This window comes from Fluviicola taffensis DSM 16823 (assembly GCF_943372375.1).
Classification (GTDB): Bacteria; Bacteroidota; Bacteroidia; order Flavobacteriales_D; family Crocinitomicaceae; genus Fluviicola; species Fluviicola taffensis_A.
The window spans coordinates 57,672-115,342 of the sequence record NZ_CALRYJ010000005.1; the positions used below are offsets into that span (position 1 = coordinate 57,672).

Consider the following 57,671-nt stretch of genomic DNA (forward strand, 5'->3'; position numbering starts at 1 on the left):
TTTACTTTAAGATGAATGGTGACACGGAACAACGGGAAATCAGCTTAAAGAATACTTCTAAATGTGCAGATTTCAATCATGCAGATATCGATCATACAGGTTACCATATAGCTGATGTTCTTGCAAATCCTTTAAACGGTCAAACCCAATTCTACACGCAATCCTTAGACAACAGAGCTGTAGTGGAGTTTCCAACGGTAAACAATTTGAAAAGCAATTCACTTATTAATAACGCTTTGCTTTACATCCCTGTTTCGTATCAAAATGGGAGCTACTATTATCCAAGCGTGACACTTGAAGTCGGATATAAAACCGACAGTGGAGAAATCGTCACATTTAGAACTGCTTCGTACGATAATAACCAGAAAGCATTCGTCATTGATTTGAGAGACTATATTCAGGATATCGTGTCAGGAAAAGCTGAAAACAGAGGTTTATATCTGAACCAGTCCTCGCTTTATTTCAATTGTACTGCAGAAAGAATTATCTTCAATGGTCCTGCATCACCTTACAAAACAAGACCCAAATTAGTTATTAAATACACCGAATTTAAATAGACATGTGTGGAATTGTAGCATATATCGGAAAGAAGGAAGCTTATCCTATCTTAATCAAAGGACTAAAGCGTTTGGAATATCGTGGATACGATAGTGCAGGAATTGCCCTATTGGACGCCGGAAAGGTAAATCTTTACAAACGCCAGGGAAAAGTATCCAATTTAGAAGAATTTGTAGCTGGAAAAAATATTGCCGGACATGCAGGAATTGGTCATACGCGTTGGGCAACTCACGGAGCTCCGAATGACATCAATGCACATCCACATTTTTCGAACAACGAAAAAATCGCATTAATTCACAACGGAATCATTGAAAATTACAATAGCTTAAAAGAAGAGCTTATTGTACGTGGATATCATTTCAAAAGTCAAACGGATACCGAGGTATTGGTTCACTTGATTGACGATATTCAAAAGAAAGAAAAGGTTGATTTGGCTGAAGCAGTTCGCATGGCTTTGCAAAATGTCATCGGAGCTTATGCCATCGTGGTTATTTCTTCAGACAATCCGAATCAATTGATCGCTGCGCGTAAAAGTTCACCTTTGGTTGTCGGAATCGGTAAAGAGAATGACTTCTATCTGGCTTCTGATGCCACTCCGATTATAGAATACACTAACCAGGTGGTTTATCTGGAGGATGAGGAAATTGCAGTGGTTGATCTGGTAACAGGATTAAACATCACCAATCTTCGCAATCAGCCGAAAACACCTTACGTTCAGGAATTGGAAATGCAATTGGAAGCACTTGAAAAAGGTGGATACGAGCATTTCATGTTGAAAGAAATTCATGAGCAACCCCGTTCCATTAAAGATTGTTTCCGCGGACGCTTAAATGCGGCTGAAGGATGGGTTTCATTAGGAGGAATAAAGGATTATGAGCAAAAAATGATCAATGCACAACGCATTGTCATGGTTGCTTGTGGTACATCCTGGCATGCTTGTTTGGTTGGAGAATATTTGTTTGAGGATTTGGCCCGAATCAATGTAGAAGTTGAATACGCTTCTGAATTCAGATATAGAAATCCGATCATCAACGAAAATGATATCGTCATTGCGGTGTCACAATCCGGTGAAACTGCTGATACCTTAGCAGCTCTTGAATTGGCAAAATCGAAAGGTGCAACGATCCTGGGAATTTGTAATGTGGTTGGATCCTCCATTTCACGTATCACGGACGCAGGTTCGTATACGCATGCAGGACCTGAAATCGGAGTTGCTTCTACAAAAGCATTTACAGCGCAGGTTACTGTCCTGACTTTGATGGCACTTTCTCTGGCACATAAAAAAGGAACTTTAAGCGAATCCAAATTCAGAACCATGCTTTCCGAATTGGAAATCATTCCGGATAAAGTAAAACGTGTTTTGGAACGAAATGCGGAAATTGAAGAAATCGCCAAGATCTATAAAGACGCAAACAATGCACTTTATTTGGGAAGAGGAAGCTCATTCCCGGTAGCTTTGGAAGGCGCATTGAAATTGAAAGAGATTTCCTATATCCACGCTGAGGGCTACCCGGCTGCAGAAATGAAACATGGTCCGATCGCTTTGATCGATGAAGAAATGCCTGTTTTCGTTATTGCAACAAAAGGAACTTCCTACGAGAAAGTTGTCAGCAACATCCAGGAAGTGAAAGCACGGAAAGGAAAAATCATCGCAATCGTGACAGAAGGTGACGTAGATGTAAAAGCGATGGCTGATCACGTAATTGAAATTCCGGATACGGACGAGCACTTGGTTCCGATTCTGGCAACGATTCCGTTCCAATTATTGAGTTATCACATTGCTGTTATGAGAGATTGCAACGTCGATCAGCCAAGAAACTTGGCTAAATCGGTAACGGTAGAGTAATTAAGATCTATAAAAAACGAAGGCTTTTGTCAATGACAGAAGCCTTTTTTGTTTTACCTAAAAACAACTAATCAATTAAAAATCAAACATATAGACCAAGATCTGTTCGTAAATTTGCAAATTCTCGAACAAGCGAATTCGAGAATTTCTAAATAAAAAAAGGGATCATCTGCAATAGCAAATAATCCCTCCTCTTTTTCATATTTGGGGTTTGGTAGAACTTGTTTATCGGGAGATCACATTCCCTTTTAACATGATTTCTTCGTTGTAAAGCGTAATTTTCATGTCCTTTATTGACTCTTTTTGATCGAAATAGAGCGTGTGAGAGATCAAACCCTGACCACTGATCACCAATGAAACAGGATCTTTACTTTTACTCCAGTCCAATGGAATTTTGAATTTTCCATCTTTGTCAGGACTCGTTGTAGAGATCACACTCCCCGAAACATCCATCAATTGAATGGTTACAAGATCGTATCCTTTTCCATCTAACAAAATCCTTCCACCGGTAAATTTTTCATCTGTATGATCGTAAAATTCCCTGACGCTGACCATTCCATCTAAAGGTTCCTGATAGATCACCTGAGTAGTATCTATTGGTGTCACTTGTGCATTTACATGAATGGCGGAGAAAGTTGTCAAAGCCAGACCCAAGGCCACTGCTTTCAAGTCAAACGAAAAGGAATGATTCCATTTCGTCAATACATATGTCTTCTCCATCTGCGCAGGTCTAAATCGACCGCAAACAGACTCGTTCTTTTTTCCTTCCAGGTAATTGACTATTGAAACATCCGACATATTACTGAAATCCACAACGATTTTACTGCATGAAGAGCAAAATCTTCCTTTTGCTTCCGGCTTCATTTGGTTCCAATCTTCGTGACAGGGTTCTTCTATGGAATAGTTGATTTTTTTCGCTTTCATCATTTCGGTTTTTACGATTATCTATCAGAAACAACTTTACCCATTTTCATTCTTTGCTCATATAAGGTAACTGTCAAATTGCCCAAAGACTTATGATTGCTGAAATAAACTGTTTGAGCGCCGTAACCAGGTGAACTCACACGAATAGAAACCGGATCCTTAGTCCAATCCAATGGAATCTTGAAAGTTCCGTTTTTTTCAGGTTTGAAAGAAGCCAATTCATGGGATGCACCATCCATCAGAGAAATTCTCACAGTTTCATACTCTTTACTTTCCAATTTAATCCTTCCACTTGCAAATGATTCATCACTATGATCATAAACCATCGCAACTTCACCTTGAAGCATTACTATTGGTTCGTTGATAGAATCATGCTGCTCAATAATTGCTGAATTTTGCGCCTGAGACGGTAAAGCCGAAAACGTACTCAAAGCCAAACCTAAAGCCACTGCTTTCAAATCGAATCCAAGTGCAGGAGATTGCGATTTCGGCAACAGATAAGTCTTCTCCAATTGCTTTTCTTCAAAACGACCACAAACCGATTGATGTTTATTGTTCTCGAGATAAGTCACAATGGAAAAATCAGACATCTTACTGAAATCCACCACCGTTTTACTGCACAATTCGCAGAAACGACCTTTCACTTCCGGTTTCATCTGACCCCAATCTGCATGACAAGGTTCTTCGATTTTATAGTTTACGCCTTTCGACTTCATAATTTCAGTAATTTAAATTATTCACTGATAACATCTCCCTGGATCACTTCACCACGGATCATTTCAACCTGATCCACCAGTTCAATTTTCATATCCGCAATGGAGTGTAAATGGTTCAAATAAAGGGTTGTTTGCTCATAATTATCCCCACTCACTTCAATGAAAGCCGGGTTCAACTTCCAATCGAGATCAAAAGCAAATTTTCCTTTTGAATCAGGTTGAGTTGTTTTCAAAACCTTTCCTTCTTTATCTTTCAATCGAACCGTAATTCCTTTGAAATTTTTGCTTGAAGTTGTCAGGATACCGCTAGCTTTCTTTTCTTTGGAATGATCGTATCTTGGTGCAACTTTCCCTACAACAAATGGCTCGACAGCTATCGGATCCACTTCCTGAATGGTTCCGACAACAACGGGTGGAACCTGATAATTCGTATCAATTTTAATGGGCTCTTGGGGTTCTGTTTGAGCAAAACTATGAACAGCTGAAAAAGTGGTCAGCGCCAAACCTAGAACCACAGCACGCAAGTCAAAACTTGGAGCAAAAACAGGTTGATTCAATTGATAAACACGATCCAGCTGAGGTTTCGTAAATCGTCCACATACTTTTTCAGTCTTGTGACTTTCCAAATAATTGACGATTGAAAAATCAGACATTCCTGTAAAATCAACCACCGTCTTTTCACAAGATCTACAAAAACGCCCGTCTGTTTCAGGCACCATATCGTTCCAACTTTTATCACAAGGATTTTGAATGGAATATTTAATTGCTTTTGCTTTCATCGTCTGTTTTTTGGTAGTACAGTATAGAACTTAAAAAGTTCAAAACTATTTTGTTTATTTATTAACTTCCTACAAAACCAATTCTTTTTTTTCATAAATTCGTTCAAAACCAGTTTGTTAATGATTCGAATAAAACGATTTCAAAGAACACTAATTATACTGTTAGCAGCCATTAATTCGCTATTCTACTCCAGTTCGCGAACCAATTCATTGCCGGACATTCTCTCCAATACATTTATCTTTACGGGAATTGTCACTTTAACCGTTTTCAGCTACGTCTTCATTCAAAACAGCTCACGCAGAAAGAAAGCCAAGTTAAAATCCTAAAATTCCCTTCTTTACTGCATCTTTTTAGTCCCAAGATTGACTTTTTTAGGTATTTTTGAACAACTTGAAGAATATCTATGGGTAAACTATCAATTTTCTTTGCGCTGATTTTAGGCGCTAACACAACTTTTCTGGCAACGGCTCAAGAATTTACTCCGGAAAAAATGTGGTCTCTCAATCGAATTTCAGGGACAATAGGCTCACCCAACGAGGAGTGGATGATCTACCAAAGCACCAAAACCGATTATACCGTAAACAAATCGAAAACCAACACGTATCTGGTGGAGTTGAAAACCGGAAAATCAAGTGTTTTAGCAATTGACGGGGCATGGAATTTCATCTGGAATTCGAACAATCAATTAATTTTCCTGCAACCCGTTGGAACTGAAGTTCAATTGCAAAGCTTGAATCCAAGCAGTAAAGCAGTGAATACACTTCACCATTTCGGCACAACCGAAGTAGAAGGAATGGCTTTAAGCCCGGACGGAAAACGATTTGCAACCCTGGAACCTCTCAAGATCAAAGAAACAGTTCAAGATAAATATCCTGATTTGCCACAAACTTCCGGAAGAGTTGAAACAGATTTGATGTACCGCCATTGGAACCAATGGTCTTCACCAAGTGTTTCACATTTGTATTGGTATGAAAGTTCCGTTGAAGGAAAATTCACCAAAAAAGGAGACGTGATGCAGGGAGAAAATTTCCCTTCGGTAACAGGTCCTTTCGGCGGAATTGAAAGCGTTTGTTTCAGTAAGGATGGTCAGACTATTTTCTACTCTACCAAAAAAATGGCAGGGAAGAATTTTGCACAATCCACCAATTCGGAAATTTATGCTTTTCATACTCCGGATAAAATAACGACAACCCTTTCTTCCGCTCACAAAGGATACGACACCAATCCATCCATCAATTTCACAGGAAAGACCCTTGCATGGTTAAGCATGGAAAAAGACGGTTTCGAGGCAGATAAAAATCGCATCCGGATCATGGACCTGGAAAGCAGACAGGAGAAAGACCTGACTGCAAATATCGATGTCAGTGTAAACGAATTTGCTTGGCATCCTTCAAAAGAAATCATCTATTTCACAGCAACAACAAATGCAACGAAGCAATTGTATTCATTGGATGTGAAGACTGGAAAAATTCAGCAATTGACTTCAGACCGATGCGACTATGTCAGCTTCAGCGTCTTGAAAGAGCGCATTTTACTGGAAAGACAAGACATGATTCATCCGACAGATATTTGGATCTTCACACCAAAAACCAACCTGTTGGAACAATTGACGCATGCGAATAAAGACGAATTGAATGGAATTGCGGAACCGACTGTTCAGGAAAAATGGATAACCACAACTGACGGAAAGAAAATGCTCACCTGGGTGATTTATCCGCCAAATTACGATCCCGCTAAAAAATACCCTGCTTTACTTTATTGTCAAGGTGGTCCGCAAAGTCCCGTTTCCCAATATTTCTCCTACCGTTGGAATTTCAGATTGATGGCTTCTCAAGGTTATATTGTCGTTGCTCCAAATAGAAGAGGCTTACCCGGATTCGGTCAGGAATGGAATGATGCCATTTCGAAAGACTGGGGTGGACAGGCTATGCGGGATTATCTGACTGCAATTGACAGTTGTGTTGCTCAGATTCCAGCTATCAACAAGGATAAATTAGGTGCTGTAGGAGCAAGTTACGGTGGGTATTCAGTTTATTATTTGGCTGGAATTCATGAAAACCGATTCAAGGCATTCATTTCTCATTGTGGATTATTCAACCTGGAAAGTTGGTATGGTACAACAGAAGAGTTGTTCTTCGCCAATTGGGATATCGGTGGACCTTACTGGTTGCCGGAAAACAAGGAATTGTATGCAAAAAACAGCCCTCACAAATTGGTGGACAAGTGGAATACTCCGATGCTTGTCATTCATGGAGGAAAAGACTTCCGTGTTCCGGAATCTGAAGGAATGCAGGCTTTCCAAGTGCTTCAATTGAAAGGCATTCCAAGTAAATTTCTTTACTTCCCGGATGAAGGGCATTGGGTAACCAAGCCACAAAACAGCATGTTGTGGAATAGAGAGTTTTTCGATTGGTTAAATACTTATTTAAAGTAAGGATCCGCTGTCGCAGATTAGCATAATAAGAAAGTAACAAAAAAACAGATCCGTTAATGTGATCTGACTAAAAATAAAAAATTAAAGAGATATGTGGAATAGAATAGCCAATATCATTCTAAGAAATCGTTTTATCATTCTTGCTATCATGGCATTGCTGACCGTATTATTCGGTTATTATGCCATTACCGGTTTGAAGATCGACAATAAGTATGGAAACATGCTTCCAAAGGATAGTCCAACACAGATCACTTACCTGAACTTCAAGAAAATGTTTGGAGAAGATGGTTCCGCATTGGTCATCGCTATCCAGGACAAGGACTTGTATTCAAAGGAAAAATTCCTGCTTTGGAAAAACCTGGGTGATTCCATCCTTCAAATTGATGGTGTAACTTCTGTCATTTCCGAAGCAAAATTGTTCAACCTCATAAATGATACTGCCACCAGTCAGTTTATTATCAAACCCATTTTCTCTGATATTTCATTCAAAGAGAAATCCATTGAACAAATAAAGACGGAGATTAGAAGAAATCCTATTTACAGTGGACTTCTTTACAATGATTCCGCACATGTCAGCCTGATGATGGTGAACATTGATGAGAACTTTTTGGTCGATAAGGAAAAACAGAAAGTGGTCATCGAAATTGAAAAACTGGCTCAGTCTTACGAAAACAAATTCAACAAAGTACACTTTGCCGGTTTACCTCACATGCGTGTATTGATCGGGAAACGCGTCATGTCTGAAATGTACATTTTCGTAGTCCTTTCCCTATTGGTTTCTTTCGGAATCATGTATTTCTTCTTCCGTTCCGTCCGCGTTACGCTCATTAGCGTGCTAGTCGTAATGATTACAGTAATTTGGGCCATGGGAACAATCGGATTGTTTGAGTATAACATCTCAATTATGATGGCATTGATTCCTCCGTTAATGATTGTAATCGGAATTCCAAACTGTATCTACCTGTTCAACAAATACCATTACGAATTCAAACAGCACGGAAATAAGATCAAGGCACTAACACAGGTTATCCGGAAAACGGGAACAGCCATGTGGTTAACGAATGTCACTACAGCTATCGGATTCATGACTTTCCTCTTTACAAATTCAACCAAATTCTTTGAATTCGGAGTGATCTCATCCGTGAATATCATGCTCTGTTATGTGGTTTCTTTGTGTTTGATTCCGATTTTCGCCTCCTTTTCCAAACAGCCAAAAACAAGACACTTGAAGCATCTTGACCGCAAAGCGGCGGTGAAGTTCCTGGAGCGATTGGTGAAAATAACGGCTAATAACAGACGTGCAGTCTATGTGATCACAATCCTGTTAACCATTGGAACAGGAGTTGGAATCTTCTTCATGAAAGTTACCGGTAACATTACGGGAGATTTACCTTCAGGAGACCCGATTCTGAAAGACATCCAATTCATGGAAGCCAATTTCGGTGGAGCAGTTCCTTTTGAAGTGTTGATCAACTACAAGGAAAAAGGGCGCTTATTTGGAAAGAACACGATGCAAAGTGTTGAACAAGTTCAGGATATGCTTGCGAAAGACACCTTGTTTGCAAAAAGTCTTTCCATTGTCGATTTTGTGAAGGTTGTGAACATGGCCTATTACAACAACAATCCGGAACAGTATAAAATCTTTGCAACCAAAGACAAATTGCGTCTGAATGCTTACCTGAAGAATCTGTCCACAACAACCAATAATTCCACTTTCTCGATTAAGGAATTGGTGGACACTACCAATCACATTCTTCGAATCCGAACTTCCATGAAAGATTTGGGGTCTTATGAAGTGGAAGACCAGGTGCATTTGATTGAACACCGCATTGACAGTATCATGAATCCGGATAAACCTGCTTTGGAAAAATACTATGCCAAATTTGAAAAAGGCAAAAAGCAATACATTGATTCCATCTTCAATTTGTCCAGCGGAGTTTACAACAATGTTACGTCATTGATATCCAATGGAAATGAGAAAATGCAATATGCCTTTGACTCAGATCCCGAATTGGTGCGCAACTATTTTGGTAAACCGACCTTCAAAAAAACACTTCGGAAAGCAATCGATAACGAATACTACGATGTCACACTTACCGGAACATCCGTGGTGGCTTCAGAAGGAACCAAGTATTTGGTAAGCAACCTGACTTCAAGCATTGTGTTTGCAACTATTTCGATTGCAGCCCTGATGGCTTTACTTTTCTATTCCTTCAGAATGGTCGTTGTCTCTATGATTCCGAACTTGATTCCAATGGCTGTTACGGCTGGAATTATGGGGATTTTCGGAATTCCTTTGAAACCGTCTACCCTATTGATTTTTTCCATTGCATTGGGAATCACGGTCGATAATACCATTCACTTCCTGGCCCATTACAGGCATGAATTGAAAATGAAAAAATGGGATCTGAAAGAGTGTATTGCGATTTCTATTCGGGAAACCGGATTAAGTATCATCTATACTTCTGTCATTCTATTCTTCGGATTTATCGTATTTGTATTCTCTGATTTCGGTGGAACTCAAGCCTTAGGATATCTATCCGCAATCACTTATTTTGTAGCGCTTTTCACCAATTTGATCTTACTGCCATGTTTGTTATTAAGTTATGAGCGCAGATTGACAACAAAATCATTTGAAGAGCCATTATTTGAGATTTACGATGAAGACTCGGATATCAATTGGGACTTATTAGAAGTTGAAAAATCCGAATCAATCGAGAAATCGAAAAAAGAGGAAGATTCAAACGAAACAAAAGAAGATTAAATCATGAAAGGAATCATTTTGGCTGGTGGGTCAGGAACAAGACTCCATCCTCTAACATTGGCGATCAGTAAACAATTGATGCCGATTTATGATAAACCGATGATTTATTATCCCTTGTCGATTCTGATGACAGCTGGAATTCGGGAAATCCTGATTATTTCAACTCCTCACGATTTGCCTCAATTTAAGAAATTATTGGGTGATGGCAGTAAACTTGGCTGCACTTTTTCTTATGCAGAACAGGCAGAGCCGAACGGACTTGCACAAGCCTTTGTAATCGGTGAGTCTTTTATCGGAAATGATTCCGTTGCATTGATCTTGGGAGATAATATCTTCTACGGTGTTGGAATGGATGAATTACTGAAGGAACACGCTTCGCCAAACGGTGGTGTAGTTTACGCTTATCATGTAAGCGATCCGGAACGTTATGGTGTTGTTGAATTCGATGAGGTGATGAATGTGCTCTCAATTGAAGAAAAGCCTAGCAAACCCAAATCAAACTACGCCGTTCCAGGTTTGTATTTCTACGACAATACGGTGATTGAAATCGCAAAGAATCTGAAACCATCTGCCCGCGGAGAATACGAAATCACGGACGTGAATGCAGAATACTTAAGACGGGGTAATTTGAAAGTTGCTATTTTGAGTCGTGGAACAGCCTGGCTGGATACCGGAACGTTTCCTTCCTTGATGCAAGCCGGACAATTTGTTCAGGTTATCGAAGAACGCCAAGGATTGAAAGTGGGTTGCATTGAAGAAATTGCATACCGCAACGGATTTATCTCCGCAAGCCAACTCCAGGAAATCGCTCAGCCTCTTTTGAAAAGTGGTTACGGAGCTTATTTATTGCAATTACTGAAGAAATAATGAACGGTCTGGCTCCATATACGGAATATCTTGAAAATCAAATTTCGAGCTTGAACCAGGCTTATGAGCCAAGCAATTTATTTGACCCTTTGCGCTATTTCCTTTCATTGGGAGGAAAACGCATGCGACCAATTCTGACACTGATGAGTGGGGAAATTTTCAATATTCCAAAGGAAGAAAGTATCCATGCCGCACTTTGCATCGAACTGTTTCACAACTTTTCCCTGATTCATGACGATATTATGGATGAAGCTCCGGTTCGAAGAGGAAAACCGACCGTCCATACCAAATGGAATTCAAGTGTTGCGATTCTTTCCGGAGATGTCTTATTTGTCGAGGCATATCAGCAATTGAAAAATTATCCCGACAAGCGCTTCCCACTTTTATTGAAGCGCTTCAATGAAACGGCTATCGAAGTTTGTCAAGGACAGCAATTGGATATGGATTTCGAAAATCTTCCCGATGTATCAGAATCCCGATACATTGAAATGATCCGATTGAAGACTTCCGTTCTATTGGGATGTGCTTTGGAGTTCGGCGCCATTTTGGGGAATCAGAATGAGGAAACAAGAAGAAATTTATACGAGTTCGGTGTTTCATTGGGAATTGCCTTTCAAATTCAGGATGATATCCTGGATCTGTATGGTGACCCGGAATTATTTGGAAAACAAGTTGGTGGAGATATTCTCTCCAACAAAAAGACTTTGCTCTTCCTGAAAGCCAAAGAGATTGCAAAAAGAACCAATGATTCAAGATTTAATGACTTGGTTCAGATGCCCCCTACAAATGATAAAATTGAGTTTGCAAAAATCCTGTTTGAAAATTTGGGTGCAAAAAAAGCAAGCTTGCAGGCAATGAATGATTATTACGACCATGCAATTGGAAACCTGGATCAATTGGAATCAAACGGATTGCAAACCGGAACACTTAGATCAATAGCCCAATTCCTGATTACAAGGAAGTTATAATTACCAATTATTTCGTTCAAATTTCTATCAAAAACACCTTCGAACATTCAATTATTCTACAAATTGTTTGAAAATAAATCTATATTTGAAAGAAATACTAGTTATGAAAACCTTTAAAATAACACTATCCGCAATCGTTTTATCACTTTTACTCCCCTTGATTCATTCTTGTAATAAATATCCCGATGGTCCTAAATTCACCATTCTTACGAAAAAGGAACGGATGCAAGGTCAATGGGATTTGAAAGAAACGGATCACTCAGACGGAACTGTCACTTATGATTCTTCTAATGAAATTATCGAATTGACAGAAGATTTCGAATATTTCTATACAAGTGGCATCCTGACAATAAGTGGTGACTGGGAATTTGCAAGTGATAAGGAAAAGGTCACATTTAAAATTGGGAATGTCAGTTTAACCTATAAGATCATGCGCTTGAAAAGCAAGGAGCTTTGGTTACAGGACGAAACAACTTTGGACGTCATGAAATACAAGAACACTGAAAAAGACAATTAATCTCTTTCTATTCTTAATCCGTATTAGCGACCCTTTTAAGGTCGCTTTTTTTTGTCTTTTTCCGGAGCAAAACTTCATGAATAAGTACCATCGGAAGCAACATACTCAAGTTGTAATAAATGTCTTCCAAAGGAATCGTTCCAATCCGGATTCCCATGATGTGATTTTCCGAATACCAGACAATCGGCTCATCTGTGAAAAAGCCTGTTAATATCCCATTGACGATCAAAAAAGGAATCAAACAAACAAGGAAGGTCAATGCGAAATAATTAAACCATCGCGCCTTTGCCCTGAAATGAATTCCTATGATCAATAAGGTCGAAAGAGAACAAGCGGTCAATGTATACCAATTACGGAGGTAAAAGATGGTCAGCAACAATCCGGAGAGCACCATTGCAAAAGCGAATGCACGACCTAACAGATCCAATTTCAGATTCGGGAAATATCCCCGGATAACCTCGTAAACGAACAAACAAGCGTACGGAACAACCAAGAAAAACAGCACTTCCTCCAATGGTAAACGGAACAAGTAGATGCCTTGAAGGTATCTCGAATTAAACCCCCAAATTTCGTTTTCCGCAAAATAATTATCCCAGACCAAAAAGAATAACCCAACCAATAAAATTGCAGGAAAGATTGTTCTCCAATGGGTATAGAAGTGGATTTTTTTATCAAAACTCAACAAGAACGGAAAAACAATCGTTCCCAGGATAATCCAAAAGTACAGACTCATTTGGCTGATTGGTTTTGTTTGTATGTGCGTCTGGCATCCATGTAATATTTAAATGGAACTATTAACAGACCGAAACATTCCCCATCCTCCTTATTGATATGTTTGTGATGCATTTTATGCGCACGTCTGATTGCAAGGAAATAAGGTGTATTGATTTCACGAATCCATTTAAACCGGCGATGAATAAAGACATCGTGGATTAAAAAATAGGTGAATCCATAAGCCATGATCCCAAATCCCATCCAAACGAAACCGTATTGTTGATACATCAGTCCCAACATAATTCCCAACCAACTGGGAACAGCAAAAATCAGGAAAAAGACATCATTTCGCTCAAAAAAACCTTCCTCTCCCTTATTATGATGATCCCGATGGAAATACCACATGAATCCGTGCATGGCGAATTTATGTGCAGACCAAGCTGCAAATTCGGTTAAGAAAAAAGTCCCTATAAAAATCAATATGCCTACCCAAGTTGGAATCATCTGTTTAAAATTGCAAAAAACATCACTAGTATCATAAATAATCCGACAGTCACTTTATTCGTCTCAACTGATTTTCTGCTTAAAACCCAGTAACAAAAAACAGAAGAGAAAATCATCCAACAAATATAATTGTAAAGTGGGATAATTCCGTCCTGCCAAGACCAAAATCCGGATCGAATTGCAACGGGCTCGATGATCCAATCCAAAATAGTCATCAAAGCTCCGGCAATCAAAGCTTTCAAAAGAGTCGGAATTTGCCACTTATTGACAATTGCAGTGGAAGTAAAAGTCAACAGAACCCAATTCAATCCGATTATAAGCGGAATTTCATCCAACTTAAACCCCAAAACGGTTCCATACTGATAATGTCCGAAAAGCAAAGAGGTATGAACTCCAATCCACTCAACAACATACCCGGAAACACCAATCAAAAGTATATCGATGTGTTTTTTAACCGAATAATTGCTGAATGACAAATACAGACATGCAAATGAAAGAAGCAGATTGAATGGCGTCAAAGCCAAAAAAGACATGCGAGAAGTGGTATGTAAACCGATCAATCCAACGGTATAAAAAATAATTAAGACAAGTAATAAAATGTTCTGTTTTTTTGCTGCTTTCATTCCTTAGATTAGTTTAACTCCAAATAGGCACACATCATCCACCTGCTCCAGATTCCCTTTCCACGAGTGGAAATATTCCTTCAGTAGTGCATGTTGTTCGGCCATTTTTTCATTCGAAATGGTTAGTAAATACTCGTGTAGATTTGCCAATTTCAACTTCTTCCCTTTTTCGCCTCCAAACTGATCGGCATAACCGTCGGTATAAGCGATCAGCTCATCTCCCGGTTCTATCTGAATCTCATAAGTCTGGAATTCCTGGATAATATCGCTTTTTCCAACCGGCATTTTATCTGCAGGGAATTTAATCAGTTCTCCGTCGCGAATCACAACCGGATAGTTGTAAGCTGCTGCATACGTCAACTTCTTGCCAGTCTCATCAAAACAGAATAGAATGCCATCCATTCCGTCTTTTGCCCCATCATGGGAAATGGATTCTATCAAGCGGCTTCTGACGTGATTAAAGATCTTTCCAGGTTCAACAATTCCCAATTGGTTGATCGCTTCACTTAAAAAAGTGATGTTCAAGGCACTCATGAATGCACCGGGAACGCCATGTCCTGTGCTATCACAAATTGCCAGATAGAACTTTCCATTCCGCTTGGTTGCCCAGTAAAAGTCTCCGGAAACGATATCCTTTGGCTGAAAGAAAATGAATGAGTTCGGAAGGGATTCCTGCAATAGTTTTTGCTGAACCAACAAGGACTCCTGAATGCGTTTCGCATAATGAATCGAATCCAGAATCTCTGTTTGCTTTTCCTCGATCAGGGATTTCTGATTTTCAATCTCTTCATTTTGCCGATTCAGCAGCTCATTGGCTTTTTTCTTTTGCTGATTGGATTTAAAACTGATCCCAAGCGAAATCACAATCAAGCCCCCGATCAGGAACAAACCGAGAATGAGGTTACTCTTCCGACCATTTTCAGCTGTGATCAGTTGATTCGTTTGCTTTGAAAGTGCCAAATCCTGCTCCTTTCGCTCCAATTCATTCAAGGAATTTAATGTCGCTATCTGATTCGTCACCGCTTCCAAGTCCATTTTCTCCTTCAGGGAATTCGCTTTTTCAAAATATTCCAGGGCTCTCTTATGATTTCCTGCTAATTTCAGAATCTCAGACAAGGTATTGTAAGTTCTTATCTGGGCATTTACGTCTTCACTATCATTAAATGCCTCCAAAGCTCTCTCAGCGTGTTCTATGGCCAATTTCGACTGTCCCATTTCCTGATAGATCGATGCTTTCGTCAATTGGACTTCCGCGTAGCTCATCAAATCTGCTTCCTTGTCCGATAGCTGTTCTGCCATTTCTGCAGATTGAAGGGCTTCCGGATATTTTTTTATATCTGTCAAATAATTGGCTTCTCCGTGATAATAGGTAAACCATACCGCTTCCTCATCTAATCGCTGCGCAACCTTTTTCAGTTCAGCCAGCATCTTTTTCGCCTTCGGAAACTGCTTGGTATGGCGGTAATCCAAACTGAGATTATAAAGAATGGTTTCCAACAAACGATAATCCCCTGATTTTTCGACCTCCGCCTTTGCAATCAGGAAATATTTGAGCGATTGATGATACATTTGACGATCGTGATAAACTGTTCCCAAATTGAGATAAATAGAACTTTCTTCCCCTTTTATATCCTTATTGAGTTTCAAGGCATCTTCAAATGCAACAATGGCTTGATCGTATAATCCGACCGCTTTATAGGTGACTCCTAAATTGGTGTAAAGAACCAAAATACGCTTATCATCCTTTATTCTCCGTGCTTCATCTATGGCCTTTTGGTAGTATTTCAATGCCAAAGCAAATTCCCGCTTTTCGTAATAAACAGATCCCAAATTGGAATACACACCGATCAGCTTATCTTCCTGGTGGTATTTCTTTCGCAATTGGATTAACTCTTCATAAATCTTGATTGCTTCCGGGTAACGGGAGTTTAAACGGTAATAGATTCCCAGCGTATTTTTGGCATCCATTACTCCGTTCGGATAGTGCTTCTTCTGAGCTAAAGCGAGCCCTTTTTGAAGATAGAAATAGGTTGAATCGAGGGAATAATCCAGATAGGACCAGGCAATTTCATTGTATTGAAACACGCGCATGGTATCGGAAGAAACCCGTTTTTGAAGGGAGTTCTTCAAGCTGTCCAAATACGCTGTTTGACCAAAAGAGATGGAACAGGTAAATAGTGCTATGACAAAAATCCAACTTCGCATAGTCGAAGATACTGATAATTCAAAATTATGAATGCAAAATGCAAAAAGATTACTCTTCCTTTCTCTACCACGAATGCACGAATTATTGCTCGGCTAACGCACTCGTCTTATTTTGATTACCATTTGTTTGTTTAACACATTTGTGTAATTTGCATTTGGAATAGGGCGACTGGTAAGCGCCCATTAAAAATTCGTGAATTAGTGGCCGAAATCCTGCGGAAAATCTCTTAGTACAAGAAATTATTGCGGGGATAACGAACCGCAAAAATGCGTTTGATCTCGGAATACATCGTTTCCTTCAACTCTTCCACATTCTCTTTATCCGTAGCTGAAATGAAGACACATTTGGTAGCCGGCAATCGGTTCATCCAGGTTTTCTTCAATTCATCCAGGGTCATGTTTGCAGCATCTTCCGGATCACCTTCTGTACCGGGATGGTACTTATAAGCATCAATTTTATTAAAGACGAGAATCACCGGTTTGTCCTTGTTATCCAATTCCGCCAATGTTTCACTTACTACATGGATCTGGTCTTCGAAGTTCGGGTGAGAAATATCCACTACATGGATCAACAGGTCCGCTTCACGAACCTCATCCAAGGTAGATTTGAACGATTCCACCAGTTGATGAGGTAATTTACGGATGAATCCGACTGTGTCTGTCAACAAAAAGGGTAAATTTTCAATAACCACCTTTCGGACAGTCGTATCCAAGGTTGCAAATAATTTGTTTTCAGCAAAAACTTCCGATTTACTCAATAAGTTCATCAAGGTGCTTTTCCCCACGTTGGTGTATCCGACCAAAGCCACGCGCACCAATTGTCCGCGATTACCTCGTTGAACAGACATTTGCTTATCGATCTCCTTCAATTTTTCTTTCAGGAGCGCAATCCGTGTTTGAATGATCCGTCTATCCGTTTCAATCTGTGATTCTCCCGGACCACGCAAACCAATTCCTCCCTTTTGACGCTCCAAGTGAGTCCAAAGTCGTTTCAATCGGGGAAGCATGTATTGCATCTGAGCCAATTCCACCTGCGTTTTTGCATGGGAAGTTCGCGCTCTTGAAGCGAAGATATCCAGGATCAAAATGTTCCGATCCAAGATCTTGCATTCCAATTCACGTTCAATATTCCGCAATTGGGACGGAGAAAGTTCATCATCAAAAATCACTAGCTCCACTCCATGCGCTTTCACATACTCCTTGATCTCTTCCAATTTACCCGTTCCAACAAAGGTTCTCGGGTTAGCCATCGGAAGTTTTTGTGTAAATCGTTTGACGGAAGTGGCGCCGGCAGTTTCTGCCAGGAATTCCAATTCGTCCAGGTATTCGTGAGCTTGTTCGTCAGTCACAGTAGATGTAATAATTCCAACAAGTACGCAGGTTTCTTCAACCGCATCAACTAAAACGTGACCTTCACTTTCACTCATTTCTTATTTCCGTAAATTTTGAACGAATTTTACTACTCCTTTAATTTCTGCTGTACTCAGCATATCTTCATAAGGCATCATCCCCTTATCATTTCCTTTTCGAATCATCTTCTCCACTTCGCCTTCGTTCAGCTTACTGATAGACAAATCCTTCGCGTTTGAAGCCTGCAATGTTCCATCCGGTCCATGACACGAAGCACAATTCAATGTATAGATCGCCCGCGCATCTTCCATGGAAACGGGTTCGTTTGAAATGGGTTTGGTTTCCCCTTCCGGTTTTTCAGTTTCATCACAACTGGCAATTAACAAAACCGAAGAAAGAATCAGTACACTGCTCTTTAAAACCATGACCCTCCTAATGCTGTTCTAAACGGCCATGGAATTGCAGCAAAAATGACAATCAATACAATGGTATACCAAATCAAGATGGTTTTGTGTTTTTTTGCAGGATCCAAAGCTTTCTCCGCTTTCTTTCTTCCTATTGTAACCAATGTCACTGCGATCACCATCATTAAAATGTGCTCCAACCCGAAGAAACGGTATTGAGGATTTTTCATCCAGCCTTCTGCATAGGAAATCTTCCCTGAAACAAAAGACACAATAATTCCCAAAGTAATTTGGATGTGAAGCATGACCATTGCGAACAAGTTCAACATCTTATCCCCTTTTTCGTATTTCCCGCTTTTCATTTTCAGGATGGCATTCACTAGTGCAAATACCAATAAAGCCAATGCTACCCAACGTAATCCAGAATGCGAATGTATTAATGCGCCCATAATAAGTAAGTTTTTGGCAAAATTACCGAAAAAATAACCTCATTGGTCTAATGAAATCACTTATTTCCACATAGAATCACTATTTTTCAGCCCTTAAAACAAGAAGTCGCCGAAAAATGATTCGCTATATCTTTGCCCTCTTATTTCCATTGAGTGTTTTTTCACAAGCTGAGAAGCCTCAAAATGGAGTTAAAGCACCCAATCAAAACTCATTTGTACTGACAAATGTGACCATTTTTGTCTCTCCGGAAAAAACCATTGAAAACGGTACCATCACCGTGAGAGACGGTAAAATTGTGGCTGTCGACAAGATTTCCTTAATTACTCCAAAAGATTTGGTCGTTATTGATGGACATGGAGCGATCGTAATACCCTCATTCATAGAAGTAAACTCAACGATGGGGATTCCTTCAGAACAACGTGCAGAAAACAAAACAGGACCTTATTATTGGAATCATTCCATCCGTTCGGAATTTGATGCAATCGATTGGTACAAAGCGGATGAAAAACTCATTGCGGAATACCATAAAATGGGCTTCGGCTCTGTCCTGATTCACCGGAATGATGGTTTGGCACAAGGTTATGGATCTTTAATGCAATTGGGAACAAGCAATACAGACAATCAACCATACCTAAGTAAGGCAGCTTCCTTTTACTCTTTCCGAAAAGGAACATCGCCTTTGGAATATCCCAGTTCATTGGTTGGTTCAATCGCTTTGTTAAGACAATCTTTTTACGATGCGCAGTGGCATTCCGAATATGGAAAGGACGCAAATTACAGCTTGGATGCCTTAACCCTTCAATTGAAAAAACCTGCATTTTTTAGTTTGGATGACAAATCGGATGTATTCCGTGTAAAATCATTCATGCACGAATTCAAACGCGATTTTACGGTTATTGGAACTGGTCAGGAGCAATTTTTAGGAAACGCTTGGGACACCTTGAAAGTTCAATTGGTGATCCCGATCAATTTCCCTGAAGCATTTGACTTGAAGGACCCATACCTGGCACATGAAATTCCTTACAGCGAACTGAAAATCTGGGAAATGGCCCCAAGAAATCCGGGATTCCTATTCAAACACAAAGTTCCATTCATTACTTCTGCGGCTGGTCATGCAACAGCAGCTGATTTCTGGAAACACATCCATCAGGCATTAGCAACCGGTTGGGCAGTCAATGACGTTTTGCGCTCTCTGACCATTGCACCTGCAACTTTGCTGGGCGTTCAAAAGGAATTGGGAACAATCGAAATCGATAAATGGGCAAACTTTACTGTTTACGACCAAAACCCATTTCTATTCAAGGCAGCAGTGCTTGAAGTCTTTTCAAAAGGAGAACGAAAAGTTTACCAAAACGCTCCTATTTCAGACATTCGCGGCACCTATAGTTTAAATATTGATGGTGCCAAATATTGGTTAGAAATCAATGGAACAGTGAATCAACCGGAAGGAAAAGTGAAGTTGGTTCGAACAATCCAGGATTCATTGACCCTTGCAAATAAATCCGACACACTTACTTCCATCGCGAAAATTACGCTTGTAAACAATGATATTTCCATTCATTTCATTCAACAAGTAGATAGCGAAAAACAAACATTTAGTTTGAAAGGTGATATCAATCCGCGGGTTTACATTTTCGAAGGAGAGGGAACCAACAACAAAGGAAAGTGGATCAAATGGAGTGCTTTACGCAACAAAAAATACGAAGCGAAAGATGAAAACAAACAGGCCTGGACTGCTGACACCCTAACCATTCCGGGTGCACGTTTCCCAAATAGTGCCTATGGTTTCACAACTCCTCCAAAACAATCCGTCATCATCTTCGAACAAGCAACTATCTGGACGAATACGGACGAAGGAATCATTCAGGAAGGAACCGTTGTGGTAGAAAATGGAAAAATAAAAGCCATTCACAAAGGTTCGGGAACATACATGAAACCCAATGATGCAGTCGTGATCAATGCACGCGGAAAAATCCTGACAACAGGAATCATTGATGAACATTCACACATTGCTTTGACACGTGGTGTAAATGAAGGAGGACAAGCAGTTGCATGTGAGGTTCGCATGGAAGATGCAATCAATGCTGAGGACATCGATGTTTATCGTCAACTGGCGGGAGGCGTAACAGCTGCGCAGTTGCTGCATGGGTCTGCCAACCCGATCGGTGGTCAATCAGCCCTTATCAAATTGAAGTGGGGACATTATCCGAATGAATATAAAATCAAAAACGCACCGAAGTTTGTGAAGTTTGCACTTGGAGAGAATGTGAAACAATCCAACTGGGGAGTAAGTAACCGCTTTCCACAAACACGAATGGGTGTGGAACAGGTTTACATCGACGCATTTTCAAGAGCATTGGCATATCATCAGGCGAAGAATGGATCTACCGCAAAACACAAGGACAAAAATGCAGTTCCACCGGCAGTTGACCTGGAGCTGGAAGCATTGTATGAAATTGTTTCAGGAGAGCGGAAGATTACTTGTCACAGTTATGTGCAATCTGAAATCAATATGCTAATGCATGTCGCTGACTCATTCGGATTCAAGGTGAATACATTCACACACATCCTGGAAGGATATAAATTAGCGGATAAAATGAAGGAACATGGAGTTGGGGCTTCTACCTTCTCTGATTGGTGGGCATATAAATTCGAGGTGATGGATGCCATTCCTCAAAACGCATCCTTGATGACAGATATGGGATTAATTGTCGCTATCAATTCGGATGATGCTGAAATGGGTCGCCGTTTGAACCAGGAAGCTGCAAAAACCATTAAATATGGTGGAGCAACTGAAGATCAGGCATGGAAAATGGTGACTTTGAATCCGGCGAAATTATTGCACCTGGATGACCGCATGGGAACGGTTCAAGTCGGAAAGGATGCAGATTTGGTTCTTTGGACAAACAACCCATTAAGCGTGACTGCCAAACCATTGTACACCCTTGTGGATGGTGAAATTCTATTTGATTCACAGAAAGACTTCCAGATTCAGCAGGAAATCGCTGCAGAAAGAGCACGCATTATCGCAAAAATGACCGAAGAAGGCAAAAAAGGTGAACCTACAAAACCGTTCAATCGCAAACGCAGAGGTCATTTCCATTGCAACACACTTGGTGAAGAGGAATCATTCGAAGCAAATGAACACTAAGCATTCAAAATCATTGAACATGAAAACAATCAGTTATACTTTTTTGATTCTAATTGCAAGTGTCACTAGCGTTTACGGTCAAAAGAAATACAATAAAATCTTACTTGAAAGCGCAACCTTACACATTGGAAACGGTCAGGTAATCAGCACGGGATCAATCGGAATTGAGAACGGGGTCATCACATTGGTAAAAAACACACTTGCCTATACATACAACAAATCCGATTGGGACACGATCATTAATTTAAGCGGTCATCATCTTTATCCCGGATTTGTTGCACCAAATTCTACTTTGGGTCTAACCGAAATTGATGCCGTAAGGGCTTCCAGGGATTTCTATGAGATGGGAACATTCAATCCGCATGTTCGCGCTCAAATTGCTTATAATTGTGAATCGGATGTGATCGAAACCGTTCGTACCAATGGGGTGCTGATGATCCAAACCACTCCACGCGGCGGCAGGATTTCCGGTCAATCGAGTTTGATGAACAGTTCTTGTTGGAACTGGGAAGATGGAACAGTGAAAGCAGACGATGGGATCCATATCGAATGGCCTTCCGCTTACAGTCGCAACTGGGGTGATCCGATTACCAAACCAAATGAGACATACGAAGATCAGAAACGGGAATTGATCGCTTATCTGACCAATGCAAAAGCAAGCACAAATGTCAAGGACAAAAACACCCCTATTCAATACAGCGCCTTGAGTGATTGCTTTACAGGTGAGAAACGTTTTTACTTTCATGCAAATGAGATTCAGCAGATCAATGACATCCTGGACCTGATTACCGAAATGGAGATCAAATTCCCTGTAATTGTCGGAGGATCCGAAAGCTATTTGGTTGCCGACCGATTGAAAATCAAAAAAGTGCCCGTCATGATTGGTCGCTTACACTCACTTCCGCAACACGACGATGATCCGGTCGATTTACCTTACAAACTTCCATTCCTCTTGCAACAGGCTGGTGTTCAATTCTGCCTACAGAATGAAGGAGATATGGAAGCAATGAATGCGCGCAACCTGCCTTTCCTTGCAGGAACAGCCATGTCTTATGGATTAACTGAAGAGGAAGCGATTCGCTCCATCACATTGAGCGCTTGCGAAATTATGGGAATCTCCAAAAACTATGGAAGCATTGAAATTGGAAAAAAAGCAACCCTATTCGGCTCTGTTGGTTCAGCTTTGGAAATGAAAGGAAACCAGGCTTCCGTCATTTTGATAAATGGGAATTTTGTTCCGACAACAAACTTTCAAACGGACTTGTATAAGAAGTATAAAACCAAATATGGAAAGTGAGTTTTAGTTCAATTGTTTTTTTAACAATTAGACAACTTATTAACTCAATCAATTCTATAACTTTGGCTCAAATTAATTATCTAAATCTATGAAAAAAATTTACATTTTCGCAGCATTGCTTTTCACTAGTAATGCTTTATTTGCTCAAAGTTTAACTCGCACTGACATTGGCTATACTGCCGGTGAAAACTTTTCAATGTATCCTTCAACAACTCAAACAAACCCGGGAACAACTGGAACGGGAGTTACATGGGATTTATCTGCATTGACAGCAGGAACTCCGGTAACAGTGGCTGTTGCAACTAATTCAGGTGGAACATTTCCGTCTGCAAACCTTAAGTTGACGCAATCAAATGGCGGTATTATCTATTACAACGTAACAAATTCTGTTTTGGATGCGGTTGGAATAGATGCTGCAGGAACTATTTTCACTTATTCGAATCCTGCAACTTATTTGCAATTTCCAGTAACTACCAGTCAAAATTACACCGATCAATTCGCATGTACTTATAGTGTAAGCGGTTACAATTTCACAAGAACCGGAAGTACACAAACTGAATTCTCAGGTTATGGAACATTGATTACTCCAAACGGAACATATACAAACGTTGTTCGCTTAAAATCAACTCAAACAATCACGGACGTTTATTCATTAGGAACTATTAATTCCACGATTATCTCATACAACTGGTATAAAGCAGGTGTTCACCACGAAGTTGCTAACGTTTCTGCAACAACTTCGAACGGAAACACTACTTATTCCAATTATTACACAAGTGTTCCTGCAAATTTAGGTTTGGAAGAAAATGAATTGGTTAACCTATCTGTTTTCCCAAATCCTTCAACAGACGTTCTTCACTTAAACTCTGATGAGTTAATCTCTCAAGTTGAGTTTTACACGGTATCCGGCGAATTGACATTGAACCATTCAATGAATGAAAGTAAAACTGCAGAAGTAAATATCTCTTCTTTAAACTCAGGTATGTACTTGGTTAAAGTTTATGGAAAAGATGGTTCTATTTCTGTTCAACGTATTACAAAGAACTAATCGTTTTTAAACGAATTCAGAATCCCTTTCGCTTCGGTGGAAGGGATTTTTTATTTTATCCCGGTAGCTTCAGCGTATTGTTTTTCGGGATGTGAAGTTTCGCGTACCTTAAAGAATTATCTATTCTATTGATACTTCGTTCATTTAACCTTTCCTAACAAAAGCTTATTCCGATTGAATCGGCTTTATCAATTTTGTTTCCTATTTTTGTTAGACAACATAAAAAAGAAATATCATGGCATTTGAATTACCAAAATTAGGATACGCATACGATGCGCTTGAGCCACATATTGATGCTCGCACAATGGAGATCCACTATACAAAACATCACCAGGCATATGCAACAAACTTGAACAATGCAATTGCAGGTACCGATTTAGAAGGAAAATCTATCGAGTACATCTTGCAAAACTGTAAGGATAAGCCGGCAGTTCGCAATAACGGTGGTGGTTTCTGGAATCACAACTTGTTTTGGGAAGTAATGGCTCCAAATGCCGGAGGAACTCCAACAGGTGAATTGGCACAAGCAATCAACGATGCTTTCGGAACATTTGAGCATTTCAAAGAAGAGTTTGCTAAAGCAGGAACAACACGATTTGGTTCCGGTTGGGCATGGTTGTGTGTTGAAGGAGGAAAATTAGTAGTTTGCTCTACACCAAACCAAGATAACCCAGTAATGGGTGAAGGTTGTAAAGGAACACCAATCTTAGCAATGGATGTTTGGGAACATGCTTACTACTTGCACTACCAAAACCGTCGTCCGGATTACATCAATGCATTCTTCAATGTAGTGAACTGGGATGTGGTTGCAAAGAAATACGCAGCAGCGAAATAATTAAAATAGAGTATAAAAGTAGGGTTGCGATTAATCGTGGTTCTACTTTCATCAAAATAAAAAGCCCTGACGATAAATGTCAGGGCTTTTTTGTACGTAACTAATCGAATTTTATTACTTCGTTACAACCAATCTTTTTGGTGCTGACTGATCCAGACGAACCAGATAAACTCCTTGTTTCAACTGACTGATATCAAAGCTTGTTTTTAATCCATTCGGTTGAATTTCTGCTACTACCGCTCCATCAATTGCAATAATCTGAATCACTTTCACTTTCTGATCTGAAGTAATCTCGATCATCTTATCTGCAGGATTCGGAGAAATACTCCATTGAACTTCTACATATTCATTCAAACCAAGGTATGGCGTTCCATTTGATGTGATTCCATTTTCAAGGATCGCGTAATCTGCACCCAAAACTTCTCCATCAACAGGAACCTGAAAGAACAAGGTATCTGTGTGCGGAATGTAAGGAACATCCACTAACAAATAATAAGAACCTGCTTCCACATGATCAATCGTATATGTTCCGTTTGACGCGGTATAAGCAAAACCTCTTGTTTCGTGTGTTTGTGCATTTTTCAAAAGCATTAACGCACCACCAAACGGCACATTCATGGATTTTAAATACGATGTATCAACTACAATCGTTCCTGATACACTTCCGGTAGCATCCAATACATCCAATGTGTCTGTGTTGATGTTCGCATTGCTTAAGAAGCATGGCAAACCGATTGCGTCCGCTCCAGTCCAGGTTGAACTTGTAGCAAAATACAATGGAACAGCACCCGGGAATAAAACGGGATCCGGTGTGAAGCGCACATGATACAAACCGGTAGGTAAACTATCTGCCAAGTAATTCCCGTTTGTAACATTGACTGTTTCGACTGGAATTGCTACTACCGTATCCTGAACAAAATTAAAGACTTCCAATACACCTTCAGCCGGTTGTCCGTTTACTGTCAAGCTTCCTGAAATATCATTGTTTGATTCTTGTTCATCCAGAAAGATTGCAGAATCGTAAACACCATCGGAGACATCAGAGATCACCAATTTGATGTGATACGTATTTCCCACTTGTGCATAGAACTTCGCTTCCAAAGGCACCGTATAACCGTCAAACACAAAGTTTGTAGAGTTAAGTCCGATTGAATTATCGTTGTAATACTGTGAATTCACAATTTGATTGATTGAGTTAATCTCTACCGGAGTTGTTGTTCCGGGAACCTGTGCAATATTTACAGGCGTACCTCCATTCTCCGAAACCAGAAACAGGAAGCGATCATTGTATGTCGTATTCGAATATTCCGGATACTCTTCCGATGCAAAAATGTAATTGAAACGAATAGTATCTGTTACAATCGGGGTGAAATCAAAGTGAACAGCAATCGCATCATAGCTATAAGCTCCTTGTCCGGATAAATTACCATACAAGATAATGTCATTATCTCCAGGCATGTTTAAGTTGTAACTGGAAAAAGTGTATGATGGGGCACTTGACATGTTTGGAAATCCTGTTGAAAGGACCAAACCACTGTTTACACCAAGGTCAGAACCATTTTCAAAGCGGGCAATTTGGGCTTGAGTTCCCTGAATACCTACATTGGAAATACCTTGACATTGGACACCAAAAATATTGGTGATCAGCACCTCTAGATTAGAAACTCCCGAATAGACTAATTGGGAATTGGAATGATTGGAATAAGATAAAAGGAGGGCAATTACAAAAATTGTTTTCAATTGTTTCATAGCGCGGATTATTTTCTTTCGATATAATTCTAGACGCCATGCGACAAAAAAAAGTTGCTTAAGCAACCCGTAATAAGTTGAATGTTGTTAGTTTACGGCTATAACAGCTGTTATTTCCGGGGCAACTTTTTTAACAGCCTCTTCCAAACCCGCCTTGATAGTCATGACACTCATGGAACAATCACTACAAGCTCCAAGTAATCTCACTTGTACAACACCTTCGTCAGTAATATCAACCAATTCCATATCACCTCCATCAGCAATGAGATGAGGTCTTAACTCACTCAATGAAAGATTGATCTTATCAGTCAATTCAATTTTATTTAACACCATCTTTTTGTGTTTTTAATGCTTTACGTGCTTTCAGCACGTTCAACTCTTCCACAAAGATACGCACTAATTCTTCAAATGCTAATGCTGTTGGCGTATTTTCCTGAAATACAGCAGGTCTACCGACATCACCCGATTCACGCACACCTTGTACCAATGGAATATGTCCTAGAAAGGTTTCATTCATGCCTGCCGCCAAATTTTTGACTCCATCTCTTCCGAAAATGTAGTATCTGTTTTCCGGTAATTCAGCAGGTGTAAACCAGGACATATTTTCAACCAATCCGATAATCGGGACATTGATCGTATCCAACTTGAACATGTTGACCCCTTTTCGGGCATCTGCAAGCGCAACCTCCTGAGGTGTACTCACAATAACAACTCCATCCAAAGGAACCGTTTGCACCAAGGAAAGATGAATATCGCCAGTTCCCGGAGGAAGATCGATTAACAGGTAATCCAATTCGCCCCAATAAGCATCAGTAAACAACTGTGTCATTGCTTTTGCTGCCATTGGTCCTCTCCAGACAATTGCTTCGTCATTCTGGGAAAAGAATCCCATAGACAAGATCTTGATCCCGTAACTCATCACCGGATTGATCATGGGTTTTCCATCCACATCGATCATCGTCGGTCTTTCTCCAACTACATCGAACATAGTTGGAATACTTGGGCCATAAATATCGGCATCCACAATTCCGACACGGAATCCTGCTTTTGCAAGTCCACCTGCCAGGTTTGCAGTCACGGTAGATTTACCTACCCCACCTTTTCCAGAAGCAATTGCAATGATATTCTTCACTTCAGGAAGAATTTTACGGTGTGTCTCACGAGCCTCAGAAGGCAATCCCTTCACCATGCAAGTGATTTCGACAGCTTCTCCAAAAACACGTTTCAAATTGAATTCAACGGCTTCCTGCATGCGTTTTCTGGCATGTAATGCTGGATTAGAAACATAAATCGCAAGGGTAATTTTGGAACCTTCAATCTGCAGGTCTTCTACAAAATTGAGCGTTACAATATCCTTCTTTAAATCGGGCTCCAAAATGGTTCCCAATACTTCCAACACTGCTTCCTTGGTCATGGTAATTTATTTACCCTGCAAAAATAGCTATTCGTTCCCGGAACTTCTCTTAAAAAACAAGTTTTGTATTAGAATCTAACCAATTTTAAAATTCTCCCAGAGAGGAACACGGATTTGCTTAAGGCAAACACAGAAGCAATTTTTATCTTCCGTGTACATCTGTTTCTCTGTGGAAAAAATGATAGACACAATACCCCTGCGGTGATTAACAACTATTTAAACAAAAAATCCCTCCGCTGTGGCGGAAGGATTTTCAAGAACTATATTTCTTTTTCTTTTATGGTCTTACTACCGGTCTTCCGGGATTCGTTGCCGGTGTTGTCGGTTTAGTTGTCGGTTCCACAACTGTTCCAGGTTTCAATGGTCTTACAGGTTCTGTCTTGACCTTCTCATCCGTACCTTCTCCACCGGTTGAACCTCCTTCATTTCCATTCCCTGTGCCATTCGTTCCACTTGGTTGCGCAGCATTGATCAAACATGACTTGGTATCTGTACCGGAGGCATTCGTAGCTGTAACAACCAATGGTGCTGAAACAGTTGACAAGGTCACATTCACAACAAATGAATAGGTCAACACATTGCTCTCGATACTTGAAGTGAATTCAACATTCGCTCCATTGTAAAGAATACTCACTTGGCTTGCATTGGATACATTTTGCACCGTTCCTGACATGGTTATACTTCCAACCTGGAATGTTGCAGGACAACGACTCGGGTTTTTCATCGTAATTACCGGTGCAGGGATTACTTCCGGAGCATTGTAGATAACCGTTTTGGTATCCACTGCCGTCCCTCCGGGAGTAACTGCTGTTGCCAGGATAACGTTTTCTCCGATTACAAATGAAGCGTTGAATCGAACTCCACCAGAAGATTTATACTCAAAGTTCGTCGCCACTCCATTCAACGTAACAGAAACTTGTGATGCAGAAGTGACACCCGTCGTCATGATTTGAATCGTTTGTGCGGACTGATCTGTTTCCAAAGGTGTCATGGATGGACTTGTAATTTGAATGGTCGGAGGCGGAACTGTTATCACCTCATTTCTCAGGACATTGATCGCTTTGCTGTTCTCACCACATTTATTCTTGGCAAGAATCACAAATGCATTCGGTCCAAAAACCAAGTTTCTATCCACAGTAATTACTCCTGTTTGCTGATTGTAAACAAATCCGATTACTTGTCCGTTTTGAGTAACAGTGATATCCGATTGACTTTCCACATTTGAAACTGTTCCGGACAGATTAAATCCATCAGAAGTAACTGATGACCCATTTGGAGTGGAACTACTTGTTATGGTAACTACAGGAGGTCTGCAAACGGCACGCGTAACTTTCCAAACCAATTGTTTCGTACCGCATTCATTTCTTACATAAACGGTAATCGTATGAGCTCCTTCTGTTAATGCTACTGTTGAAGTTACAGTATGTGAAACTTCATCGTAATTGAATGGAACGATAACTCCATCCAACTTGCATTGAATTTGAGAAACTTGCGTGATGTTGTTCGCAGTGGCAGCAATTGAAACTGACTCTGCTTCCGTAATCATTTCTTCAGAAACTGGCTTCAATCGGGTTATTTCCGGAGCGAAACAAGGGATCACTTTCGGTTTCATTATTACGACTGTTGTACTTGTCGATACACCGCATGAATTGCTTGCTTTTATTTCGATTGAATTTGACCCTTCAATCAATGTCAACACTTTTTCAAATTCAAGTGTACTTGTATTCAAACTTCCGGCTGCCTGCAGACTTCCATTCAAATAAACCTCGATCTGATTCACAGAAGTGATGTTCGTTACTATTCCCTTCAAAGTGAATTGCGCATTTTCAACACTGGTGTTCTGGGTCGCAGGATTATTGAAAGTAATGACCGGCTTATTACATGGAACTTCAATTCTTTTGAAGATGATTGAAGTGGATGCTGTATGACTTCCACCTGCATTAGTTCCGGTAATCTCGAAAATATTATTCCCGGCATTCAAGGTGTGGTTAAATGTCACTTCCAAAGTTGCAGGATCAAATGTCCAGAAGCTTGGATTAACAATGAGACCATCTTCTTTCAATACGATCTGAGACTGATTCGTCACATTTGTTACGTGTCCTTTCATGACATAAGCTGCTGAAGAGACCGTTTGACCCGGACTTGCAGGATTAATGAATGTCACAAGTGGTGGGTTAATCACCTCATCGCGTTTGTAGATAATCTGAGTAGCATCAGATGCGGTCCCTGCGGTATTCGTTGCAGTAATAGTGACACTATTCGCTCCTAAAATCAGTGACACATTCATCGTCAACACTTTTGTCGAAGTCGAATAGGTAAATCCGGAATACGGAGCACCATTGACCAATACCTGGATTTGTTGCTGATTATCTACATTCAAAACCGTTGCAGCAACATTGCTATTCGGCACATTCACCGTTTGAGGATTTGCAGCCGGATATGTAATTGTAACAACAGGAGGCAATGTTGGATTCGGAGCTCTGTAATTGATCACCGTCGTTTCCGCGTCTGAACCTGCAGCATTTGTTGCTGTGATTTCAATCACATTTGCTCCATTGACCAAACCGGTTGTGAATTCCATTAACTCACTTGAAGCAGTATAAATAAAGTTAGTTGTCGTCTGACCATTTATTTTCAAAACAATTTGATTTGCTGCGGTCACAAAACGAACACGTGCTTTCACCAGGTATGTCGCATTCAATGAGACAGCAGGATTCAAACTTGGATCGATAAACGAAACGATCGGAGGTTGAACTGCAACGGGTTTTCTATAAATGATCGTTTGAGTTTCACTTGCGGTTCCTGCACTATTCGTTCCAGTTACCGTAATGATATTTGCACCCTCAATCAACGTTACAGGGAATGAAGCAGCACTATTCACAAAAGTGAAAGTGGTAACATTCGTTCCATTCACATTTACATTGACTCCGCTTTGAGTTGTTACATGAAGCACAGATGCCACTACATTGTGCGTACCGTTCGAGGTCGTATAAGGATCCACATTCGGATTTGTAAACTGTACCACCGGCGGCTGAATCGTTGCAGCAGGTTTGTAAATGATCGTTGTTTGTCTGGAATCTGTTCCATCTGTGTTTGTTCCTGTAACTGTAACAACGTTTGCTCCGGTAACCAGATTCAACGGCTCTGTTACTCCGTTCGAAGCAGCGTTGTAAACGAAGTTTGGTAGATTCGTTCCGTTCAAAGTCACTTTCACCTGACTTTTCTGAGTCACATTCAATACCGTTGCATTCAAGTTGAAAACACTGCTTGAAGTCTCGTAAGGATTTGTTCCGGGATTTGTGATCGTAACAATTGGAGGTTTCGGAGCAATCCGATTATAAATGATAATCGTTGTCGCAGAAGCAGAACCTGCCGCATTTGTTCCAATCACCTCGAATACGTTCTGACCCGCATTCAAAATCACATTACTTGTGAATTTATCTGTTTGTGCATTGTATGCAAAGTTATTGTTGATTGTTCCATTTTGTTTGAAACTCACGTGTTGTGCATCCGCCACATTCAATACATCGGCAGTCAAAGCAAACGTGTTTTGATTGACCGTATACGGATTGATATTCGGATTGACAAAGTAGACAACCGGAGGTTGAACGGTTTGTTGCGGCTGATAAATAATTGTTGCCGTTTCGGTATCCGATCCATACTGATTTGTACCGGTCGTACTGACAATATTCGACCCTGTGGCCAGATTCAACGTCGCATTTATTCCTCTAGTGGAAGTATTGTACGTAAACACTGCAGGATTCCCATTCAATGTCATTGTAATCTTGTCCTTTCCAGTCACATTCAAGACTGTTCCAACCAAGTTGAAGATCGGATTCTGAACTGTTGTCGGATTTGAACTTGGGTTTGAATAAGTGACAACCGGAGGAGTTGGTGTTTCTCTCACATAGTTGATCACTGTTTGATCCAAATCGGAACCAAAGTCATTTGTTCCTGTTAATTCAAAGGTATTTTGACCGGGAACCAAAGTTACGATGCTTTGAAATTCCTGGGTGGAAGGATTGAATGTAAAGTTCGAAATGTAATTTCCATTTTGTCTGAAAATGACATTTGAGCTGGAATTTACGTTCTGGATCCGTCCTTTGATCACATAATTACTAGAATTAACCGTTGTTCCGGTAACACTAGGATTGGTAATATCCACAACAGGTGGTTTATTGTTCGCCTGCGTCCAATCAGGATTTGTTACAACCGGCTGGCTAACTGTATCTTGATAAGTAGTATGGTCGTAATGACTTCGTATGTGGAATTTCAAGTAAAAACTGGTATAGTGATACCAATCATTCGCATATTTCCCTTTTGCCTGGATATGACCATCGAAATTGTCGGCCATCGTAAACGTTGTTTTGTGTTCGATTCCCAAAGAAACACCTTTAGCCACCTGATAACCGATACCGATACCGACACTTGGCATAAATTTCCCCATACTTGCAGGTGAATTCAAGTCTGTTTCGAATTTCTTATCTGTCAGTCCATGAATTTCACTTTGAGTATATGAACTCGAAGCCAATTTGGTGGAATCATAGAGATAAGTGTATCCGTCAGACCCTTGTAAATCTCCTTTTGTGCGGTACCAAGTGTAACCGATACCTCCAAAAATGTATGGATCCCAACCAGTCCTTTCTCTCAGTTTATTTAAATGAATTGCCAATTCCAGGCTCAATTCATGCAATCTTGTGCCAAAATTCAACACTACAGGTTGCCCCTGAGTATTGTATTCATTGTAAACAGGATTCGCAGAGACATTGGTCGAATCGGTATTATACCCTTTCCATAATCCTGTCAAATAACGCAAACGCAAATCAAAACTGATTGGTTTTCCGTAGTTGTAATTGAATTGATGACCGAGCATCAGACCGTATCCCAAATCCAATTTGTGAGGAACATCTGTTTTAGTCCAAGTCGCACCGACGTTCAAACCCCAGAACCAACGACTATCATTGTCGTAATTCACTTTCTGAGAAAATAAGGAGGTGGTTACCAGTAGACTTACAATTAGCGTGTAAAAATATTTCATAGTCCAAAGTTTAATCTATTTCGTGCCTAACCATCATTGTGCCAAAAAAGCACAAAAACGGTTTCATTTAACAAAATTGACGGAGCGAAACTACGAAAAAACCATTAAAATATCCCTGAATGTATTAGTTTTACAATCATATACGCATTTTTTGCACATGAATATACGGGCTGTTAAAGTATTGTTAATCTCATTTTTTAGCGTGACTTCTGGTTTTTCCCAGCTGACAAATGATGGGTGCAATTCAGCTATTCCTTTATGTCCGAATGTAACTGTTTCCGGTTCAAATATAGGTGCTACGGCAACTGTATGTCCGGGATGTGAAGATGATTTCACTTTTTGCTTTTCCGGAACCAATAGTGTCTGGTATCAATTCAACACCAATGTAACCGGAGGAGATGTTACTTTTAACTTCAGCAATTTACTATTCAATCTTCAAGCAACGCGGGGCACGGAATTACAAGCAACCATTGTACAGGCACTTGTCCAATGTGATGCAGCAACATATACGATGGTGAGTAACTGTGAAGCGGGTTCATCAGTCGGCTTTTCTATAACAGCGCTAGGACTTCCTGCAAATACTACTTACTATGTCATAATCAATGGTGCTAAAAATGCAGGAGCAGTTTTATCTGCAGAAGCAACATTTGACTTGATCGGATCCGGAACCGGATTTGACAGACCTGCTCCGGGACTTTCAATAGGTGGACCAACAATTACCCTATGCCCGGAAAACCCAGCTTCTTTCACTGCTTATTTGACTAACTGCACAGATACGAGTGATTTCTTTTGGTCTGTAAATGGTATTTTGAAAGCAGTGACCCAAACTTCCTTGTGGCTTACAAGTGATTTACAAAACGGAGATGTTGTTTCTGTTGAATGCAGTTGTTTTGCCATTTGTCCGGACACGTTGAATTTTTCTTATCCCCCTGTTACAGTTGACCCCATCACCGTTAATGCCGGTTCTGATTTCACTATTCAGGCAGGAAGCAGTGTTCAACTCGCAGGTACTTCAAACGGAACCGATTTCATGTGGAGTCCGACACAGACACTGAATACTCCGTATTCGATAACAACCTACGCAACACCGGAAGAAACAACCACCTATACTCTGACTGCTTTAAATGCAAATTGTTCGCTTTCAGATGAGGTAACTGTTTTTGTATCCGACAACTTGGATATACCTGGTAGTTTCTCTCCAAATGGCGATGGTCATAACGACAAATGGATAATTGACGGAATCAGTTTTTATCCCGATGCACAAGTGGTCATTTACGATCGCTGGGGACAAAAAATTGCTGAAATTGCCGGATATAGCATCACAAAAGCTTGGGATGGCACCAATAAAGGAAAACCGGTTTCTGATGGAGTCTATTTCTATTCATTGGATCTCCGCCAAAATAACGACACCAAGCCGCTTAAAGGAAGTATTACAGTAATCCGCTGATGAAAAAGACGCTACTTTGTTTGCTCACCTTGATTAGCAGTTGTTCTTATGGACAACAGGTGAGTCACATGTCCCAATGGATGCATCATCAGTATGCCATTAATCCGGCTTATACAGGAATTAAGACCTGTCTTGAAGCGCAATCCACATTGAGAGGTCAATGGATAAAGGTAGACGGAGCTCCTTATACCGGCTGGGTCAGTGTTCATGCTCCATTACAAGCAAAGAGACGCCATTTTTTAAGTGCCAGACACGGTTTAGGAGGAATGGTTTATTTGGATCAGATTGGACCGTTTCAAGATATCCGGGTGCAATTATCCTACGCAGGACATTTCAATTTCTCTTTGACAAATCGCTTGTCCCTAGGCTTAGCAGTCGGAGCAAGACAACTTTCCTTTGATTTGAATGAAGCTAAACCATTAACTCCGGATCCGACCATTAACGGAAGCGCATCTCAAATTCTACCAACAGCTACCTTTGGCGCTTGGTGGAACACAAAGAACTATTTTATAGGATTCACATTGTATGAATTGATTCCACAAAAATGGAATGTCATCGGTATGAATGCACAATCCCAAATGCATTGGATGGTTACCGGTGGATATAAATTCAACATCAACCCAAAAGTGGATGTGTATCCAGGTATTTACGTTGCTTACACAAAGAATACACCCATTGAATTACAAATTCATGGGCTCATCGAGTTTCAACGAAAATTCAACCTTGGATTAGGTTTGAGAAATACGGATGCTTTGATTGCAATGGTCGGGTTCCGTTTCAAAGAAAAGTGGAAACTGGGGTATTCCTACGATTTCATTCTATCCAAAATGAGACCCAACACTTTTCATTCACATGAAATAACACTTTCTTTTTCACCTTGCAAGCAACAAAAGGAAAGTACTTCCGGCTGTGCCGATTTCGATTGATTTATCCGGCTATTCAGATTTCACTGTTTATAAGTATCTCTTTCCCTTCTCGATATAGGCTTATTTCTTTCGAAATTTGAGAATAAAGCATTTTGAATGAAAAAACAACTTTCCATAATCGCGCTTACTTGTGCATTAGCCGCATGTGTACCGGCAAAAAAATACAATGAGCTTCTTGAAAGAGAAAAGGTTTGCAGCGAAGAACTAAACAAATACAAAATTTCAAGCATTGAAAACGAAGGAAAAGTAAAGGATTTACAAGTAATGGCGGACCAATTTCGAAAGGACATCATTTCATTGAAGAAAGACACCCTTGAACTAGGTTCCAATCTTCGTTTCTTGCAAGCACAATACGATCTAATGGTTGCCCAAAATGAAGCATATGAACAAAAATTGGATCAAATGCGCATGAAGGGACAAAAAGAATCCGCAAACTATCAAGCAGACATTGATTCAAAGAATTTAGAACTTCAACGGAAAGAGGATGCACTTAAGACTTTAGAAAGCGAATTGATTGCGAAAGAAAAGTTGCTCATCGAGCGGGAAGAACGTGTAACGGAATTGGAAGAAATGATCAAACGTAAGGATGATGCCATGAAGCAATTAAAAACGCGCGTATCTGCTGCATTAAAAGGTTTCGAGAATAAAGGATTGACAGTAGTTGAAAAAAATGGTAAGATATATGTCTCTTTAGAAGCCAAATTGCTTTTTGCCTCTGGGAGTACAACTGTTGAGCCCGATGGTAAAAAAGCACTCATCGACCTTGCAAAAGTTCTGGAAACTGAGAAAGATCTGGAAATTATCGTGGAAGGACATACGGATACCGATAAGTTAGCTGCTACGGCTCATCCAAAAAACAATTGGGAACTAAGCGTTCTTCGTTCTACTGCTGTTGTTGAAATAATGATTGGAAACAGTAAAATGAATCCCATGCAATTAATGGCGGCAGGAAGAGGAGAATATCATCCTGTTGATGCAAAGGACAAAGCTAAAAACAGACGGATTGAAGTGATTATCTCTCCAAACTTAAATGAGTTGTATCAGATATTGGACGGAAAATAATTTCGTGGATGGACATCCAAGAAAGGCATTCAATTAGAGTGCCTTTTTTTGTGTATTATTTGTAACTTAAAGCTACAAAACAAAGGTTAATCAACATGGAACAGACATTAGTCATCGGAGCAACAACAAAAGAAGATCGCTATGCAAACAGGGCAATTAAGGCATTAAGAAGCCACAAATACCCTGTTGTGGCATTTGGTCAAAAACCCGGAACAGTAGAGGATGTGGAGATTGAGACAGAGTGGAATCCGAATTGGGAGATCGAAACCGTTACCTTGTATCTGAATCCGCAAAATCAGGAAGCATATATTGATCGAATTTTAGCGTTGAAACCAAATCGTGTGATTTTCAATCCCGGAACAGAGAATCCACCGTTTATTGAAAAATTAAGAGCAGCTAAGATTCATCCTGAAATTGCATGTACATTGGTATTATTATCAATAGGGAATTATTGATTGAACACAAAGCTTGCCCCGATTGCGGCAAGCTTTATTAATCACTAGGAACTAAGTGCTATGTGCTCCTTTAATGCATGAATTACAGTTTCCGCAATTAGGGAATGAAATGCATTTTTATGGTCCTCCGGAGCTGTCTCCAAAGCATTGTAATAGCGCAGTCTATTTTCCAATTCCCCTTTGATGTTTGCAATCGGATAACCGTTCTGCATGAGGATAAGATTCATAATCAATCGACATGTTCGACCATTCCCATCAATAAACGGATGAATTCGAACAATGCGCTCATGCATTTCTGAGGCCAAAATGATTGGATGAAGAATTGATTTGTTCTCTTTATAATAAACAAAAGCTTCTTCCATGAGCGGATTCAATAAATATGGTTCCGGAGGCAAATGGGAACTTCCGGAAATACGCACACCGATTGAACGGTAAACTCCAGCATTCTCACGATCAATCCCTTTAAGCACCAAATAATGAATCTCCTTTAGTACACGTTCAGAAAATACAGTCTTATTCTGAATCAATTCACTCAAATACTGAATCGCCTCCGTATGATTTATAACCTCCAAATGTTCCCTCACGGATTTCCCCCCAACGGTAATCCCATCATTAACGACAAGAAACGTTTCTTGCAGAGTCAATGTGTTTCCTTCAATTCGATTACTTTCATAAGTGTAATTCAGATTGAAGTACTCTTCCATTTTACGCAATTGTAATTGGTTCAAAGGTTTTTTAGAAGACCAAGCCTTTTGTAAATCTGAACATTCTTTTAATAGATCAGTTAATTCGGAACTGATTGAATTCTCTTGTTTTTTCTTATTAAGCTTATTATACTTTATTCGTCCTTCTGCAAAACTCATTGCTTGATCAAACAAATGGTCGTTATCTTCAAACAAGGTATAAATGCGCTCCCCTAACCAAACGGATCGAGTTGTATCTTCATTTAATTTTAAATATTCAATTAAGAGACCCAGATGTTTTTCAGAAGGCTGCCTGTCTCCTTTTTCATATTTATTTAATAAGGCAACATCAATACCGGAGAGATGCGACAATTCCTTCAATGTAAAATTGAATTGATTACGTGCATCTTTTAAAATCATCCCTAAACTCATCTTTGTTGACAATATTATTTTTGACAAATTTAGTCAATTTTTCGGGATAAAAAAATCCCCGACTAATTTTCGGGGAATCTTTTACAATATTAGCATCGCATCACCGTACGAATAGAACTTATATTTTTCCTTAATTGCTTCATGATAGGCTTCCATCATTAAATCATGCCCACAGAAAGCAGAAATCATCATCAACAAAGTTGAAAGAGGTGTATGAAAATTCGTCACCAAACTATCGGCAATACTGAACTCATATGGAGGGAAAATAAATTTGTTCGTCCAACCATCAAATGCTTTTAACATATTGTCAGTAGAAACAGATGTTTCAACAGCGCGCATAGAAGTAGTTCCGATAGCACAAACGCGTTTCTTGTTCTTCTTTGCTTCGTTTACGATATTGGCTGCCTTTTCCGTAATGATAACTTGCTCGGAGTCCATTTTATGTTTCGTTAGATCCTCCACTTCCACAGAACGGAAAGTACCCAATCCAACGTGTAATGTAACTTCTGCAAAGTTTACGCCTTTCAATTCCAAACGCTTCAATAACTCGCGGGAAAAATGCAATCCGGCAGTTGGTGCTGCAACAGCTCCTTCTTCTTTTGCATAAATTGTCTGGTATCTTTCTTCGTCCGTATCCTCAACCTCACGCTTAATGTATTTAGGCAATGGTGTTTCTCCAAGTTCAGTAATCTTTGCTTTGAACTCTTCATAAGGGCCATCAAATAAGAAACGTAATGTTCTTCCTCGTGATGTTGTATTATCAATTACCTCAGCAACCAATGAATCATCGTCACCGAAATACAATTTGTTTCCAATTCTGATTTTACGTGCAGGATCAACCAATACATCCCACAAAAGGCTTTCACGGTTTAATTCTCTTAACAAGAACACTTCAATCTTAGCACCCGTTTTTTCTTTGTTCCCGTACATACGAGCAGGAAAAACACGTGTATTGTTCATAATCATCACATCACCTTCTCCAAAGTAATTGATGATATCTTTAAACAAGCGATGCTCAATTTTTCCGGTCTCGCGGTGGATTACCATCAAACGTGCTTCATCACGGTTTTCACTTGGGTACTCTGCAATCAGTTCGTCCGGAAGGTCAAAACTGAATTCAGAAAGCTTCATTTTATTCATACAAGATGTATTTTTAGCGCTTTAAATCAAAAGAGCGCAAAAGTATAAAAAATCAGGGTATTTACAAAGGTTGTTCTTCAATGAATGTGATCCATTCTTCCACACTCTTGGAATCATTAATGTCATAAATTCCGGATTTGGTTCTTCGCAACGCAATTAATGTTGCTCCACAACCCAACTTTTGTCCGAAGTCGTGTGCAATGGACCGGATATATGTTCCTTTTGAACAAGAAATCTCAAAATCGATTTCAGGAAAACGGGCAGTGTCTATCTGGAAATCCATGATTTCGATTGTATTCGCCTTCAGTTCTTTTTCAATTCCAGCCCTGGCATAATCGTAGGCACGTTTACCGTCAATTTGTTTTGCAGAAAATAAGGGTGGCACTTGTTGTTGTACTCCTAAAAAACTTAATCGAACTTCTTCCAATTGTTCCGAAGTAATTCCACTGGTTTCCTTATCCGAATTATACTGCGTTTCCAAATCATAAGAAGGAGTTGTCTTGCCTAACAAGAACGTTCCTGTATATGTCTTTGAATCAGACGTGAGACCTTCGATGAGCTTGGTATGCTTTCCGATACAAATGACCAACAAACCGGTTGCCAAAGGATCTAGTGTCCCTGCATGACCAACTTTAAGTTTTTTCACTCCCAGCTTTTGGCGCAGATGCCAACGCAGTTTATTTACCGCATCGAAAGAAGTCCATTTCAAAGGTTTATCCACCAAGATGGTGCTTCCCTGAGCAAATTCCGTAATCATCAAATGATAGTTAATTTATATCCGGATAACAACAGGATTAGAATTATACCACCAACAATGATGCGATACCAACCGAATAACTTGAATCCATGTTTATTCAAAAAACCGATAAATCCTTTGATTGCAATGATTGCAACTATGAAAGCCACTACATTCCCAACTATCAATAAATTAACCTGATCACCTGATAATGAATCATGTTTTTCAAAAAAATCCAAGGTCTTCTTCGCAGTGGCTCCTAACATTGTCGGTAAAGCAAGGAAGAATGAAAATTCTGCAGCCAGCTTACGACTCATTTTCTGACTCATTCCTCCTACGATTGAAGCCCCCGAACGTGAAACACCGGGAATCATTGCTATACACTGAAAACAACCGACCTTAAACGCATCCCAATAGGTCATTTCTTCCATTTCATGGATCCTGGGTTTATTGAACCAGTTGTCTACAAATAATAAAAGAACTCCCCCAACCAATAATGAGATGGCAACTGCCATTGGATTTTCCAATAATTCATCAATATAATCAGAAAGCAATACTCCTAAAATGGCAGCCGGAATAAATGCTACAATCAATTTCAGATAGAACTGAACACTTTGGAAAAACCGCTTGAAGTATAAAACGAATACAGCAAGGATAGCCCCCAACTGAATTACAATCATAAACAATTTGGTGAAATCATCATTTTCAACACCCATTGCAGCTGATCCTAAAATCATATGCCCGGTTGACGAAACAGGCAAAAACTCAGTTAGGCCCTCAATGAGAGCCAATATAATTGCTTCAAACCAATTCATGGATTATTCTTCGGATTTAGAATTTTTTGCTTTCTTCATGATTCCGTAAATCATCACGACGAAACCAGCTACAATCAAAATAGGAGCAACTGTTATTCGAACCGTGGAAAACAATTCTTCCTCATGAAACTCTTTAGGAGAATCAGCACCACCGCCAATCATCAAGATATAGCCAATTATATTGATTGCTAAACCAATGAAAATGATTCGTAGGTTCTCTTTTTTAATTGGAAAGTCGAATTTATTGTTCATGATATAAATGAATGTGGGGCTAAATTAATATAAATCATCCAATTTTGCACGTAAATATTTGCTTAGTGCAAACCAGGTCGAAACAATCGTTAAAACACACCCAATTATCAACAAGGAAGCAAAAAGGAGCAGAATATCAATCAGCTTCAAATCAATCTCCACAACATCCAGGACATTATTCAATGCAAAAAACACCGTCATCAAGAATGCCATTCCTATAATTCCGGAAACCAAGCCCTGATACATCGCCTGCTTCAAGAAGGGTCTTCGTATAAATCCACTCGTAGCACCAACCAACTGCATGGTCTTGATGGTAAATCGCTTAGAGTACAATGCCAATCGGATAGTATTATTGATCATTGCAACTGCGACCACGATTAATAAGGATGCCACCAATAAAATCAGAAAAACAAATTGCTTGAAGCCGAGATTCACCTCTTCCAATGCCACTTTGTCGTAATTGACCTCCGCCAACATATCTCCATATTTGTTATTCAGGCGGGTTTCGATTTCCTTCATTCCTTTCTTGGTAACAAAAGAACTGACAGGTCGGAAATTGATAGTCGGAGGAAGTGGATTTTCACCTTCAAAAATGGCTAATATCTCATCTGAATTCTGATCTGCTCCCTTAAATTCTTCTATCGCCCTTTCCGGGGAAACAAAAACAACTTCTTTGAAACAATCCCATGATTTCAACTCCTGTCCTACCTGCTTGATATCTTCCGCATTGTATTCCGATTTAAAAAACAGATCCCCATGCAGATTTTCCCTGGCTTGTTTTTGCAGCGAATCCAAACCGATCACTCCTGCCAAAACCAACCCAATCATAAACAAAACCAACGAAATTCCGATTACGGTTGAAATGTAACTAGTTCGTAGTCCCTTCTTTCCTGTCTTTTCGATTCCTTTACTCATCAAACCAAAATTACACTTTTTAGTCACATCCTTTTTTATTAATTTGAGAAGCTATTAACGAAGAAATGAACAAAGTTCCCCTTTTTAAAATTCGTTACCTTGGTAATTAGAATAGTTTATATTTATAGCAACTTTAATTAAGATTATGATGAAGAGAAGACTATTTTACGCAGCATCACTTGCATTTATCGCTTTCGGAATGACAGCATGTGGAGGATCGACAGAATCAGCAACGGAGGAAAACTTGCCGGTAACCTACCAATTGGATGCAACTGCAAGCACCCTAAAATGGAAAGGTACCTATGCAGGTGATGGTCATACACACAACGGAACTGTGAAAATTTCTGAAGGTTCAATCAGCTACAAAGGTGATGCGTTCGAAACGGGAAGCTTTACTGTGGACATGAAAACAATCGAGAATGAATTGACTCCTGAAGAGGGTGCTGGTGATCTCAACGAATCGATCATGGGTGAAGGCTTGTTCAATGCAGCTCAATTCCCGAATGTCGAGGTAAAAATAAACAGCATTTCAGATAAGGAAATCGATGCAACACTAAAAGTTGCCGGAAAAAAAGTTCCCGCAAAAATGCCAGTGAAGATTAAGAAAACAGACAAAGAACTGACCGCAAAGGGTAAATTCACGATCGACTTCTCTGCAATAGATGCAGAAGGCTTCAAACCGAGCACTGAAAAAGGGAAAGAAACCCAATACATCAAACCGGGAGTTGACTTCGAATTGAATTTGGTCTTGAAAGCAGAATCAGCAAAAGAATAATCACTTATTTATAAGAACATTGAAAGGCTTTCCAGTTAGACGGAGAGCCTTTTCTATTTACAAGAACCTTAAAAACCATTTTTCACAATCAGGAAATCAATCACGCTTATTTAATACATTATGTTTTTTATTTAAAATAATGTGAAAATTAAATCTTACTGATTCATCGGATATGTTTTTGGAGTATTTTTGCGCCAAATTAATTCTCAGATGAACGTTTTTAAGTTTGGTGGAGCTTCTGTGAAAGACGCCAATGCCGTAAGGAATGTATCACACATTCTTTCCCTTTTCCCTAAGGACCAATTAATTGTTGTCGTATCCGCAATGGGCAAGACAACCAATGCAATGGAAGAGATTGTAGATTCCTTGTGGAAAAAGGACGAAAAACGTTACATGGAATTAGTTGAAGACCGTTATCAGTTCCATCAGTTGATTGTTGCCGAATTATTCCCTGAAAAACATTATTTCATTCACCAGCAAATGGATGAATTGTTTGAATCATTGAAGAATCGATACCACCTTCCAATTTCGGACAATTATAATTTTGAATACGACCAGATCGTTTCTTTGGGAGAGGTTTTATCAACCATGATCGTCGAAGCTTTCATGAAAGAGGAAGGTCACGCAACAGTTTGGGTAGATTGCAGAAAGATTATCCGCACCAATCACGAATACCGGGAAGCTGAAGTGGACTGGGCAAAAACAGAAGCTTTGGTGAACGAACGCCTAGTGCCTTTGTTCAAAGAAAAACGCATTGCAATTACACAAGGATTCATCGGTCACACTTCGGAAGGTTTCACAACGACATTGGGAAGAGAAGGTTCTGACTTTACAGCCGGGATCTTAGCATATTGCACGAATGCAAAAGGAGTAACTATCTGGAAAGATGTTCCGGGGATGTTGAATGCGGATCCGAAATGGTTTGACGACACAATCAAACTTGAAAAGATCTCATTCAAAGAGGCTATTGAACTTTCTTACTATGGAGCAAGTGTCATTCACCCGAAAACAATCAAACCACTTCAAAACAAAGGAATTCCGCTTTATGTAAAGTCATTCATCCATCCAAATGCAGAAGGAACAGTCATTCAGGAATCTATCGAATACGATCATTTGGTACCTTCCTTCATTTTCAAAATGGATCAGGTACTGATGTCTTTCACGCCAAAGGACTTTTCATTCATCGTGGAGGAAAATTTGGGTGACATCTTCCAGCAACTGGCATTTTATGGCGTAAAAATTAATCTGATGCAGAATTCCGCATTGAGTTTTTCCATTTTGTTCGACCGATCTAAAACAGAACCAATGAGGCTCGTGGAGAAGTTTAAAGACCAGTATTCCATTCGCTACAATGAAGGATTGGAATTGGTAACCATCCGTCATTATGATCAAGCCACAATTGACCGTGTGACCGTCGACAAAGACATTCTACTGGAGCAGAGAACCAGACAAACCATTCGAATGGTAATGAAAAATAAGTAAGGACGCGATGCACCCTGTCCTTACTTATTTTGTAACCAATCCTGTAAGTTTGTATTATCTACATTCAAACTTATGAAAGGACTTTTACATTCACTTTTCATCCTCGCACCTATCTTCACATTTGCGCAAGTCAGTGCATCATCAGACTCCATGTCCTTGTATTTCGAATTCAACAGTCACGAAATCAGTTTTCAAAACAAGCACAACTCCGACACCAAAGCAAAACTCTCAAAAATCAAAAATCAATCGTTGGTTCTTCGTGCATATACCGATTCAACCGGAGCCAAGGAATACAACATCCAATTGGCCGAAGCACGTTTAGAAGCTACCAAAAAGTTTCTGAACGAATCTTATCCGGGTCAATTTTCTATTCGAACAGAAATTGCCCTAGGCGAAGATCTTTCAAAAAGATCAGATGCCGAAAAAAGGCGTGTCGATATCCTTTTCTCCACTTCAAACACAACTAAATCTTCTAGTGGAAAAAGGAAGTCCTTTGAACTGGGAGTTCCGATCCAATTGGAAATTCAATTCATCTACGGAACGGATGAGGTAATAAAAAGCTCGTATGTTGATATTCAATTTCTAATGGAAACACTTCGTGCTGATCCATCATTAAATGTCACGCTTGCAGGTCATGTCTGTTGCGGGACGGATAGTCAAAATCTCTCAGGAAAACGGGCTGAACGCATCAAACAGATTCTGGTAATGGAAGGGAATATTTCCGGCAGCAGAATCACAGCAATTGGATTTGGAAACAGAAAACCCTTGTTTGTAGAAGATTCGGAAGCACACAAACAAGCAAACCGACGAGTGGAAGCAACGTTTTATAAAAAATAATAGGGATGTCCGCACATGCATGACATCCCTATCCAATTTATTTATGAAATATCTATTATGAATTTCCTTTCAATGGTTTCACCGATTTAATCGATTTTGCCATCAGGTCAATAATTATCTTTTCAAATCCATCATCACGACTTCTAAAAACATACGTGATTCCATCAATTACCTTTTGTCCGTATACATGATAAGTCTTATGCTCTACCCCAACTGATTTGGACGCACCTTTCTTTCCGTCCACTTTCAGCTCGCGTTCGTATAAAACGAAATCAGGCTCATCCACCAAATACTTGATCTTATAGAAATTCAAACCAGCCAATCGTTTTTTCTCTGAAGAAACCATTTCACGGTCGGAGCCCCAATCATCGATAATCATGTGAAAGTTCGGACCAACCATCAGCTCCCATTTAAAATCATCTTCCACATGAATGATCTCAGGTTGTGTTGATGCACCAATATTAGCTGTTTCATCAGGCAACATGATCATAATCGGAATATCGTACGGCTTCATTGAAAAACCCTGAAACTCATACAATTCCTCATCAGTCAATTCTTTACCTTCCTCTGAATCACCACAGCGAACCGCAACCAAGGACACTGCCAAAAGCAACAAAAAGATCGAAATTTTTTTCATACCTATTTTTTATAATCCATGTAATCGACTCCAAATGGAGAAGTAATTAGGACAAATATAGTTTTTTTATCAATTTTGACCCAAATTGATGGTTTCATTTAATTGAACCATCAAAGTTTGTTACTATTGAAGAAATTCATTTATTGCTCGTTAACTCATTCATATGGCAGGATATAAAATCCGGGATCTCGAAATTCTCACTGGTATCAAAGCTCACACAATCCGGATGTGGGAAAAAAGATATGGCCTGCTTACACCCCAAAGGACAGATACTCACATCAGAACTTATTCAGACGAGGAGTTATTGGTTCTATTGAATGTTTCCCTGCTCAATAAAAAAGGATACAAAATTTCAAGAATTGCGGATATGAGTATCGAAGAAATCTTCGCTACTTCCAAATCGATGCAGGATCATGCAGAAACAGATACCTCCATTGAGCAATTTATCGTTTCCGTTTTGCAATTGGATGAACAACTCTTCCAGCTGACGTTTCAAGAATTAAGTCACACAAAAAGCTTGTCTCTTATCTTTACGGAATATATTATTCCTTTTCTTCAACGGATCGGAGTGATGTGGCTGGTTGGAACAATCAATCCGGCACAAGAACATTTCATTTCTAATCTCATCAGACAGAAAATCATTGCGGCTATCGATTTACTGCCTATTCCCCATCCGGACCAGCCCAAAATAATCCTTTACCTGCCGGAACACGAATGGCATGAGATCAGCTTGCTTGTTTACCATTATCATCTTCGCTCAATGGGACTAAACAGCGTTTATCTTGGTCAAGCCTTACCCTACGAAGCCTTGCTCAAAACCGTCGCGGTTTTAAAGCCCAAAGCAGTAATATCAAGTTGGTTGACAGCAATGGAACCTCAAGGCATCTGTAATTATTTCAATCAGATTCAAACGGATTTGGCACCAATCACCATTCTTGCAGGTGGTTATCAAATTGATCAATTAGGATCTCTTCTACCAAACAACATTAAACAGATTCATACACTTTCCGATTTGGAAAATATCTGATTATAAGTTATCTGGTATACTTCAACCTGTTTTGTTTAATCTTTTAGTATATTTGTTAAACAAAACAATGATTCATGCACTTGAATCATTTAAAATTGTATATTTCAACGCTAGTAAAATTCAAATCATTACTTGCGCTAAAAATCTTATGAAGGCTGCGAGATGTCAAGAAAGAAAATAGTAGTTATCGGTTCGGGAATTTCAAGTTTATCTTGCGCATCTTTTCTTGCAAAAGAAGGTCATGAGGTCGTTATTGTGGAGCAGAATGACAGTATCGGAGGAAGGGCTCGTCAATTCAAAACAGATAACGGATTTACCTTCGACATGGGACCAAGCTGGTATTGGATGCCCGATATCTTTGAAAATTTCTATCAACAATTCGGTCATACAACTTCAGACTTTTATGAACTTATCCGATTAGACCCATCCTATCAGATTATCTGGAACAAAAACGATATTGATTCCATTCCGGCTTCCATTCATGAATTGGAAGAGTATTTTGAAAAACTGGAAATAGGAAGTAGCGTAAAACTGAGAGAGTTTCTAGCGGATGCTGAAAAAAAATATCAAATTGGAATGAAAGACCTGGTCTATCGTCCCAGCTTAAAATTGACTGAATTTGCAGATACCCGCATCCTAAGTGGTTTATTCAAAATGCACTTATTCACCTCCTTTGCATCCTTTATCCGGAAATACTTCAAAAACCCGAAAATCATTTCTTTATTGGAATTCCCCATTTTATTCCTTGGTGCAACACCGAAAGATACACCTGCTCTTTATTCCCTGATGAATTACGCAGACATTCAATTGGGAACATGGTATCCGATGGGGGGAATGTTTGAATTTGTAAAGGCTTTTGAAAAAATCGCATTGGAACAAGGTGTCACTTTTTCGCTAAACAATCGCCTTTTAGGATTCAATACTTCGAACGGAAAGGTCAAATCAATTAACACCTCCAAAGGGGAATTGGTTTGTGATTATGTCATTTCCGGTGCAGATTATCAGCATACCGAGCAATTACTGGAGAACAAAGCCAATTACGATTCCGCTTACTGGCAAAAAAGAACCATGGCTCCCTCCTCTTTATTATTCTATATTGGATTGGATTGCAAGGTTCCCAATCTCAAACATCATAACTTGTTTTTTGATGAGGATTTTGACAAACATGCCTCTGAAATTTATAAAAATCCAAAGTGGCCCAGCAAGCCCCTTTTCTATTTGAGTTGTCCATCCAAAACAGACCCTTCTGTAGCTCCTGAACATGGTGAAAATCTGTTTCTTCTGATTCCGATAGCTCCTGATCTGAAAGACACAGAAGAAAAAAGGGAATATTACTTTGAACTGTTAAAGGAACGTCTCATTGAAAAAATTGGTTTTGACATCAATCCACATATCGTTTATAAACGTAGCTATTGCATTTCCGATTTTGTAAATGACTACAATGCGTTTAAAGGAAATGCCTATGGATTGGCAAATACCTTAAAGCAAACAGCCTTGCTGAAGCCCCGCATTAAGAATAAACATTTATCAAACCTGTTTTACACGGGTCAATTGACGGTTCCAGGTCCTGGAGTTCCGCCATCAATTATTTCGGGAGAAGTGGTTGCAAAACATGTGATTAAACGAATTGAAAAACAGCGCTAAGGAATCAACTATGAAACAACTATTCGACACCCTTTCTCACGATATGAGTGCTATGACTACCAAAAGGTACAGCACTTCCTTTTCTATCGGCATTCATTTCCTTAGCAAGGACTTGCAAGCACCTATTCATGCAGTTTATGGATTCGTGCGATTTGCTGATGAAATTGTAGATAGTTTCCACGAATACGAAAAGAAAGAACTGCTTCAGGAATTCAAAGCAGAAACATATAAGGCACTCGAGCGTGGAATTTCACTGAATCCTATTCTAAACAGTTTTCAATGGGCGGTGAACAAATACAACATCGACCCAAAACTGATTGAAATTTTTCTTCAGTCGATGGAAATGGACTTGGAAACAACACAATACGAACAGGACGTTTATGAGCAATATATTCTAGGCTCCGCAGAAGTGGTCGGATTGATGTGTTTGAAGATTTTTGTTCGGGGAAACGAGGATGCCTATGCTAGTTTAAAAGATTCAGCCATGAAATTGGGCTCCGCTTTTCAAAAAATTAATTTCCTGAGAGACCTGAATGCCGATTATCATCACTTGGGTAGAACCTATTTCCCGGAAATGAATTTCGACGTATTTGATTGTGCGATGAAAACGAAAATTGAGCACGAAATCGATTTGGACTTTAAAGCCGGATATGAAGGGATCAAATTACTTCCAAAAGATGCACGATTTGGCGTTTATATGGCTTATCGCTATTACATCAAGTTATTCCACAAGATCCAAAAAACAGATGCAAAAGTTATTTTAGGGCAACGAATCCGCATTCCCGACAATAAAAAGTACCGTTTGCTATTTACTTCTTATCTTCGTCATAACTTGAATTTATTGTAAGTTTTGGAAACAGTTATATTGGTTAATGAGCAGGATGAGGTGATCGGCTCTATGGAAAAAATGGAAGCGCACCAAAAAGGTATTCTACATCGTGCTTTTTCTGTTTTCATTCACCGCGACGGGAAAATTCTTCTCCAACAACGAAGCTTGAACAAATATCATTCAAGTGGATTATGGACCAATACCTGTTGTTCACATCCACGTTCCGGAGAGTCGGTAGCGATTGCGGGAAATCGCAGGCTAAACGAAGAAATGGGAATTGATTGTTTGGTAGAACCTGCTTTTCATTTTATCTACCGTGCCCAACTAGATGGCGGTCTGATCGAAAATGAACTAGACTACGTACTTTTTGGCTATTATGACGGTCCCATTCATCCAAATCCGGACGAGGTCATGGATTATAAATGGATGGAATGGAATGAATTGGCGGAAGACATTCGGATCAATCCGAACCGTTATACTGCCTGGCTTCAAATATTATTGACGGATTATAAACAAACAATAGAAGAAATCCTTTTCTCATGAAAATCTTTCGTGCCGAACAATTCAATGCAGCGCATCGTCTCTTTAATCCAAAATGGGATGACGAAACCAACGACCGCGTTTTTGGTAAATGCAACAACCCCAATTTTCATGGACACAATTATAAGCTGGAAGTGGAACTGGATGGTCCGATCAATCCGGAAACAGGATATGTGATGGACATGAAAAAACTTTCAGATATCATAAAAGAGGAAATCCTGGAACGTTTCGATCATCGAAACCTGAACCTGGATTGCCCCGAATTCAGCGATTTGATTCCTTCAGCAGAAAATATCGCCTTGGTTTGCTGGAACATTTTGCGTGACCAATTGCCTTCAGATTTAAAATTAAAAGTGCGCCTTTGGGAAACTCCCAAGAACGGTGTTGAATATGACGGCAACTAAATTTTAAACGGAGAAAACTCTATTTAAAACAAAATAATGGTCGCACTAATCCTGTATGTACAGGATCCTGATTTGGTCTTGAAAAACTTCGTTTTTTCTTCTTATTTTTGCCAGACACAAATTAATCATGAGAGCTCTTTCAGCAATAGGTTTCGTAATCAGTATCATCGGTTTGCTTTTGGTTTGTTACAACCAGTTTGCTGTTATTCCATTTTTATCCGACTTAAATGGAAGCAATGATATTCGCGTAAACGAATTCACCATTACACTCAGACAGCATTATGAAACGCAACTGTTATTTATCAGTACGTTAAGTATCATCATTGGTGTATTCTCAGTCTTATTCTGTTCACTGGTCTATTTAAGAAAAAGAACCCGAATGACTTTTATCGGAACAATCCTGGGATTATTCGTAGCCGTAATGGGAATCATCCATTCGTGGTATTAGTAAAGTTTAAATGGTTGAAAAGTTAAACTTGTTCAACAGGTCATTTATGCCAAATTTGATCCCGACAACTACCGGGAATTTGAACCCTTTGAATTAAATAACTCATGGAACAATTAACCCTATTTTGGCACAGAAGGGATTTGAGAATCTCAGATAATGCCGGCCTTTTCAAGGCATTAAAACACGGAGAAAAAGTCCAGCCCATCTTTATCTTTGACACTCAAATACTCCAGCGACTTCCAAAAAATGACCAACGGATCTTATTCATCCATCAAACCATTGAGGAATTAAGTGCTTCCTATAAAAAGCTAGGCGCTTCCTTATGGGTTTTTCATGGAAATCCAACTCAACTCATCCCGGAATTAGTCCAAAAACATGCTGTTCAAAATCTATTTTGCAACAGGGATTATGAACCGGGCGCCATACAACGGGATCAGTTCATTTACGAAGAACTTCGTCAATTGAATTGTGCTTTTTCGGGGTCGAAAGACCAAGTGATCTTTGAAAAGAATGAAGTGGTAAAATCGGATGGAAATCCTTATCACGTCTTCACTCCTTACATGAAAAGGTGGAAAGAAACCCTGACCGATTTCTATTTGAAATCATACCCGGTAGAGAAATACCTTTCCAACCTGAACCCCGGAAGGGAAATACCAATTCCAAGCATTGCGGAATTAGGTTTTAGTGACGTTCAAACACAGGACTTCCCATCTATCTCCATTCCGAATGGAATCATCCGGAACTATCACAACACCAGAGACATTCCTTCCGTTGAAGGAACAACACGCCTGAGCATCCATTTGCGTTTTGGAACCATCTCCATTCGGGAATTATTCAGAGAAGTCATCGCTATTAACAACGAGAAATTTCTGAATGAATTGATTTGGAGAGATTTCTATCAAATGGTCCTGTATTGGTATCCGAAAAGTATCGATCATGCATTCAGACCGGAATACGACCGTATCCAATGGGAATTTGATAAAATCCAATTCAAGGCCTGGTGTGATGGAGCAACCGGCTATCCGATTGTAGATGCAGGAATGCGTGAGCTCAATGAAACGGGACACATGCACAACCGTGTGCGAATGGTTGTAGCGAGCTTCCTATGCAAACATCTATTGCACGACTGGCGTTTAGGCGAGCGCTATTTTGCGGAAAAATTACTGGATTTCGAATTGGCAAGCAATGTTGGAGGTTGGCAATGGGCAGCAGGTTCAGGTGTTGATGCTGCTCCTTACTTCCGGATCTTCAATCCGACAAGTCAGCAAGAACGGTTCGATCCGAAATTCGAATACATCAAAAAATGGGTTCCTGAATTCGGGACAGCAGCTTATCCTAAGCCAATCGTTGACCACAAATGGGCACGTGAACGTGTTTTGGAACGCTACAAAAAAGCTTTAAATGCGAAATAAAATAAACTGACGTGATTCTTTTTTTACAGCCAAGAAAGCTGGAAATGCGAAAAATCTAAAACTTTGCGCAATTTGCTTCTTCGCGGTTATTAAAAACCACGAGGATTAGACCTGAAACAACTTATTTACGTTGTAATTCTCCCGATCTCCATTTCTGAAGGAAGGTTGCCCAGGCAAATGGATTCAGTAAGTTATTTACCGGAGATTGCCCCATCGTGTACAGACGTGTATTGTTCTGATTCACCACATTCCCGAATGAAAGGGAAGCATCACTAGGAACAAGGGAAGCGATATTCGCCAAACTTTGACCGGATAATTGTCTCTGAGCTCTCAACATCGCATCTTCATAAGGATTCATCTCCACAAAGGCTTGCGCAAAGGCTTCTTTCGAAGGCCAGGGATAAATGACAACCTCCTTCAACTGAACAGTATCAATGGTCATCATGTGAATAATGGAATACCGCGTCTCACTTAACGTATCCGGAACGATGTAAGATGATGGCCGATGTCCGTAATAGCGAAACAAAATCGTGTCTCCCGGCTGAACAACCATCGAAAAGAAACCGTAAATATCGGCTATCGTTCCGCGATGAACAGTTTTGTTATAAACTGCGGCATACGGCATTTCCTGCAAACTGTCCGAAGAAACGACTACACCCGACAATTGAACCAATCGCTCTTCCTTTTGAGAAGTTGCGTTCAATGAAATGGAAATGACCATTCCTATAAGTCCGTATTTCAACCAATTATTCATACTACAAGGTTACGTAATTTTCGATAATCCTAAAAAGCTTTCTTATCGCTTTAACAATAATTATCACCAAAAAGTAAGAAAGTTAATAGAAACTTTAACTAAAACGATTTGTTTCTGCCTGAAAATAATTACTTTTGCGAGAATTTATTTCAAAAATAGGTTCACACATGGCACTGTCCAATCTTAATTCAGTTAGAGAAGGTCTCACATACGACGATGTACTCTTAGTCCCAGCATTTTCACAGGTTCTCCCTCGCGACGTTCAATTAAAAAGTAAAATCACACGCAACATTGAGGTCAACACTCCAATCGTTTCTGCAGCAATGGATACTGTTACAGAAGCTAGTTTGGCAATTGCGCTTGCACAGCATGGTGGAATTGGTGTAATTCACAAAAACATGACTATTGCCGATCAGGCATTGGAAGTCCGGAAAGTAAAGCGTTCAGAAAGTGGAATGATCCTGGATCCTGTCACTCTTTCAGAACACGCATTAGTAAGTGATGCACTAAACCTGATGTCAGAGTTTAAAATCGGAGGAATTCCGGTGATTGACGGAGCTAAAAAATTAAAAGGAATTATTACTAATCGCGATTTGCGTTTTGAAAAGGACCATTCAAGACCAGTGCGCGAAATCATGACCACTGAAAACCTGATCACCACAAAAGATGGTACAAGTCTAGCAACCGCTGAAGAAATATTACAAGAAAAGAAAATAGAAAAATTACCGGTCGTTGATGCGGATAACACATTGATCGGGTTAATCACTTACCGTGACATTATCAAAGTCAAAACGCACCCCAATTCATGCAAGGATCAATACGGAAGATTACGTGTAGCTGCTGCAGTTGGTGTCACTCACGATACGATTGAACGCGTACAGGCACTTGTTGAGGCTGGTGTGGATGCAATTGTCATTGATACGGCACACGGACACACAGAAGGTGTTGTTGTAAAACTGAAAGAAGTCAAAGCACAATTCCCGAATCTGGATGTGATTGTAGGAAATATTGCAACTGCTGCTGCTGCAAAATACCTGGTAGAAGCCGGAGCAGACGCTGTTAAAGTTGGAATCGGTCCCGGATCGATTTGTACTACACGCATTATTGCCGGAGTGGGCGTTCCTCAGCTAACAGCTATAAACGATGTAGCATTGGCATTGGAAGGAACCGGAGTTCCGGTTATCGCTGATGGTGGGATCCGCTACACAGGAGATATTGTAAAAGCTATCGCAGCAGGTGCGGACGTGGTAATGATCGGTTCCATGTTTGCAGGAGTGGAAGAATCTCCAGGTGAAACCATCATTTACGAAGGAAGAAAATTCAAATCTTATCGTGGAATGGGATCTTTGGAAGCGATGCAAAAAGGTTCCAAGGACCGTTATTTCCAGGATGCGGAAGACGATATCAAAAAATTGGTTCCGGAAGGAATTTCCGGACGTGTTCCTTACAAAGGAAACTTGTTTGAAGTAGTTTATCAGATCGTTGGTGGTTTGAGAGCCGGAATGGGTTACTGTGGAGCAGGTTCAATCGAAAAACTGAAAGGTGCTGAGTTTGTTCGAATCACATCTGCCGGAATGCGCGAATCGCATCCGCATGATGTAACCATTACGAGAGAAGCTCCGAATTATAGCTTGAAATAATTTCTTAAACGGATTAAATAGTACCAATAGGGGCAGAATCCACCATGGCGGACTGCCCCTATTGTATTTTATAGAATATATAATCCTTAATTTTTTCTTAAATCAACCGAATTTACTTCCAAACCCAAAACAATGTGTTATTTTTGGCGTTCTTGGTTTGACTAAAGTATTATAATACATGAAAAAACGACTAATATTAGCCTTAGGAATTTTATTTTCCCTTAACACCATAGCTCAGACAGATAACGTAGTTATGGAGATTGATGGTAAAAAAGTTACTAAATCCGAATTCCTACAAATCTATTTGAAGAACAATAACAATCCGAAGTACGATAAACAATCGTTGGATGAATACATGGAGTTGTTCAAAAAATTCAAATTGAAAGTTGCGGAAGCAGAAGCACTTGGATACGATACCATTCCAAAATTGAAAAAGGAATTGGCTGGTTACAGAAAACAGCTTTCTCAACCTTATTTGATCGATTCATCAAAAAATAGTGCATTGGTCTCACAGGCTTATGAACGGATGAAAAATGAAGTTCATGCAGCTCATATCCTGGTGAAAGTTGCTGAAAATGCTTCCCCTGAAGACACATTAGCTGCTTACAATCGAATTCTTGCAATCAAAAAACGTATTGAGAACGGAGAAGACTTTGCAACAGTAGCCAGAGGAAAAAATGGTTCGGAAGATCCTTCTGCTGCAAGAAATGGTGGTGACCTTGGTTATTTCACTGCTTTCCAGATGGTTTACCAATTCGAGGAGGCTGCTTATAAGACTCCGGTTGGAAAAATTTCAAATCCGGTTCGTACCAAATTTGGATACCATATCTTGAAAGTGATCGATATGCGTCCGGCGAGAGGAACAATGAAAGCTGCCCACATCATGGTAGCAACCGGAAAAGATGCAGGTGCTGAAGAAATCGAAAGTGCGAGCAAAAAAGTGGATGAGATCTATGCTAAATTGCAAGCCGGTGAATCTTTTGAAAAATTGGCTAGTGAATTCTCTGATGATGCACAAACGGCAGAAAAAGGTGGGGAACTTCCTCTTTTCGGAACAGGTACGACAACACGTATGGTTCCTGAATTTGAAGAAGCTGCATTTTCATTGACGGCAAATGGCGAAATTTCCAAACCGGTACAAACTGCGTTCGGATTTCACATTATCAAACGTCTGGACCTGACTCCTCTTCGTTCATTTGATGAATTGAAAAAAGAGATTCAAGGAAAAGTAAATAAGGATGAGCGCTCTGTTGTAACTCAAAATTCATTTATTGAAAAATTGAAGAAAACATACGCTTTCAAAGATAGTTACAGCAAAACAAGTAAGTGGTTTGTTCAGAACATCGATTCAAACTATTACAAAGGAACGTGGACAGCTAATGGTTTGAAACCGGTTACCATGTTTACATTGGACAAAAAAGCATTCACTCAGCAGGATTTCGCAACATACCTTCAGAAAAACTACAGAAGTTTTAAAAAGATGGATTCGAAATCATTGGTTGAAAAACAATACAAAGCTTGGCAGAACAGCGAAATTCTTGCGTACGAAGAAAGTAAATTGGATAGCAAATATCCTGATTTCAAAGCATTGATGCAGGAATACCACGATGGTATCCTACTTTATGAGATCATGTCTGACAAAGTTTGGAACAAGGCAATCAAAGACACTTCCGGATTGAAAACCTTCTTTGAAGGTCACAACAGCAACTATAGCTGGGGGAAACGTTACAATGCTTATGTATATGAGTGTTTGAATGAAGATATCTCAAAGAAAGTTGCAACGATGCTGAAAAGCGACACGATTTCTTCCCGTACGATCATCAACACGATCAATAAGGATTCCGAACTGAACCTTCGTGTTAGAACTGGTAAGTTTGAAGTGGAAACTACACCATACTTGAAAGGACATGAGTTGAAAAAAGGTGTGAACCCGGCTTATGTTTATGAAGGCAAGTATTACATTGTAAAAGTAGATGAGATCCTGGAACCGACTGCTAAGACAATGTCAGAAGCAAAAGGAGCTGCAACTTCAGATTATCAAAACTATTTGGAAAAAGAATGGTTGACCGAAATTGCGAAGAAGCATCCGATTGTCATTCATGAACAGGTCCTTTACAGTTTAGGAAAATAACAGTTAGAAAAGCCGGTCTCAACCGGTTTTTCTTTTTGAGAAAAAAGTTAATTCTTAAAATAATGTAATTTGCTAGACGTTATTGATTGAATCTCAAAAAAGAACACGAAATTAGCGGTTCATTCGCTTGATAAAAAAGAACATGAAATACAGCATATTAGTAAGTTTACTCTTCACTTTGGCATTTGCAAAAGCCTTTGCTCAACCTAAAATAATTGATAAGGTCGTTGCGCAAGTGGGTGACAACATCGTTCTCTATTCTGAAATTGAAGGCCAAAAGCAATCAATGAAACAAAATGGAGTGACAGACGAATCAATTGACGATTGTGCTCTTTTGGAGCAAATGCTCTATAACTTTCTATTGGTGAATCAAGCAGAACTGGATTCTATCCAGATCAGTGATGAGCAAGTGGATGCAGAAATGGAAAACAGACTTCGCGTGATTGAAGGTCAAATGAAGAACGTGAAAGACGATAAAGGAAATCCGATTACCATTGAATCCTTTTACGGAAAGACCAAATTGCAGATCAAGGAAGAATTCCGGAGTACCATCAAGAAAAGACTGCAAGGTCAGGAAGTGGAACGTGGAATTACTGCTACCATAGATGTTTCACCGTTGGAAGTGGAAACTTTTTTCGCTAAGATCCCCAAAGACAGTTTACCCTACATCAATTCGCAACTTTCTTTTCAACAGATTGCGATCTTTCCCAAGATTACAAAGACCGACAAAGAAGTTGCGTTCAAACAGATTTCGGATCTGAGAAAACAGATCGTTTCAGGAAGAACCACGTTCTGTTCCGCTGCGTCGTTCTATTCTGAAGATCCCGGAAGTGCAAAGTCTTGTGGGCGCATTGAAGCTACAAGAGGAGTCATGGTACGACCATTTGAAGCTACTGCATACAGCTTGAAAGTGGGTGAGATCAGTGAAGTTTTTGAAACAGAATTCGGATACCACTTCATGCAGCTATTGGACAGAAAAGGGGATGATTATATCGTAAATCATATCCTGATCGCACCGAAATTCAGTTTGGACAGCTTAGATGCTTCCAGCAAACGTATGGAAAGATGTTACGAGGAGTTAAAACAGAATAA

50 protein-coding genes (2 of these 50 cut by a window edge) are annotated in these 57,671 nt (G+C 39.7%); 28 read left to right on the plus strand and 22 right to left on the minus strand.

Annotated features, from left to right (window positions below):
* Positions 1-557, plus strand: the 3' end of a protein-coding gene (locus tag AAG807_RS09075; protein ID WP_341902667.1) for a DUF4270 family protein. Its footprint begins 781 nt before the window's first position; 557 of the gene's 1,338 nt are visible here — the last part of the coding sequence; the start codon falls outside the window, past its left edge; the stop codon is at positions 555-557.
* Positions 558-559: 2 nt separating this feature from the next.
* Positions 560-2,404 carry a glutamine--fructose-6-phosphate transaminase (isomerizing) gene (gene glmS, locus AAG807_RS09080; RefSeq protein ID WP_341902669.1) on the plus strand — a complete coding sequence of 615 codons (1,845 nt, stop codon included), beginning with the start codon at positions 560-562 and terminating at the stop codon, positions 2,402-2,404.
* 225 nt (positions 2,405-2,629) lie between these two features.
* On the opposite strand, the gene AAG807_RS09085 is transcribed toward glmS, so the two are convergent.
* From AAG807_RS09085 to AAG807_RS09095, 3 genes are read right to left on the minus strand one after another with little or no spacing between them, the layout of a single operon-like run.
* Complete coding sequence (locus tag AAG807_RS09085; protein WP_341902672.1) at positions 2,630-3,328, minus strand: hypothetical protein; 699 nt, start codon at positions 3,326-3,328, stop codon at positions 2,630-2,632.
* Positions 3,329-3,345: 17 nt separating this feature from the next.
* The gene (locus tag AAG807_RS09090) at positions 3,346-4,044 is read right to left on the minus strand and encodes a hypothetical protein (RefSeq protein WP_341902675.1); all 699 of its coding nucleotides are present in this window, start codon (positions 4,042-4,044) and stop codon (positions 3,346-3,348) included.
* Between the two features lie 17 nt (positions 4,045-4,061).
* The gene (locus AAG807_RS09095; protein ID WP_341902678.1) at positions 4,062-4,823 is read right to left on the minus strand and encodes a hypothetical protein; all 762 of its coding nucleotides are present in this window, start codon (positions 4,821-4,823) and stop codon (positions 4,062-4,064) included.
* A 404-nt stretch (positions 4,824-5,227) separates the two neighbouring features.
* Between AAG807_RS09095 and AAG807_RS09100 the strand changes: the two genes are divergently transcribed.
* The 5 genes from AAG807_RS09100 to AAG807_RS09120 all read left to right on the plus strand — a co-directional run bounded on the left by AAG807_RS09100 (position 5,228) and on the right by AAG807_RS09120 (position 12,374).
* Positions 5,228-7,258: a S9 family peptidase gene (locus tag AAG807_RS09100; protein ID WP_341902680.1), complete on the plus strand. Its 2,031-nt coding sequence runs from the start codon at positions 5,228-5,230 to the stop codon at positions 7,256-7,258.
* Positions 7,259-7,349: 91 nt separating this feature from the next.
* Positions 7,350-10,022 carry an MMPL family transporter gene (locus tag AAG807_RS09105; protein ID WP_341902683.1) on the plus strand — a complete coding sequence of 891 codons (2,673 nt, stop codon included), beginning with the start codon at positions 7,350-7,352 and terminating at the stop codon, positions 10,020-10,022.
* Between the two features lie 3 nt (positions 10,023-10,025).
* The gene (gene rfbA / locus AAG807_RS09110) at positions 10,026-10,889 is read left to right on the plus strand and encodes a glucose-1-phosphate thymidylyltransferase RfbA (protein WP_341902686.1); all 864 of its coding nucleotides are present in this window, start codon (positions 10,026-10,028) and stop codon (positions 10,887-10,889) included.
* Positions 10,889-11,857 carry a polyprenyl synthetase family protein gene (locus tag AAG807_RS09115; RefSeq protein ID WP_341902688.1) on the plus strand — a complete coding sequence of 323 codons (969 nt, stop codon included), beginning with the start codon at positions 10,889-10,891 and terminating at the stop codon, positions 11,855-11,857. Before rfbA ends, AAG807_RS09115 begins: the two co-directional genes overlap by 1 nt.
* Positions 11,858-11,960: 103 nt before the next feature.
* Positions 11,961-12,374, plus strand: coding sequence for a hypothetical protein (locus AAG807_RS09120; RefSeq protein WP_341902691.1), 414 nt, complete (start codon positions 11,961-11,963; stop codon positions 12,372-12,374).
* A gap of 13 nt (positions 12,375-12,387) precedes the next feature.
* Here AAG807_RS09120 and AAG807_RS09125 read toward each other — a convergent pair whose 3' ends face one another.
* The 7 genes from AAG807_RS09125 to AAG807_RS09155 form a co-directional block, all read right to left on the minus strand.
* Complete coding sequence (locus tag AAG807_RS09125; RefSeq protein ID WP_341902693.1) at positions 12,388-13,107, minus strand: lycopene cyclase domain-containing protein; 720 nt, start codon at positions 13,105-13,107, stop codon at positions 12,388-12,390.
* The gene (locus AAG807_RS09130; protein WP_341902695.1) at positions 13,104-13,592 is read right to left on the minus strand and encodes a sterol desaturase family protein; all 489 of its coding nucleotides are present in this window, start codon (positions 13,590-13,592) and stop codon (positions 13,104-13,106) included. The genes AAG807_RS09125 and AAG807_RS09130 overlap by 4 nt, the downstream gene beginning before the upstream one ends.
* Positions 13,589-14,215, minus strand: a complete 627-nt coding sequence (locus AAG807_RS09135; RefSeq protein ID WP_341902697.1) for a carotenoid biosynthesis protein — start codon at positions 14,213-14,215, stop codon at positions 13,589-13,591. The genes AAG807_RS09130 and AAG807_RS09135 overlap by 4 nt, the downstream gene beginning before the upstream one ends.
* A gap of 3 nt (positions 14,216-14,218) precedes the next feature.
* A complete protein-coding gene (locus tag AAG807_RS09140; RefSeq protein ID WP_341902700.1) occupies positions 14,219-16,420 on the minus strand; it encodes a tetratricopeptide repeat protein in 2,202 nt (733 codons plus the stop codon).
* Positions 16,421-16,647: 227 nt separating this feature from the next.
* Positions 16,648-17,847: a GTPase HflX gene (gene hflX, locus AAG807_RS09145; protein ID WP_341902702.1), complete on the minus strand. Its 1,200-nt coding sequence runs from the start codon at positions 17,845-17,847 to the stop codon at positions 16,648-16,650.
* A gap of 3 nt (positions 17,848-17,850) precedes the next feature.
* Positions 17,851-18,195 (minus strand): cytochrome c, encoded by a 345-nt coding sequence (locus AAG807_RS09150; RefSeq protein ID WP_341902704.1) that lies wholly within the window; start codon positions 18,193-18,195, stop codon positions 17,851-17,853.
* Complete coding sequence (locus tag AAG807_RS09155) at positions 18,186-18,623, minus strand: hypothetical protein (RefSeq protein ID WP_341902706.1); 438 nt, start codon at positions 18,621-18,623, stop codon at positions 18,186-18,188. Before AAG807_RS09155 ends, AAG807_RS09150 begins: the two co-directional genes overlap by 10 nt.
* A 116-nt stretch (positions 18,624-18,739) precedes the next feature.
* Here AAG807_RS09155 and AAG807_RS09160 point away from each other — a divergent pair, with 116 nt between their 5' ends.
* From AAG807_RS09160 to AAG807_RS09175, 4 genes are all read left to right on the plus strand, one after another.
* Positions 18,740-21,775, plus strand: coding sequence for an amidohydrolase family protein (locus AAG807_RS09160; protein WP_341902709.1), 3,036 nt, complete (start codon positions 18,740-18,742; stop codon positions 21,773-21,775).
* A 19-nt stretch (positions 21,776-21,794) separates the two neighbouring features.
* Positions 21,795-23,072 (plus strand): amidohydrolase, encoded by a 1,278-nt coding sequence (locus AAG807_RS09165; protein WP_341902711.1) that lies wholly within the window; start codon positions 21,795-21,797, stop codon positions 23,070-23,072.
* Positions 23,073-23,160: 88 nt separating this feature from the next.
* Positions 23,161-24,120, plus strand: coding sequence for a T9SS type A sorting domain-containing protein (locus tag AAG807_RS09170; protein ID WP_341902713.1), 960 nt, complete (start codon positions 23,161-23,163; stop codon positions 24,118-24,120).
* 235 nt (positions 24,121-24,355) lie between these two features.
* Positions 24,356-24,955: a superoxide dismutase gene (locus AAG807_RS09175; protein ID WP_341902717.1), complete on the plus strand. Its 600-nt coding sequence runs from the start codon at positions 24,356-24,358 to the stop codon at positions 24,953-24,955.
* Between the two features lie 114 nt (positions 24,956-25,069).
* On the opposite strand, the gene AAG807_RS09180 is transcribed toward AAG807_RS09175, so the two are convergent.
* The 4 genes from AAG807_RS09180 to AAG807_RS09195 form a co-directional block, all read right to left on the minus strand.
* Positions 25,070-26,704, minus strand: a complete 1,635-nt coding sequence (locus AAG807_RS09180; RefSeq protein ID WP_341902720.1) for a choice-of-anchor L domain-containing protein — start codon at positions 26,702-26,704, stop codon at positions 25,070-25,072.
* 87 nt (positions 26,705-26,791) lie between these two features.
* Entirely contained in the window at positions 26,792-27,037 is a 246-nt protein-coding gene (locus AAG807_RS09185; protein ID WP_341902723.1) for a NifU family protein, read from the minus strand.
* A complete protein-coding gene (locus AAG807_RS09190) occupies positions 27,024-28,118 on the minus strand; it encodes an Mrp/NBP35 family ATP-binding protein (protein WP_341902725.1) in 1,095 nt (364 codons plus the stop codon). The genes AAG807_RS09185 and AAG807_RS09190 overlap by 14 nt, the downstream gene beginning before the upstream one ends.
* 277 nt (positions 28,119-28,395) lie before the next feature.
* On the minus strand, positions 28,396-33,156 hold the full coding sequence (locus tag AAG807_RS09195; protein ID WP_341902726.1) for an Ig-like domain-containing protein: 4,761 nt from the start codon (positions 33,154-33,156) through the stop codon (positions 28,396-28,398).
* A gap of 157 nt (positions 33,157-33,313) precedes the next feature.
* Between AAG807_RS09195 and AAG807_RS09200 the strand changes: the two genes are divergently transcribed.
* The 4 genes from AAG807_RS09200 to AAG807_RS09215 all read left to right on the plus strand — a co-directional run bounded on the left by AAG807_RS09200 (position 33,314) and on the right by AAG807_RS09215 (position 37,046).
* On the plus strand, positions 33,314-34,603 hold the full coding sequence (locus tag AAG807_RS09200) for a gliding motility-associated C-terminal domain-containing protein (RefSeq protein WP_341902729.1): 1,290 nt from the start codon (positions 33,314-33,316) through the stop codon (positions 34,601-34,603).
* Positions 34,603-35,529 (plus strand): type IX secretion system membrane protein PorP/SprF, encoded by a 927-nt coding sequence (locus AAG807_RS09205; protein ID WP_341902732.1) that lies wholly within the window; start codon positions 34,603-34,605, stop codon positions 35,527-35,529. Before AAG807_RS09200 ends, AAG807_RS09205 begins: the two co-directional genes overlap by 1 nt.
* A gap of 96 nt (positions 35,530-35,625) precedes the next feature.
* Positions 35,626-36,591, plus strand: a complete 966-nt coding sequence (locus AAG807_RS09210; protein WP_341902734.1) for an OmpA family protein — start codon at positions 35,626-35,628, stop codon at positions 36,589-36,591.
* 95 nt (positions 36,592-36,686) lie between these two features.
* The gene (locus tag AAG807_RS09215) at positions 36,687-37,046 is read left to right on the plus strand and encodes a CoA-binding protein (protein WP_341902737.1); all 360 of its coding nucleotides are present in this window, start codon (positions 36,687-36,689) and stop codon (positions 37,044-37,046) included.
* A 44-nt stretch (positions 37,047-37,090) separates the two neighbouring features.
* Here the strand turns inward: AAG807_RS09215 and AAG807_RS09220 are convergent, their stop codons facing one another.
* The 6 genes from AAG807_RS09220 to AAG807_RS09245 all read right to left on the minus strand — a co-directional run bounded on the left by AAG807_RS09220 (position 37,091) and on the right by AAG807_RS09245 (position 42,019).
* A complete protein-coding gene (locus tag AAG807_RS09220; protein ID WP_341902739.1) occupies positions 37,091-38,188 on the minus strand; it encodes a Fic family protein in 1,098 nt (365 codons plus the stop codon).
* Positions 38,189-38,242: 54 nt separating this feature from the next.
* Positions 38,243-39,292 (minus strand): tRNA preQ1(34) S-adenosylmethionine ribosyltransferase-isomerase QueA, encoded by a 1,050-nt coding sequence (queA, locus tag AAG807_RS09225; RefSeq protein WP_341903197.1) that lies wholly within the window; start codon positions 39,290-39,292, stop codon positions 38,243-38,245.
* A 70-nt stretch (positions 39,293-39,362) separates the two neighbouring features.
* The gene (gene truB / locus AAG807_RS09230) at positions 39,363-40,058 is read right to left on the minus strand and encodes a tRNA pseudouridine(55) synthase TruB (protein WP_341902743.1); all 696 of its coding nucleotides are present in this window, start codon (positions 40,056-40,058) and stop codon (positions 39,363-39,365) included.
* Positions 40,058-40,852 carry an undecaprenyl-diphosphate phosphatase gene (locus AAG807_RS09235; protein WP_341902745.1) on the minus strand — a complete coding sequence of 265 codons (795 nt, stop codon included), beginning with the start codon at positions 40,850-40,852 and terminating at the stop codon, positions 40,058-40,060. Before AAG807_RS09235 ends, truB begins: the two co-directional genes overlap by 1 nt.
* A gap of 3 nt (positions 40,853-40,855) precedes the next feature.
* Positions 40,856-41,104, minus strand: coding sequence for a DUF3098 domain-containing protein (locus AAG807_RS09240; protein WP_341902747.1), 249 nt, complete (start codon positions 41,102-41,104; stop codon positions 40,856-40,858).
* 24 nt (positions 41,105-41,128) lie between these two features.
* Positions 41,129-42,019 carry a permease-like cell division protein FtsX gene (locus AAG807_RS09245; RefSeq protein ID WP_341902749.1) on the minus strand — a complete coding sequence of 297 codons (891 nt, stop codon included), beginning with the start codon at positions 42,017-42,019 and terminating at the stop codon, positions 41,129-41,131.
* 148 nt (positions 42,020-42,167) lie between these two features.
* Here AAG807_RS09245 and AAG807_RS09250 point away from each other — a divergent pair, with 148 nt between their 5' ends.
* From AAG807_RS09250 to AAG807_RS09260, 3 genes are all read left to right on the plus strand, one after another.
* Positions 42,168-42,794: a YceI family protein gene (locus AAG807_RS09250; RefSeq protein WP_341902752.1), complete on the plus strand. Its 627-nt coding sequence runs from the start codon at positions 42,168-42,170 to the stop codon at positions 42,792-42,794.
* Positions 42,795-43,004: 210 nt separating this feature from the next.
* Positions 43,005-44,276 carry an aspartate kinase gene (locus AAG807_RS09255; RefSeq protein WP_341902754.1) on the plus strand — a complete coding sequence of 424 codons (1,272 nt, stop codon included), beginning with the start codon at positions 43,005-43,007 and terminating at the stop codon, positions 44,274-44,276.
* Between the two features lie 72 nt (positions 44,277-44,348).
* The gene (locus AAG807_RS09260) at positions 44,349-45,113 is read left to right on the plus strand and encodes an OmpA family protein (RefSeq protein WP_341902756.1); all 765 of its coding nucleotides are present in this window, start codon (positions 44,349-44,351) and stop codon (positions 45,111-45,113) included.
* Positions 45,114-45,168: 55 nt separating this feature from the next.
* On the opposite strand, the gene AAG807_RS09265 is transcribed toward AAG807_RS09260, so the two are convergent.
* Positions 45,169-45,750, minus strand: coding sequence for a hypothetical protein (locus AAG807_RS09265; RefSeq protein ID WP_294858964.1), 582 nt, complete (start codon positions 45,748-45,750; stop codon positions 45,169-45,171).
* Between the two features lie 163 nt (positions 45,751-45,913).
* Between AAG807_RS09265 and AAG807_RS09270 the strand changes: the two genes are divergently transcribed.
* The 7 genes from AAG807_RS09270 to AAG807_RS09300 all read left to right on the plus strand — a co-directional run bounded on the left by AAG807_RS09270 (position 45,914) and on the right by AAG807_RS09300 (position 52,054).
* A complete protein-coding gene (locus AAG807_RS09270) occupies positions 45,914-46,777 on the plus strand; it encodes a MerR family transcriptional regulator (protein ID WP_341902762.1) in 864 nt (287 codons plus the stop codon).
* A 162-nt stretch (positions 46,778-46,939) separates the two neighbouring features.
* On the plus strand, positions 46,940-48,421 hold the full coding sequence (crtI, locus tag AAG807_RS09275; protein ID WP_341902765.1) for a phytoene desaturase family protein: 1,482 nt from the start codon (positions 46,940-46,942) through the stop codon (positions 48,419-48,421).
* A gap of 10 nt (positions 48,422-48,431) precedes the next feature.
* Positions 48,432-49,268 carry a phytoene/squalene synthase family protein gene (locus tag AAG807_RS09280; RefSeq protein ID WP_341902768.1) on the plus strand — a complete coding sequence of 279 codons (837 nt, stop codon included), beginning with the start codon at positions 48,432-48,434 and terminating at the stop codon, positions 49,266-49,268.
* A gap of 3 nt (positions 49,269-49,271) precedes the next feature.
* Complete coding sequence (gene idi, locus AAG807_RS09285; protein WP_341902770.1) at positions 49,272-49,793, plus strand: isopentenyl-diphosphate Delta-isomerase; 522 nt, start codon at positions 49,272-49,274, stop codon at positions 49,791-49,793.
* Entirely contained in the window at positions 49,790-50,194 is a 405-nt protein-coding gene (locus AAG807_RS09290; RefSeq protein ID WP_341902773.1) for a 6-carboxytetrahydropterin synthase, read from the plus strand. Before idi ends, AAG807_RS09290 begins: the two co-directional genes overlap by 4 nt.
* Before the next feature lie 127 nt (positions 50,195-50,321).
* Positions 50,322-50,642, plus strand: a complete 321-nt coding sequence (locus tag AAG807_RS09295; RefSeq protein WP_341902776.1) for a hypothetical protein — start codon at positions 50,322-50,324, stop codon at positions 50,640-50,642.
* A gap of 104 nt (positions 50,643-50,746) precedes the next feature.
* Positions 50,747-52,054: a deoxyribodipyrimidine photo-lyase gene (locus AAG807_RS09300; protein ID WP_341902779.1), complete on the plus strand. Its 1,308-nt coding sequence runs from the start codon at positions 50,747-50,749 to the stop codon at positions 52,052-52,054.
* A 121-nt stretch (positions 52,055-52,175) separates the two neighbouring features.
* Here AAG807_RS09300 and AAG807_RS09305 read toward each other — a convergent pair whose 3' ends face one another.
* A complete protein-coding gene (locus AAG807_RS09305) occupies positions 52,176-52,808 on the minus strand; it encodes a hypothetical protein (RefSeq protein ID WP_341902782.1) in 633 nt (210 codons plus the stop codon).
* A gap of 167 nt (positions 52,809-52,975) precedes the next feature.
* Between AAG807_RS09305 and guaB the strand changes: the two genes are divergently transcribed.
* The 3 genes from guaB to AAG807_RS09320 all read left to right on the plus strand — a co-directional run.
* Positions 52,976-54,448 (plus strand): IMP dehydrogenase, encoded by a 1,473-nt coding sequence (gene guaB, locus AAG807_RS09310; RefSeq protein ID WP_341902785.1) that lies wholly within the window; start codon positions 52,976-52,978, stop codon positions 54,446-54,448.
* 178 nt (positions 54,449-54,626) lie between these two features.
* Positions 54,627-56,579 (plus strand): peptidylprolyl isomerase, encoded by a 1,953-nt coding sequence (locus tag AAG807_RS09315; RefSeq protein WP_341902788.1) that lies wholly within the window; start codon positions 54,627-54,629, stop codon positions 56,577-56,579.
* A gap of 142 nt (positions 56,580-56,721) precedes the next feature.
* Positions 56,722-57,671: the 5' portion of a peptidylprolyl isomerase gene (locus AAG807_RS09320; protein WP_341902790.1), read on the plus strand. It continues 430 nt past the right edge of the window; the window shows 950 of its 1,380 coding nt (coding positions 1-950); its start codon is at positions 56,722-56,724; the stop codon falls past the right edge of the window.

Coding starts and splice junctions, on each gene's coding strand:
- AAG807_RS09180 (WP_341902720.1), bottom strand. CDS start 26,704: ATGAAACAATTGAAAACAATTTTTGTAATTGCCCTCCTTTTATCTTAT.
- rfbA (WP_341902686.1), top strand. CDS start 10,026: ATGAAAGGAATCATTTTGGCTGGTGGGTCAGGAACAAGACTCCATCCT.
- AAG807_RS09090 (WP_341902675.1), bottom strand. CDS start 4,044: ATGAAGTCGAAAGGCGTAAACTATAAAATCGAAGAACCTTGTCATGCA.
- crtI (WP_341902765.1), top strand. CDS start 46,940: ATGTCAAGAAAGAAAATAGTAGTTATCGGTTCGGGAATTTCAAGTTTA.
- guaB (WP_341902785.1), top strand. CDS start 52,976: ATGGCACTGTCCAATCTTAATTCAGTTAGAGAAGGTCTCACATACGAC.
- AAG807_RS09200 (WP_341902729.1), top strand. CDS start 33,314: ATGAATATACGGGCTGTTAAAGTATTGTTAATCTCATTTTTTAGCGTG.
- AAG807_RS09240 (WP_341902747.1), bottom strand. CDS start 41,104: ATGAACAATAAATTCGACTTTCCAATTAAAAAAGAGAACCTACGAATC.
- AAG807_RS09120 (WP_341902691.1), top strand. CDS start 11,961: ATGAAAACCTTTAAAATAACACTATCCGCAATCGTTTTATCACTTTTA.
- AAG807_RS09205 (WP_341902732.1), top strand. CDS start 34,603: ATGAAAAAGACGCTACTTTGTTTGCTCACCTTGATTAGCAGTTGTTCT.
- AAG807_RS09095 (WP_341902678.1), bottom strand. CDS start 4,823: ATGAAAGCAAAAGCAATTAAATATTCCATTCAAAATCCTTGTGATAAA.
- AAG807_RS09130 (WP_341902695.1), bottom strand. CDS start 13,592: ATGATTCCAACTTGGGTAGGCATATTGATTTTTATAGGGACTTTTTTC.
- AAG807_RS09115 (WP_341902688.1), top strand. CDS start 10,889: ATGAACGGTCTGGCTCCATATACGGAATATCTTGAAAATCAAATTTCG.
- AAG807_RS09260 (WP_341902756.1), top strand. CDS start 44,349: ATGAAAGGACTTTTACATTCACTTTTCATCCTCGCACCTATCTTCACA.
- AAG807_RS09100 (WP_341902680.1), top strand. CDS start 5,228: ATGGGTAAACTATCAATTTTCTTTGCGCTGATTTTAGGCGCTAACACA.
- AAG807_RS09085 (WP_341902672.1), bottom strand. CDS start 3,328: ATGAAAGCGAAAAAAATCAACTATTCCATAGAAGAACCCTGTCACGAA.
- AAG807_RS09190 (WP_341902725.1), bottom strand. CDS start 28,118: ATGACCAAGGAAGCAGTGTTGGAAGTATTGGGAACCATTTTGGAGCCC.
- AAG807_RS09195 (WP_341902726.1), bottom strand. CDS start 33,156: ATGAAATATTTTTACACGCTAATTGTAAGTCTACTGGTAACCACCTCC.
- AAG807_RS09305 (WP_341902782.1), bottom strand. CDS start 52,808: ATGAATAATTGGTTGAAATACGGACTTATAGGAATGGTCATTTCCATT.
- AAG807_RS09150 (WP_341902704.1), bottom strand. CDS start 18,195: ATGGTTTTAAAGAGCAGTGTACTGATTCTTTCTTCGGTTTTGTTAATT.
- AAG807_RS09125 (WP_341902693.1), bottom strand. CDS start 13,107: ATGAGTCTGTACTTTTGGATTATCCTGGGAACGATTGTTTTTCCGTTC.
- AAG807_RS09140 (WP_341902700.1), bottom strand. CDS start 16,420: ATGCGAAGTTGGATTTTTGTCATAGCACTATTTACCTGTTCCATCTCT.
- AAG807_RS09170 (WP_341902713.1), top strand. CDS start 23,161: ATGAAAAAAATTTACATTTTCGCAGCATTGCTTTTCACTAGTAATGCT.
- AAG807_RS09135 (WP_341902697.1), bottom strand. CDS start 14,215: ATGAAAGCAGCAAAAAAACAGAACATTTTATTACTTGTCTTAATTATT.
- AAG807_RS09210 (WP_341902734.1), top strand. CDS start 35,626: ATGAAAAAACAACTTTCCATAATCGCGCTTACTTGTGCATTAGCCGCA.
- AAG807_RS09175 (WP_341902717.1), top strand. CDS start 24,356: ATGGCATTTGAATTACCAAAATTAGGATACGCATACGATGCGCTTGAG.
- hflX (WP_341902702.1), bottom strand. CDS start 17,847: ATGAGTGAAAGTGAAGGTCACGTTTTAGTTGATGCGGTTGAAGAAACC.
- AAG807_RS09245 (WP_341902749.1), bottom strand. CDS start 42,019: ATGAGTAAAGGAATCGAAAAGACAGGAAAGAAGGGACTACGAACTAGT.
- AAG807_RS09265 (WP_294858964.1), bottom strand. CDS start 45,750: ATGAAAAAAATTTCGATCTTTTTGTTGCTTTTGGCAGTGTCCTTGGTT.
- truB (WP_341902743.1), bottom strand. CDS start 40,058: ATGATTACGGAATTTGCTCAGGGAAGCACCATCTTGGTGGATAAACCT.
- AAG807_RS09255 (WP_341902754.1), top strand. CDS start 43,005: ATGAACGTTTTTAAGTTTGGTGGAGCTTCTGTGAAAGACGCCAATGCC.
- AAG807_RS09215 (WP_341902737.1), top strand. CDS start 36,687: ATGGAACAGACATTAGTCATCGGAGCAACAACAAAAGAAGATCGCTAT.
- AAG807_RS09155 (WP_341902706.1), bottom strand. CDS start 18,623: ATGGGCGCATTAATACATTCGCATTCTGGATTACGTTGGGTAGCATTG.
- AAG807_RS09165 (WP_341902711.1), top strand. CDS start 21,795: ATGAAAACAATCAGTTATACTTTTTTGATTCTAATTGCAAGTGTCACT.
- AAG807_RS09280 (WP_341902768.1), top strand. CDS start 48,432: ATGAAACAACTATTCGACACCCTTTCTCACGATATGAGTGCTATGACT.
- AAG807_RS09250 (WP_341902752.1), top strand. CDS start 42,168: ATGAAGAGAAGACTATTTTACGCAGCATCACTTGCATTTATCGCTTTC.
- AAG807_RS09160 (WP_341902709.1), top strand. CDS start 18,740: ATGATTCGCTATATCTTTGCCCTCTTATTTCCATTGAGTGTTTTTTCA.
- AAG807_RS09295 (WP_341902776.1), top strand. CDS start 50,322: ATGAGAGCTCTTTCAGCAATAGGTTTCGTAATCAGTATCATCGGTTTG.
- AAG807_RS09300 (WP_341902779.1), top strand. CDS start 50,747: ATGGAACAATTAACCCTATTTTGGCACAGAAGGGATTTGAGAATCTCA.
- AAG807_RS09315 (WP_341902788.1), top strand. CDS start 54,627: ATGAAAAAACGACTAATATTAGCCTTAGGAATTTTATTTTCCCTTAAC.
- AAG807_RS09290 (WP_341902773.1), top strand. CDS start 49,790: ATGAAAATCTTTCGTGCCGAACAATTCAATGCAGCGCATCGTCTCTTT.
- AAG807_RS09235 (WP_341902745.1), bottom strand. CDS start 40,852: ATGAATTGGTTTGAAGCAATTATATTGGCTCTCATTGAGGGCCTAACT.
- AAG807_RS09185 (WP_341902723.1), bottom strand. CDS start 27,037: ATGGTGTTAAATAAAATTGAATTGACTGATAAGATCAATCTTTCATTG.
- glmS (WP_341902669.1), top strand. CDS start 560: ATGTGTGGAATTGTAGCATATATCGGAAAGAAGGAAGCTTATCCTATC.
- queA (WP_341903197.1), bottom strand. CDS start 39,292: ATGAAGCTTTCTGAATTCAGTTTTGACCTTCCGGACGAACTGATTGCA.
- AAG807_RS09105 (WP_341902683.1), top strand. CDS start 7,350: ATGTGGAATAGAATAGCCAATATCATTCTAAGAAATCGTTTTATCATT.
- AAG807_RS09270 (WP_341902762.1), top strand. CDS start 45,914: ATGGCAGGATATAAAATCCGGGATCTCGAAATTCTCACTGGTATCAAA.